Consider the following 57,671-nt stretch of genomic DNA (forward strand, 5'->3'; position numbering starts at 1 on the left):
AAGGATATTGTAAGTCTGATCTTATCTGGGCAACAGGCTATAATGTCATTGCCCTGCCGCTCGCGGCAGGTGTTTTTATAAATCCAGGCATAGTATTAAGTCCGGCGGCTGGTGCTGGACCGATGAAGGTAAGTACCATAGTAGTAGCTATTAATGCGAGTATGCTGAAAATAAATGAATGAATTCATAAACGTGGCCTAATTAATGGGTGTATGATATTAGTAAAACTAACCAAAGAAAACATGAAAAGAATTATGATCGCTTTAACTGCGGTTACATTAAGTTGTAGCGCAATGGCACAAACCAAGATGTCCGACACTTCCATGCATAAGATGTCGCACGGGTCAATGAAAAAAATGAATCACTCGGTGATGATGATGAATGGCAAAATGATGACGATGATGCATGGTAAAAGTATGCCCATGACCAAAACAATGACCATGACAAATGGAACTATGGTGATGGCAGACGGTACCGTAAAAATGAAAGACGGTAAAACCATGATGTTAAAAGAAGGCCAATGCGTTATGATGAGTGGCAAAATGATGAAAATGCCCATGAAAAAAGGCATGATGCATGATAAGATGAAAATGTAATTCACACTTATCATCTCGCTTATCATAACGGTATAAGCCGCTCTTTAACAGGGGCGGCTTATAACTCTATAACAATTAAATAAAAATCAGTATTCCGAATTGTGAAACTAGCACGTTCATATTATTAATGTCTATTATTGGGATACTCCGGAAAGCCTGACCATGCGATTCCGTGGGGCCAGTTTCTATCATCAACTGCCTTTTGAAGTTGCTAAAATCTGTGATCCCGGAGCTGTGCCATATAATTGTACCATTTTCATTAGTTCTACTACAGCAACGGCGGCACCCTTTCCTGCCGGAAACCGAGCAAGCTACTAATCAGCCCAATTGTCAGTATGATCACAGTATTCAATACATCGCCCAGGGCAGCAGATAAAATCGCAGCAACAATCAGCATGATTGTGATCGGGCTTTTGAATTGGGACAATAAAAGTAAGAAACCAGAGCTGTTTGCTGTTGTTTTTAACGTATGTATGCCAAACTGTTTGAACCGGACGGCCGCTTCTGTGCTATTGGTGTTATTGCTGCCATTTCCAGTTACTGATCTCAGGCATATCCTCCCCGTTTAAATCAATGTATTCCTTATGTTGAGTTAGCTTATCTTGTAAAGTTTGTTTGAGATAAGTGCCCTTGCTTCCGGTCTGTGGCAGTCGGTCAATGGCATCCATCACCAAATGAAACCGGTCCATTTCATTTAATACCGTCATATCAAATGACGTAGTAATCGTTCCTTCTTCCTTGTAGCCCCGGACATGAATATTATGGTTATTGGTCCGGTTATATGTTAAACGATGGATCAGCCACGGGTAGCCGTGGAAAGCAAAAATGACCGGTTTATTTATGGTGAATAACGAATCAAAGTCTTTATCGTTCAGGCCATGCGGATGATCAACCTGTCTTTCTAGTTTAAGCAGATCGACTACATTGATCACACGTATTTTTAGTTCCGGCAAATGCTCGCGCAAAATAGACACAGCTGCTAAAGTTTCCAGCGTAGGTACATCGCCGCTACAGGCCATCACTAAGTCGGTTTCACAGTCCTGGTCATTACTGGCCCAATCCCAGATACCGATACCTCGGGTACAATGATCTACGGCTTCTTCCATATTTAGCCACTGCGGCGAAGGGTGTTTGCCCGCGATGATCACGTTAACATAATGCCTGCTACGCAAACAATGATCCATAATGGACAATAAGCAATTGCTATCCGGTGCCAGATAAACCCGCACAATCTCCGACTTTTTGTTGATCACATGATCAATAAAACCAGGGTCCTGGTGGGTAAAGCCGTTATGATCCTGACGCCATACCGTCGAAGTCAGTAGAATATTGAGCGAGGCGATCTTTCTCCTCCATGGAATCTCCAATGTCATCTTTAGCCACTTGGCATGCTGGTTGAACATCGAATCCACGATATGGATAAAAGCCTCATAACAGTTGAATAGCCCGTGCCTACCGGTGAGGAGATAACCTTCCAGCCAGCCTTCGCATTGGTGCTCGCTCAGCATTTCCATCACCCGGCCTGCTGGAGACAGGAACTCGTCCTGCTCTTTTATGTCAGCGTTCCATTGCCGGTCGGTCACAGCAAATACTTCTTCCAAACGATTTGAAACTGTTTCGTCTGGTCCAAAAATGCGGAAATTATCCGGGTTAAGCTTAATCAGGTCCCGCAAAAAACGGCCGCTGACATGCACATCACCTTCACCGGTGATGCCATGGTCTTTCACATCAACCGCGTAATCCCTGAATTCCGGGAGCCGGAGGTCATGCATTAACAATCCACCGTTCGCCTGAGGATTGGCACCCATCCGGCGGTTACCTTTTGGTACAAGATCAGCCAGTTCAGCTTTTAAAGTACCGTTTTCATCAAAAAGTTCTTCCGGATGATAGCTTTTCATCCAGCTTTCCAGCTGCTGCAAATGTTCGGCAGGTGCCGAAGCAGAAACGGATATTGGTACCTGGTGCGAACGGAATGTTCCTTCAATCTGCTGGCCATCTACCGTTTTAGGGCCGGTCCAGCCTTTGGGAGATCGCAGGATGATCATAGGCCAACGTGGTCTTGCCAGATCATTATTATCGGCGCGTTGTTTGATCGCTTGAATTTGAACAGTAGCTTCTTCCAAAGCCGCGGCCATCAGTTGATGCATCACCATAGGTTCGTCACCCTCTACAAAAATCGGATTCCAGCCATAGCCGCGGAACAGTTGTTCTAACTCTTCGTGTGTGATCCTCGCTAACACGGTTGGATTGGATATTTTATAACCGTTTAAATGAAGTATTGGTAATACGGTACCGTCCGTTAGCGGGTTTAAGAATTTATTAGAATGCCAGGCGGTTGCCAAAGGTCCGGTCTCCGCTTCACCATCGCCAACTACACAGGCAACAATTAATTTGGGGTTATCCAAAACTGCGCCGAAAGCATGGCTCAAAGAATAACCCAATTCGCCACCCTCATGTATCGATCCCGGCGTTTGCGGCGAAGCATGGCTGGAAATACCGCCAGGATAGGAGAATTGGGTAAATAGCTTTTTTAGCCCGTCTTCATCCGCAGTTATCGCAGGATAAACCTCGCTGTAGGTTCCCTCAAGGTAAGTGCCCGCCACAACAGCCGGACCGCCATGGCCAGGTCCGGAGATATAGATCATATCCAGGTCGTGCTGTTGAATGATCCTGTTCAGATGGGTATAGATAAAATTTTGGCCCGGGGTAGTGCCCCAATGCCCGAGCAACATGTTTTTGATATGCTCCAGTTTAAGCGGCTCCTTTAATAAAGGGTTATCGCGGAGGTAAAGCTGGCCAACCGATAAGTAATTGGCAGCGCGCCAATAAGCATGAATGTTTTTTAACAGATCCGCGGATAAAGGCGCGGCTTGATTTGTTGCAGTTTCGGGTACGATATTCATCTTTGATTTTTTTTGTAGAAGTCAATTATTGCCGGGCGGTCATTCCGCTGACGGTTTTGGCAATCATCCATTCTTCATCCGTAGGGATGATACGAACTGTTACCTTTCCGGTAGCTGTCGAGATGAGGTCGTTATTTTTGTTGTTCAGTTTTTTATCCAGCTCAATTCCTAAAAAGCCCATATTTTCGCAAATTCTCGACCGAATAATAGGAACGTTCTCGCCAATCCCCCCGGAAAAAATAAGCGTATCCAAACCACCCAATACCGCAGAATAGGCTCCGATCCATTTTTTGAGCTGGTAGCAAAAGTGGTTGACTGCGTCAGCAGCCTTTGTATCATTATCTTCTTGCTTCAATAGGTCGCCCATATCACCGCTAGTGCCGGATATGCCCAGTAAACCGGACTCATGGTTGATGAGTTGGTTGAACTGATTGGGAGTTAGTTTTTCTTTTTTGATCATTACCCAGGCTACACCGGGATCGAGATCGCCGGAACGGCTGCTCATGGGTAATCCACCCGCTGGGGTAAAGCCCATACTGGTATCGGTGCTTTTACCTTTGTATACCGCAGTCAAACTTGCGCCATTGCCTAAGTGTGCAATGATGACACGACCATGTGCTGCTTTTTTACCGGCTATCTTTTCCAGCTCGTCCATCAGATATTGGCAAGAAATGCCATGAAAGCCATATTTATGAATGCCATGTTTTCCAAAGCGGCGCGGAATGGGCAGCAGTTTGGCTACGGTTGGCATATCCTGGTGAAAGAAAGTATCGAAACAGGCATATTGCCGTGTTTTAGGGTGGCGCTTTTGAAAGGCCTCGATCAGTTTAATTTCGTTGGGAAGGTGATCAGGGTCGTAGGGGATAATTTCTTTCAGGTCTGCAAGTAAGGCAGGTGTGATCAAAGCCGGAGCGGTATGCTGCATCCCATGTACCACACGATGCCCTATGACTTTTATTTTTTTTGGATCCACCTTTAAATCCAGCCATTTCATCAAGTGATCGATGGCTGATAGATAATCAGTGGCTTTGATTGATACTGTATCCTGTTCCTCTTTTTGTTTAAATATCAGCTGAACCCCAGGTAAACCGATGCGGGTCACCTGCCCGCTCATAATTTTGACCAACGGGTTCCCAGTCTGATAAAGCGCGAATTTAATGCTGGATGATCCGCCGTTAATCGTCAATATCATACCAAATGATCTGACGGAATGTTTATTATTGGTAAGCCTTCTTCGGTTCTTTTCACATTCTCAATATTCGAATAAATTAAATTGATATTCAAATCCTCATAATGGTCCATGCGATATTGCAGCAAAGCGCCTAAACCCGATTCTCCCTGACCTATAAGTTCGTCAATATATTCTAAAGCACCGGCCTTAGCCATTTCCATGGCTTCCGAGCGAAGGCTGTAATCTTTCCATCTGTTACCAACAGGAGACGATGTATCAACTGTTGTTGAGGTTTCAGATTGAGGTAATTGGGATTCATTGCCGAAAACTTCGGTTATTGATGTCTCATTCTGAAAGACACGGAAATACTGTGTGCTAGAACTATTAGTCATGTGCGTTTAATACTTAAATGTAACCGTAAGACCCAAACGGCTATGAGTAGATGTATACAGAATTTATAAATTATATATTGTATATGTTATGATTATGCAACTGTTCAACAGGTTATTTGTTTGCCGGTACTCGTTTTCTTTTAAGGTATTGTTTACTTGTACATATGCTGATAATATTGATCGGCTAGACGACTGGCCTCGAATGCCGGCATGATGTCAGCGGCTGCCCGCTTAACTATATTTAGCCATAGCGGTTGATCGCTATAATAGATAGGAAGTATGGTTTTTTCTAAAACGTCCATCATGCTTTCGTATTCCAGCCTGTCTTTATCTTCAGATAATTGATCAGCCGCTGGTTGTATGACAAAACAGTTTTCTTTGTCCCTTGCAAATTCCGGTACCCAGCCATCTGGCATCGAAAGATTGACAGCACAGTCCATGGCTGCTGCCATGCCACTTGTTCCAGAAGCTTCCCGGTACATCCTTGGATTATTTAGCCAAACATCAGCTCCCTTTTTCAGAGCAGCAGATAAACTGAGTTCATATCCGGTGAGTACCGCGCAATTGGCGATCGGATTTGATTTCGCGATGATTTGATTAAACATCCCAATCGCACCATCATCGTTAGGGTAAGGCTTCCCGGCCCAGATCACCTGAACCGGAAATTCGGTACTCTTCATAAGACGCATAAATCTTTCCCAGTCCCGCATCATCAGGTCGGCACGTTTATAACCGGCAAAGCGCCTCGCCCAAACAATCGTGAGTACATTTTCATCAAAAAGTTTGCCGCATTGGTCTGCTACTATTTTAAAGAGTTCCCGTTTCAGTTCTTTTTTCCGGCTAACAAGTAACTGATCGTCACCTATAGTTAAAGCCTTATCCAAAACCTTGTCCACCCAATAGGCTTTGTTCTGCGCGTTGGTAATTGAAGTGATCTCACAAACGCCTAGGTTAGCACTCCACATCTCGCTGGCCACTTCACCATGGATCTTCGACACCCCGTTCGCTTTACGCGCAAATTTTAAGGCCGCGAGCGTGTAGTTGAACTGCCCGCCGTCCATATTCAAAACTGATCTAACCTCATGTTCCTGCATACGATAAAAGAAGGACATCTCTTTCAGCAGGCCATAGTTGTGAGATTCATTCCCGGCCATCTCCGGCGTATGGGTGGTAAACACGACCCGCTTTTTAACCTCTTCCAGGCTATTGAACTTGGCGTATAAATAAAAGTTAAGAGCCACCCCATGCCCTTCGTTCATATGGTAAACTTCGGGTGTCAGTTGCAGCTGGTCAAGCGCCATAGCTCCGCCAATTCCTAAAATGATGCTCTGGGCGATACGGGTGGATTCATTAGGATCGTATAAACAATGGGTAATCGAACGGGAAACCTCATCATTTTCCGGAACGTCTGTACTTAACAAAAGAAGGGGAGCCGAACCGAATATTTCCGGTCTTAATAAATAAGCTTTTACATGCACCGGTGCTCCATGCACTTCAACGGTAAAAGTTAGGCCCGTATCCCGCAGAAAGGTTGGGTCTTTCCTTATAAAATCCGGTTTCATATAGTTATTTCCGTCGCGCAGCTGATCGTAGTATCCATATTTCCACAGCAGGCCTACACCGACGAGATTCTGTTTTAGTTCATAAGCGCTTCTTAGATGCGATCCTGCCAGGAAGCCGAGACCACCACTATAGATCTTCAAGGCCTGATCGATGGCGAATTCCATCGAAAAATAAGCGACCGGTTTATTGTATTGAGGGTCCGGTGTATAGCCGAAAATGTCATTTCTGTTGAACATAGTTTTTGCAAATAGCGTAATGCAAGTTTAAGTGGTGTATGATAAATGTTACGCTGTAAAATGATGACGAGCGCTTTTCTATCGCACCGCTGTACGAACGGTATAAAGGATAAACGCCGGGCTTGGCCCTGGCGTTTATCTATTTTTAAGAAAGGGTATTAACGGATGAAATATTTATTTGGCATCACGTAATGCTTTGACCTCATCATGCGCAGCTTTGAGATCATCGAACTGTCCGGTAAGTAATTTTACCAGCGCGGGATCTTCCCAGATCAGCTCTTTATCATCCAGTGCCAAACGATACGCACCTTTGGCCACATCTTCGCCCCGTTCGCAGTCTGACAATACCGAATGCCTGTCAGTACCGCTAAAGACAGATTTCACATCCATCCACGTCCTGTAAAACTTACCGGCAACGGTTGTCCCATCGGAAGGTAACCCTCCCAGCGTATGGATCTGTTCATGGAGTTCGCGAACGGCATCCTGGCTTTGCTGAATATATTTCTCAAACAGCGTTTGCAGGTCGGCATTCGTACCTGTAGAAAGTGCTTTTTGATAACCGGCAACGCGGTCATTATTTATCTTGATCAGATCGTTGATTGCCGAGATCTGGTGTTCTATGTGTTGTAAAGTTCCCATATAATTTAAAAGGGAACACGGATGGCATCAATATGTTTGGTTGTTGATGAGCATAAATTCAAGGGGGATTGTATTGGCGATAATCCTGATCAGATACTGACTTCGTTCACGAGTTCTGTTCGCTCTGTAAACGCATCGATGTTAACAAAAGTAACCCTGGCGATCTGTTCCATCGCCTCTTGGGTAAAGAAGCCCTGATGAGAGGTGATCAGCACATTCGGGAAGGAAATAAGCCTGCTGATCATTTCGTCCGGTATGATATCTTCAGAGAGATCATGGAAAAAGAGTGCGGTTTCCTGTTCGTACACATCCAGTCCAAGATACCCCAGTTGCCCACTTTTTAATGCCTCTATCACATCATTTGTATTGATCAATGCGCCCCGGCTGGTATTAATTAGCATCGCGCCGGGTTTAAACAGTTTCAAGGTTTCGGTATTGATCAGGTGCCGGGTCGTATCCGATAAGGGGCAATGCAAGGAAACAATGTCCGCTCCCGCTACTGTTTCTTCAAGGGTTCCGTAAATCACACCCTGCCCGGCCAGGTCGGTATCAGGGAACAGATCATAAGCACTGATCCGGCAGCCAAACCCTTTAAGTATGCGACAGAAAGCCTGCCCAATCTTTCCTGTGCCGATGACGGCTACCTTTCGCCCATTTAAGTTGAACCCCATTAGTTTTTCTATTGAAAAATTACCTTCCCGAACCCGGTTATAAGCTTTATGGGTTTTACGGTCTAGGGTTAGGATCATGGCCATCGCGTGTTCAGCTACCGCTTCAGGTGAGTAGGCCGGGACGCGCAATACCGGGATGTCCAACACTTTCGTGGCCTTGAGGTCGACATTATTGAACCCTGCGCAGCGCAGGACTATCAATTTTACTCCGTTAGCCTTTATCCGTTTGAGTACGGATTCGTTAACCACATCATTCACAAAAATACAAATAGCCTCAAATCCTTTGGTGAGTTCGGCCGTCTGTTCGTTTAACGACACAGTAAAAAAAATAAGCTCATGACCGGTATTGAACCGGTTTAAAAATTCCTCATCATATCGGTAAGTACTGAAGATGGCTATTTTCATATGTGATTAGACTTGGGTATACTCAATTCTCGAATTGATGCGAAGCTTTTTCCAATTACTGAATAATTTTAAGGATGGTCAAATGGCGATAACTATTTAATTGTCCCGCTATCTTCAATTCAAAGATGTGTTAACTGCGATATGTTCGGGTTCTTCTTTTAAATAGATGATAAATTTACTTCCATGACCTGGCTCACTTTCCACTACAATATTCCCGCTTGCTGCATTAACTATTTTTTTTGCAAGGTACAACCCTATTCCGTGACCCTCAACTTCCTGGCTTAATCGACCGTACATGTCAAATATTTTACCAAGGCCGCCTTTTGGAATACCTTTACCGTTGTCCTGTACGGATAGTAAGATATAATCACCTTCTTTTTCTGTGTGAATATTGATAACCGGTTTTTCGTCTCGCCTGAATTTAATTGCGTTAGATACTAAATTATAAAGGATGCTCCGTAAGTTCTTTTTGGAAAAATAGATATGTTTAATTTCTAAATCCCTGTTAATGATTGCACCGGAATCATTGATCTTATTTTCCAAACTCCACTCAATATTACTGATAATATCATCAAGGTCAACAACTTCCATTTTTATCATGTCATTCTCAACTTTTGCTATGGCACCTATATCCGTTATCAGTTCCCTGAATTTTTTTACTGATGTGTTGATGATTGTTAAAAAGTCCATGAGTTTAACGTCAGTGAGCTTAATTTTATTCATAATATTAATACTGGTCTCAATATTGCTCAGTGGCGCTAACAGATCATGCGACGCCGCATGGATAAAGTGGTCCAGGTCGGCATTTATCCTTTGTAAAGTTTTATTCTTTTTATCCAGGTCTAATTGTGTTGTTTTTAATTCAGTGATGTCGTTAAAAGTGATAATTGCGCCGTTATTCTTCTTATCTGACTGCACATACGGCATGGTCATAATTTGATACCATTTCCCATTGTTAGTTTCAATTTCTTTGGTAATAACGGTTCCTTTGGCAATGACCTCTTTAATATCATCCAGTATGGTTTCAAATTTGATATTAGTAGAGATATTACTTAAAGGCCTGCCTATATCGGTTTCCAGCAGGTTGATCTGCTTGACCGTTCCCGGGGAAAAGCGCATCAGGAGCAGGTCGTTACTAATAAATAATTGACCATTAAGGTTACTTCTGAAGTAATTATTGAGGTCATCGTTAATCTCCAGCAGTTCCCTGTTTTTTAACTGGTAATCCGCATTGATAGTATCCAATTCTTCGTTAACCGATTGCATTTCTTCGTTTGAACTTTGCATTTCTTCATTTGCTGACAATAGTTCTTCGTTAAAAGACTGCATATTTTCATTTGAAGCATCCAGTTCCTCGTAAGCGTTGTGAAGTTTTTCCTTTAGTTCTTTGGATTCCTCTTCCAGGTTGACTGTGTATTCATCAAGGTAAATTTTTTCATCGAAAACAATAGCTTCCTTAGAGGGCGTGACGGATTTGTTATCACAGAAAGTAACCATAAAGAGCTTTTGCTCATCTTTTTTAACGATTAAGGGGCTTACAGTTACATTTATATTCCTGAACATCTGACCGTTTTTGATCTTTACCTCGGTTATGGTTACCTTTTCATTAGTTTTCTCTGCCTTTTTTCGGAGCGTATTGAAGGCAACAACCAAAGGTTTTGGCAAGAGTTCGACCAGGTCAGCAGTAAAATGTTTCTGAAGCAGGTACTTGGTTGTATCCCCGTATGATTTGACCACCAGGTTGTTTTCATCAATGCAAACCACGAGATAATCCATTTGATAAGCGAGGTCGACATGCATAACCTCTGCCAGGTTAGTGGTAATATTTTTTCCGGTGTTAGCTCTATTGAATGGCGATGCTGCACGTTTAACCTCTGTTACTTCGGGTAGCATAAATGCATCAAACCGTAATACCCGTTTGGTTTCTAAATTCTTGTAGATCTTCCATTTTTTGCTGACCACTTCCAGGTTCTTCATGATAGGCATGGGGTTTTCGCTGGAACCTAAAAACAAATAGCCATCTTTTTTTAAACCGAAAAGCAGCATGGTGTAAATTTTCTTTTGCAGAACCGAGGTCATATAGATGAGCATGTTACGGCAGCTTACAAATTGCATATTACAATATGGTGGATTTTTCACCATATCATGCTGGGCAAATATGACCATTTTACGAATGATGGGACTGACCCTGTAGTTAACACCCTCCTTTATAAAATATTTTTCCAGCCGTTCGGCAGATACGCTTTTTGCAATTGTGGAATTATACAACCCTTTCCCGGCGTGCAGCAACGCTGCGCTATCAATATCAGTTGCAAATATTTTAATAATAAGTCCTTTATGACTGTCCGATAATAATTCTGCCAATAAAATGGCCAGGGAGTATACTTCTTCGCCAGTAGCGCAGCCAGCCACCCACATTTTTAATTCTTCGTCCGGAGCGAGTCTTTTTAACAGGTCCGGAAAAATATGAGTCTGGATATAATTAAAAGCTTCCTTATCCCGGAAAAAAGAGGTGACACTAATCAAAAAATCTTTGGCTAACGCCTGAACTTCCGCTGGATCCGTTTTTAAGAAATCCAGGTAATTACCAAGCGTAGTAAAGTTGGAATATGCGGCCCGGCGTTTTGTTCTCCTTAATAAGGTTGTCAATTTATAGTCGGTAAAATCGAAAGGTATTTTTTCTTTGATGAGCCCGACAATTGCCTTTATGTACTTTTCATCATCCTGCGAATCCGAAAATAATTCCGCGCCATATTTTACATAATCCTCAATGGCAACCGGCATTAGATCGGGCTCTAAAATAAAATCTACCATGCCAGTTGCTATCGCGTGGGTTGGCATACTTCCAAATTCCGATGTTTCAGGATTGCGTGCAATGACCATTCCCCCTGCTTTTTTGATAGCTTTGATACCATCAGTGCCATCAGAACCAAGTCCTGAAAGAATTATACCGATTGCTTTTTTACCGCATTCGACAGCAAGTGAAAGAAAGAACCTGTTGATGGTCATGTGCGGGCCTTTGGCTTTACCCTTTGGCGTTAAATACAGTCTGTTGTCTTTAACCGTCATGAATTTATCATGTGGAATCAAAAACACTTTGTTGACCTCAATAGCAACGCCATTTGCCGCTTCTACTACTTCAAGTTTGCTGTGTTTCGCCAATAGTTCAACCATTCTGCTTTTAAAATCTGACGACAGGTGCTGAACGATAATATAAGCGACACCATCCAGCGGTGTATGGTCAAAAAAAGTATTGATCTCTTCCATGCCGCCCGCAGAGGCGCCAATGGCAATGATATGGTGGGGTTCGGTTAATGGCATGGTAAGTGTTGATTTAGCAGACGATTGAACTAAATAGAAAAGAAACCTAATTTATGATTAATTTTTTGTAAGTCAGTAAGTTAAACAGAGGCTATAGATCTTTTGGCAATATAAACCAAAAGGTGGTGCCTTTTCCAGCCCCGGTGTCGACACCTATCTCACCGCCATGCTTGCGAATGATCTCGGCAGAAATATATAAGCCGAGACCTAAACCGGAACCTCGATTGCGATTCTCGTCGACACGGTAATACCTGTCAAATAAATAAGGTACATACTCAGCAGAAATGCCCTGGCCTTTGTCTATCACAGAAACCTTAACCTTATCTATTAAATCTTTAACATCAATGGTTATTAAATTTGAATCTGGCGCATACTTCACAGCATTGTTAACCAGGTTTACCAATACCTGATCTATCCTATGTTTATCGGCGAACACTTCTAAAGAAAGGTCACCGGTATGTTTAATCTCATGCGTACCATTTAAACGCACATGGTTGCAACAGCCTTCAATAACTTCTTTTAAAGACAGTCTTTTTTTGTTTAACTTTAATTGGCCTTCACCCAACTTCGTGGAGTTTAATAAGTCTTCTACTAAATGGTTTAGTTTTTCAACATACCGCTCGGCATCATGTGCAAGATCGATCACTTTATCATTGACTAAAGTGTCCTTTTTTATAATTCTGTTAAACAACTGCACTACTGCTTTCAAAGCGGTTAAAGGAGTTTTCAACTCATGGCTGGCGATGTTAATAAATTCATCCTTACGTAACCTAATTTCTCGTTTAGTGGTAATGTTTTCAATAATGGTAAAACCTAATGTCTCATTATTATCCTCAAATAATATTGAATTTACATTACACCAGATCAGCGTTCCGTCTTTTTTTCGCAAACAGGTTTCGAGATTGAATGATGGTGATGATCTTTTCCAGAGATTATCTTGTAAAGATTTCCAATGCTGATGGTGTTCTTCAGGGGAGTAATCAAGTATCCTGGTACCAATTAGCTCTTCTTTTCTATCATAACCTAATAAAGATAATAGTGCCGGATTAACTTCCAGAATTCTCAGGTCAGGAGCAATAATTTTATTGCCCAGCCGCGATGATTCAAAGACGGTATGGAAGCGAATCTGAGAAACCTGATACGCCTCTTGTTCGTCACTTTTAACAGCAGCCAGATGTTGCGAACTTTTTAATTTTAGATTTTCCTCTTTTAAAGAAAGGATTTCATTTTTCAGACTTTCAATGGTTTCCATAGGATTATACGAGTATATTCCTTGTACTCCGCAACTAAAAAAAATTAGGGAAGGGGACGATTGCTCATCAACATAAGCAATAAAACAAGATTTTGTTTTAGATAGCCGTTTCAGTATATGCGGTTACCACAACATATTTTTCCTTTTTTGTATCATCAAAATCTTGGGACCGTGACGGGGGTGTAAAATTTCGTAAGAAAAGAGTTCTATCAACAAATGATTGCGGAATAATTGTAGTTCTGAAATAATCCTCGAACTCATCAATTAATTTGATGGTTTTTTCATTTTCTTGATCGAGCAAGCTTAATATGTTTCAACAACAAAAAAGAATCAATGTTATTTTTGAACCGAGCTGAGTTAAACGACATATAGCCACAGAACAAAATCAATTAACAATGCACTTCTTATTCTTTGTAATGCTCAATAGTATCACTCGAACGCATTTGAGCCCTGTTCGGGTCATCTCCAACATCACGGAATGCCCGCCGCTGACGAAGCAGGTCCCAGTACTGGTCAAGTTCAGATTTGACAGTATGAATATCCTTAATATCCTGCTCAGATAAATCTGTTTTGCCATATAACAATTCTTCTTTTTCAGTAAGTTGTTTAATATGTGTAAGGACCGAGTTGTCTTCTTTATTCTCTTTCATGAGGATGTGTATTAGATAATGGTTACAAGTACAAGTCGTACTATATTTAATATAAGCTATAAATAATATTATATCCTAACTGCATTTCTCTTGTAGAAAGTCAACAAGATGCTGTTCAAGTAAGTCAGTATTATATTCAGTATCGTCACCGTTATTTGATAACTCTATTTCATTGTCATTAACGACGATAGTAAATACGGTCCTTTCAATAATTTCCGGGAAAGAAACATTAATCACGTCATAAACGTGTGCAAATTCTATACTCAGGCTCGAATTCAATTTGGAATTGATTTCATTGGTGAAATCAATTTTTAAAATATGGTAAAGTTCCTCTGGACTTAGCGGATGTACATTTTTTATAGTTGTCATCTTTATAAATTAATTTTAAGAAAGAATACGAATAAAAGGCATTAAGCCTATGTCAAAATGAGCCGGATAAGTAGGTGAAAGGTCTAAGCGATCCGCTAATTGATATGAGCAATGTTGTATAACAATTAATAGAGGATTTGTTTTACCGATATTTGATTATAAAAAATTTAAATATATTTATATTGGGCTATTGGTGGATCAGGTCGTAAGAAAGATATTACCTTTTTAAATGGTATTTCAATTTTTTAGCAAAATTTATATTTGCACAATCGAATGGCCTTGTTACCTAAGTAACTACTTTAAATTGCGAAATGCTTTCAATTCATTGACTTTCAGTCTTATATAAAGATGGGTTCGAGCTTATGTAAATTATAAAATTTTAATAAGGGTACTTTGAACTTAAGATTAAAACCTGTCATTTTTCTTGTTTTACTTGAAATGCCACGAATTATTACTTTATTTAAAAAGAAAGTTCTCCGCATTTCTTCAGGAAAATATCATAATAAAAGATCAGTATTTTTTAGTTTCTATATTCTTACCTAAACTATGTATCTAATTGATTATAAGATGTTATTTACTTTCTGCATTGGTAATTATATGAATTTATGCAGGTAAAAAAATATTCTATAAGCGTCACTTATTAGGTCCTAAATCATGACCGGATATTATATTAGCTTTGTTTACTTTTATAGCATGGGCTTTTTCGAACTATATAGTCCCGTACATAATCATTAAAAACAGATCGCAAGTTTAGGGCATGAAACAAACAGATGCAGATGAATTATCTATTGCTAACAGAGAAATAGCTTTCCAACAACAGGAGAAAGAAGATCGCGCAGCCGAACTAATCATTGCTAATAAAGAGCTTCTTTTTCAAAACGAAGAGAAGGAGTTGCGCGCAGCAGAATTGATCATCGCTAATAAGGAACTTGCTTTTCAGAACGCTGAAAAAGAAGCCCGTGCAGCCGAGTTAATTATTGCAAACAGAGAACTTCTTTTTCAAAACGACCAGAAGGAATTGCGCGCAGCTGAATTGATCATCGCTAATAAGGAACTTGCTTTTCAGAACGCTGAAAAAGAAGCCCGTGCAGCCGAGTTAATTATTGCGAATAAGGAACTTGCTTTTCAAAATACAGAGAAAGAAAAAAGGGCTCAAGAATTGTTAACAGCCAACAATGAATTAAAGAAGGCTGAGGACGATATTCGCAAATTAAATGAAGAATTAGAACAAAAAGTAATTGACCGGACAGCCGAGTTGGAAACGGTTAATAAAGAGTTGGGTTCATTCTCCTATTCCGTATCTCATGATTTACGAGCCCCGATCAGAGCTATTAACGGTTATTCCAAGATACTCTCGGAAGATTATGCCGATAGACTCGATGACGAAGGAAACAAAATTCTGCTTTCTATCATAAACAACTCCAAAAAAATGGGGGTGCTGATCGATGACCTGCTTGCTTTCTCTAAACTGGGAAGAAAACAGGTTACCGTCGCTGAAATGTCTATGACTGATCTTGTACAAGCTGTAAGGGACGAACTAATCTTTGATGAAGGAGACAATATCCCTGTCTTCATTATCGGTGACCTTCTGCCTGCTAAAGGAGATAAATCTTTAATTAAGCAAGTCTGGGTAAACTTAATTTCAAATGCTATTAAGTATTCCAAATATAAGCCAACAACCCAAATAGAAATCAGTGCTCACAAGAAAGACAATATGGTGGTTTATTCCGTGCAGGATCACGGTGCGGGATTTGATATGCAATACTATGATAAATTATTCGGTGTATTTCAGCGCTTACATTCACAAGAGGAGTTTGAAGGAACCGGAATTGGCTTAGCTATCGTGCAGAAAATCGTAACCAGGCACAAAGGCATGGTTTGGGCGGAATCAGTTTTAGACGAAGGCACCTGCTTTCATTTCAGTTTACCAAAAACTATTTAAAGAACACATTATGAATTACGACGATGTTGAAATTTTATTCGTGGAAGATAGCTCTGATGATGCTGTCTTAACCATTAGGGCTCTTTCTAAAAGTGGTTTTGCTAACAAACTTCATCATGTTATGGATGGTGCGGTAGCACTCGATTTTTTATACTGCCGTGGTATTTATGAGGGGCGTAACAAAAAGCAATATCCCAAACTGGTTCTGCTTGATCTTAAAATGCCAAAAGTATCAGGCATTCAGGTACTGGAAACAATTAAGTCAGACCCTGATCTTAAGTCAGTACCGGTAGTTATGCTTACTTCATCAAATGAAGGCCCGGACATAGAAAAATGCTTTGAACTTGGTGCCAATAGTTATATCGTTAAACCGGTGGATAGTGATAACTTTTTTAATGCTATTAAGGAGATCGGTTTGTATTGGATGATCCTGAGTCAGCCGGCGCATTAATTAAACTCAACCAGGTAATAACCCTAAAAAATATTTGAAAGATAGATACAATAATGAATGAGCCGAAAATTCTGATTCTCGAAGACAATGATTCAGATGCTGATCTGCTTTGCCGTGAGCTGAAAAAGTCAGGTATTAATTTTACTTCAAAAGTTGTTCAAAACCGTAATGATTATGAGCGGGCTCTTAAAAGCTTTCAACCCGATATCATTCTTTCGGATTATTCCCTTCCGTCGTTTGATGCAGTCACCGCTTTTAATATCAAACAAAGCCATTACCCATTGCTTCCATTTATTATTGTTTCCGGCATTATCGGGGAGGAAAATGCGGTTGGCCTTATTAATAGCGGAGTTACGGACTATGCTTCTAAAAACAACCTATTTACGCTGCCTGCAAAAATACTGCGGGCACTAAAAGATACCGAAATCAGGCTTGAAAAAATACTTGCCGACGAAAGATTACAAATTCAGGCAACCGAGTTAGTAAGTGCTAACCGTGAACTCCTTTTTCAAAATGGAGAGAAGGAAAAAAGTGCACAGGAATTACGCAGATCGAATGAATTGCTCATTGAAGAGAAAGAAAAAGTCAGATCGATCAACCAGGAGTTATACGAATTAAATCTGGAACTGGAACACCGGGTTGCTTCCCGCACTAAAGCATTGGTGGAAAGCGAAAATCGTTTTCGCAATATGATGGAAACTATCCCGCAGATCGCGTGGACGAACACGATCAGCGGCAAAGTCGATTTCTACAATCAGCGGTGGTATGACTACACCGGACTGGACTTCGAACAAAGCGGGTCGACCGGCTTTATTGAAGTAATCCACCCCGATGACCTTGCAGAGGGTTTAAATCAATTTAGTTTGCTATACAAAGGGCTTGAAGGCGGTGAATTTCAAATTAGGGGTAAAGGTGCTGATGGCACTTACAGATGGCATTTAATTCGTTTGATGCCGGTAAAAAGCCCGGAAGGTGAACTCCTGCAATGGGTCGGTACCGCTACTGATATCCATGAATTACGTTTATTGCAGCAACAGAAAGATGATTTTATAAATATTGCCAGTCACGAGTTGAAAACACCCATTACCAGTCTTAGGGCTTCGCTACAGTTATTAGACAGGATGAAAGATAATCCTTCACCTGCTATGCTTCCTAAGCTGATCACGCAGGCCAATAAAAGTTTGGATAAAGTTTATATCCTTATTGACGATTTGTTAAACACGAGCAAAGCAGATGAGGGGCAACTGCAAATTAACCACCAAAAGTATAATCTGTTAACCTCAATAAGCGAATGTTGTGAAAATGTGCTTAAAGAAAGCGATTTCACTTATAGTGTTGAAGGTGATGCCACCCTGGAAGTTTATGCTGACATTTCCCGCATTGAACAAGTCGTTACAAATTTTGTAACTAATGCGATGAAATATGCCCCTGATTCTAAAGAAATTAAAGTTCGGCTTGAAAGTTTTCCCGATATGGTAAAAGTTTCAGTTATTGATAAGGGTGCCGGAATTCCAGCAAAAAACTTACCTTCCTTGTTTGACCGCTATTATAGAGTTGATCACAGTGGGGATACCTATACTGGCTTAGGGCTTGGGCTATACATTTGTTCTGAAATTATTAAAAAACATAACGGGACGATTGGAGTAGACAGCGAAATAGGGATAGGCAGTACATTTTGGTTCACATTGCCGATTTCATAATATTCCGCTAGGATATACTTCTTTCTAAAATACCATGTTAATTAATAGCAATTTTATCAATAATATTTTTAGCGTCTACAATCGCTTGTATATCATCACGAAAGTTCGAACTATTGCCGCTTCCTTCTACTTTGACAGTCAGGCTTTTAAGGTTTACCCTTGAAAGCCTTTCTTGTTTTACCACTACCCTCATGAAATACATTTATCAATTTGTACTTACAAGCGTAATAATTATCGCATTAAATAGCGCTGCAAAAGCCCAGGATCACCGTTTCGATCCGCCCTGGAACACGCCACCCCAAAGCAGCGTAATGTTTACCGTACCGGGTATTGATAACGTCCCCGACCTGTTTGGCGACATTAACGACCCGCAGCTGGTTATATTCTTTGCAGGCAATCAATTTATGTGTGTTGATGATTTGCTGACGGCGTTTAAAAAGGCGTATCCGCAATACCAGCGTGTTTTTGCAGAGACCTTGCCTCCCGGAATTTTAGCAAAGCAGATAGCGGGCGGCTCTGTAACTATTGGTAATATGCGTATCACTTTAAAGCCTGATGTATTTACCGCCGGCAAAGGGCTGATAGACCAAATGGCTGATAGTTTTACTTATACCGCGCCTTATGCTTACAATAACCTGGCTATTATGGTGCAAAAAGGCAATCCAAAAAATATTAAAGGACTCACAGACCTGGCGAAGCCAGAGATCCGCATAAGCATGCCTAACCCTGCCTGGGAAGGAATTGGCAAACTTATTGAAAAAGCCTACGTAATTGCCGGTACAGAAACGCTGCGCAGAAAAATAATGGAAGATAAGGTAAAGGATGGGAGTACCTACTTAACGCAAATCCATCACCGCGAAACACCCATGCGCATTTTATACAACCAGGCCGATGCTGCCCCGGTTTGGCATAGCGAGGCTTATTATCAAAAACTAATAGGCCATCCCACAGAACTTGTTGAGATACCCGCCAGCCAAAACGTGAGCGAAACCTACGTAGCCGCCCAATTAAAAACGGCCCCGCACGCACAAGCCGCTAAAGACTTTATGGACTTTTTAACCGGGCCAACTGCTAAAGCCATTTATAACAAATACGGATTTACAACTAAATAAGTGTGCGCGCTGTGCTATTTACCTGCCCGGGCTTTTTTAAAAGCCTTAACCAATTGCCTTGCATCATATTTTTAATATCAGCATCGGTAGCTTTTTTAATGCTTATTAAGAGGGAAATACCTGCTGTTGATTGTCGCCCTAAAGTTCTAAAATAGGGAATCAAAGTTAGAAAATAGGGAATATCCCCCAACTAACTTCATGCCAGCTACACTACTATTGCCAATAGTATTAACTATGAGAAACGTTATCGTTCAAGCTGTACCTCACAGTCTATAATCTGGACTTTTGAGGCTAACACACTCAGTACACGACAACTACCTTTGCCGCTATTATATCAAAATAATTATTAAATAAAAACTATGTCAACACTTAACTTAAAATTCGAAACCCTGCAACTACATATGGGCCAGGAAGCCGACCCAACTACCGGCGCCCGCGCCGTTCCGTTGTTTCAAACCACCTCCTACGTGTTCAAAAACGCCGAACATGGCGCCAACCTGTTTGCTTTAAAGGAGTTTGGCTTTATTTATACCCGTTTAATGAACCCTACCACCGATGTTTTTGAAAAACGTATAGCGGCCCTTGAGGGTGGCGTAGCCGCGCTTGCCACGGCATCGGGCCAGGCGGCGCAGTTTATCGCCCTGAATAATATTATGCAGGTAGGTGATAACTTTGTGTCCTCGCCCTTTTTATACGGCGGCACGTATAATCAGTTTAAAGTTGCTTTTAAACGCCTGGGCATTGATGCGCGTATTGCCAGTGACGACTCGCCCGAGAACCTGGAAAAACTCATCGACGGAAAAACCAAAGCCATTTTTATGGAAACCATTGGCAATCCCGGCTTTAACATTCCCGACTTTGATAAAGTTGCCGCACTGGCCAAAAAACATGATCTGCCACTGATCGTGGATAATACATTTGGAGCAGGCGGTTACTTGTTTCGCCCGCTAGAACATGGCGCACACGTCGTAGTTGAATCCACCACCAAATGGATCAACGGCCACGGTACCAGTATTGGCGGCGTCATTGTCGACGGCGGAAATTATAACTGGGGTAACGGTAAGTACCCGCAGTTCACGCAACCGTCAGAAGGTTATCACGGTTTAGTATTTGCCGATGTTTTTGGTATAGGTGGCCCGTTTGGCAATATCCAGTTCATCATTCGCGCACGTGTTGAGGGGCTTCGCGATTTTGGGCCATCACAGTCGCCGTTTAATGCATGGCTCAATATCCAGGGCCTGGAAACGCTTTCGTTACGGGTACAAAGGCACGTAGATAACGCGCTTGCACTGGCACAATGGCTGGAAGAACACCCGAAAGTTACCAGTGTAAATTATCCCGGCCTGCCGTCATCCCCACATCATGCGTTAGCTAAAAAGTATTTAAAAAATGGTTTTGGGGCGGTACTTTCTTTTGAAATTGAAGGCGATAAAGACAACGCCAGTCGGTTTATTGATAACCTGCAACTGGTAAGTCACCTGGCCAATGTGGGCGATGCCAAAACGCTCATCATACAACCGTCGGCCAGTACCCATCAGCAGCTATCGGATGCCGAACAACTGGCAGCCGGTGTATTGCCGAACGCTTTGCGCGTGGCCGTTGGGATAGAGCATATTGATGATATAAAAGCCGATTTTACACAGGCTTTTGCCAAACTAACTCAATAAAAGGGGCAGTCTTGTCCTTACAACAGAATTTTAGCCGGCAGGCCCCTGTTTTTATAAAACGATCAACCTGGAGAGAGGGTCGCCTTATCGGCGCCCTCTTTTTTTCTCTAAGGATTTTCAAAAAACACTTCTTAATGCCGCTGCAACACGGCTATTTAACGCATCGGATTTGTGGGCGCTGTGTTATTTATCTGCCCAGGCCTTTCTTAAAAATCTTAGCCAATTGCCGTGCATCATATTTTCAATATCAGTATCAGTATAACCGCGTTTAGCTAACAGCCCGGTTACTTTTTGCAGATCAGCAATAGTTTCCAGGTCGTAAGGGCATTGCTCGCGGCCAAAAGCGCCATCCAGGTCGGTACCCATGCCTACATGTAAAGCATTGCCCGCCAGTTGGCAGATATGATCAATATGGTCTATCATCACCTCAAGGTTACAATTCATACCCCGTGGTGTTGATTCTCCACGCACCCAGTCAGGCACCATCATCCAGGCATCCAGCGCGGCGCCAATTACAGCACCGCGGTCTATTATAGCTTTGATCTGCTCATCGCTGTACTGCCGGTTATGGTTCACCAATGCGCGGCAGTTATTGTGGCTTGCCCAAACGTGGCCGTTAAAATTATCCAGCGCTTCCCAAAAGCTATCATCACATAAATGGGTGGCATCTAAAATTATGTTTAGTCGCTCCATTTCTTTTAACAGCTCGTGCCCCTTCGGCCCCATAAAACCGGTGGCGTCGGTCCCCTGCGCGTACCTGCCGGGGCCATAATGCGCGGGGCCAACAGCCCGGAGCCCAGCGTTATAGGCACGCTCTAAATGACCAACAGTAACCAGCGAGTCAGCACCCTCTAAACTTAATATATAGCCAATAGGTTTAGTGGTGCTATCAGTACCATCGGCCCAAAGTTTTATATGTTTATTAAGGGTAGCTAAGTTATTTACCTGCACCATTTCGCCGGCATCTTCCATGGCCTTGTACCAGGCCAGTTGTCCCTGCGTTTGCGCCCAGGCCTGTTGCGGCGAGTGCCAGCCCGGCAACTTGTTACCGGGAGCCACATACCTTGCTATTTGAGTAGCTACTACCAGGCCGATATTGCCTTTACGCAGTTCGGGTAAGGATACGGTTGCTTTGGCCCGGTCTGGTTTATCTGTCAGGCCGAGTTCGCGTTCATTGATGGCTGCAACCGGTTGGGTAAGGTCGCGGTTCCACTCCAACGCGTTCATGCTCAGGTCAAGATGTGCATCTACTATAAACATGCTGTTATACTAACTCAAAAAGCGCCTCAATCTCTACCGGGATATTATCAGGCAACGAGCCAAAACCTACGGCACTGCGCGCGCCAATTCCGTTTTCTGCACCCCAAACCTGCGCGAACAGTTCGCTGCAACCATTGATTACGTATGGGTGCTTTTCAAATTCGGGCGTACAGTTAACCATACCTAATACTTTGATAACGCGCTTAACTTTATTCAAACTGCCCAGGTTAGTTTTAATGGTTGATAGGATTGCCAAACCAACCTGCCTTGCGGCCAGCTTGCCTTCGTCCATATCCATATCCTGGCCAATACGGCCTATGATCAGGCTCTTGTCGTCCTGCACTGTACCGTGGCCTGATACGTACAGATATTTACCATCAATAAGGCAGGGTTTATATACACCCAGCGGTGTTGGTGCCGGCGGCAGATTTAAGCCGGTTTGTGCGAAATTTTCTTCGGGAGAGTTCATGTAGTTGTAGCTTATATTTTTTTTAAAAGTACATAAGCTTATGGCTAAAAAGAAGCACGTTTTATAATTTATGTATAGGCACCTGCTGTTTATTTTGTAAGTTAGTGCTTTGGCAAACCCGCCATAAACCTGTTATATGAAAGCAAATCCAATCACATCCGTAGCCTGTTATGTGGCTGCTATAATTTTATCTGTTTCGATTTTTTGTGAAGCCCCGAAAGCGTTCTCGCAGGCTAAACCAACAGCTGCCAGCGTAAACTTTGATAAGGATGGCCACCAGGTTACCCGTTTCAGCACCGTTGGCGATGCGATTGACGCGCACGACGGCGAGATTGCCCTATTTAACGGCACCTATTACCTGTATGGCACCAGCTACGATTGCGGCTTTGCCTGGGGTGATAAGAAAGCCCCTTTTTGCGGCTTTAAAAGCTACTCGTCAACCGATATGGTGAACTGGACGGACCGCGGTTACCTGTTCGATGCGCAGACCCCGGTTTGGCAAACACGCTGTAATGGCAATACTTACGGCTGTTTCCGTCCGCATGTTATTTATAATGAGCAAACTAAGCTATATGTGCTTTGGATAAACGTTTACGACAATGTATCGGGCTACCGCGTGTTCACCGCCAGGCAGCCTGCCGGCCCTTTTACCGAGGTTGCCGAACCCAGGCTGGCTGTTAACAGCAATATGCCCGCAGCGGGCCTGAACAACGGCGACCACGATACCTTTATTGACGATGACGGCACCGCTTATTTAGCCTATACCGACTGGCGCACCAAAGGCAGTATCATTGTTGAAAAGCTAAGCGCCGACTACCTTACCGGCACCGGCGAATATGTTGGCGGCATAACCAAAGGATCAACCGAGGCACCGGGTATGTTTAAGCGTAATGGCATCTATTATATAGTTTATTCTGATCCTAACTGCGGGTACTGCTCGGGTACCGGCGCTTCCTATCGCACTGCCAGATCACCGCTGGGGCCGTGGAGCGAGGGCAGGAAGATCAGTGATAACTCGTGCGGCGGGCAGCCATCGTTCGTGTCGACCATTAAATTAGGCTCGGGGACGGTTTATTTGTTTGGCAGCGACCTGTGGAACCATGCTGCCAAGAACGAGGCCCAGGCCAACTACTACTGGGCCCCGCTGGCCTTTAATAACGACGGTTCCATCAAGCCCATGACCTGCGAGCAGGCGTTTAAGATCTCACCCTCAAACAATAAGGCTACTCCGGGTAAAGCTGCCGGACCAGGTTACCGCCTGCATGGCGACATTGCCAGGAACATCCGGCGCAGGCAGTCGTTCAGGGCGGCCAAGTCCGGCACGCTGGCCGGCATCAGCCTGACCACTTTTAAGAACGGGTACCCGGATGCAGGCCTGCAGGTTGATGTTTATAAAGCCGATCTGACCGGGGCGCATACCGGCAAGGCGCTGTACATCCAAACCCTGCCTGCCGATGCTATTGGCTGGGCGGCTAAGAGCATCACTATTCATCCCAAAGTGGCGGTTACCAGGGGTGGTAATTATTGTATCGTGCTCCGGTCGGCAACTGCTACCGGGGTTTATGGGGTGGCTTATAATGATGATGTTAAAGCCACTGCCGGGGTTGAAAGCTATAGCAGTAATGGCGGTGATAGTTTTGCCATCGAGCCAAACCGGGCGTTGAAATTTGGGGTGGTGATAAAGTAATTTTTTTATCAAAATTCTGGCGCCAAATTTCAAAAAAATACGGCGTTTTTTTGTCGATAACTTGTTGATTTACAATACATCGATAGTTGCCATATATGTACCATTATCCCCCATATAAGCCTGTCGTATACCCATATAAGCACCAAAATTTGCCACTTTTTCGCAACCTTATTGCGCACTCATGGTTACGCTAACAGCAACCATCACCCTGTTAAAAAATTAATTTAAAAAGTGGTGACAAAGTAGCGCCACCATTTTGGTGGATAAGGTTGCCGTTATTTGTAATAATAGGCAAATTAGAAAAAGACCCCGGTGGCGTTTATACTCTTGTCATACCGTCCTACTCGTTTTTCTGTCGGGCCAAACCGATCTTTAAAGTTTGATATAATGATCAAATAAGAAGATCATACCAACTCAATACATAAGTAGCCTTTGCCCCTTAACAGTTGTATTATAGTTTGTTTTTTAAGCGAACAGGAGACCACCCGCAATACCCGGTCCTCGTCTTCCTGGTCAACGTTCCAATCTTCTATATCGTCGCGGCTCTCCAGTAAGAACTTAACCCGCTGCTTATCACTTTCTGTACAGATATTGGTTTTAAACAGATGTATATGGTCAAAATTCATGTTACTTTTTTTATTTGTACTATAACTATCAGGAAGTAAAAAATTGGACAAAACACCTGATATTTTTAATTAATATGCCATTTCTATCGTAGCGTTATAGCTTTCCTGGTTATCAATGTTATTGATCATATAATGCGCTACATCGGCTCTTGAAATGCTTAACCCGTTTTTAAGGAAATGATTAATGGCCACTCGGTATTGCCCGGTTGCTGCAGTATCAGTTAGCCTCGGAGGGCGCATTATCGTCCAATCTATATTACTTGCTTTTACCAACTGTTCCATTATGCGCAGGTCGGCATACATATTTTTCAATAATCTCTGGAGGATATATTTGGCCGCGAATCTTACATAAAAGGGTAACACGGGGCTGATCTCCAATGCCGACGCGGATATAAAAAAAGCGCGTGCTACTCCCGCCTTATCCATAGCGTGCAACAAGTTGGCATTGCCCTGCGAGTAGGTAGTGGTTGGTTTATCAGAAAAGATCCCTCCGCTAACGCCTAAGGCAGATATCACTGCGTCTTTATCTTCCAAATACCTTTCAAAAGTATCTGGCTTTAACACGTCTCCCCTTACTATCTCCAGCTTTGGATGTTGCAGGGATAGTTTAGCAGGGTCTCGCACTAAAGCGGTTACATGATGGCCCGCCTCAAGGGCCAACAAAACAGATTGTTTGCCAATACCACCATTAGCGCCAATTATCAGCAGCTTGCCCGGGTTTGGCGATTGTACAATTTTCATAGGTGGTTTGTTAGTTGAATTTAAATACGCTTAAAAAAATAATGGCCAGAAACATGGCCAACTGCATTAAATGAAACCTGCTTAGGTTTACCCTTACACGGCTAATTTGGCCGGTTACATCGGCAATATCTTCGTTTAAAAGTTTGCGCAGTTTGATGCCCTGGCCGCGGCCTGCTAACAAACCATTTAATATAATAAGCACTACCAAACCAAATTTTATACGGAACCATAATTGTTCGCCGAAAACGCCATTAGTTAAAGCCATCATACCTATGCCCGTGGTAATAATTACCGCCGCGCCAATACCCAATAACCGCGGAAGCTTGTTCATGAGTTGCAACAGGTCTGTTGGTACTTCTTTTTTTTGATCAAACAGTTTCCAGAAAGTTTGATAGGCTATATAATCGATTAAAGTGGTGCCGGCCATAACTATTAAAGCCGCTAAGTGCAATGTTAAAAATAGGTGATACAACATGTCTGTGAAGTTAAATTAATACCATTTGGTTATATATATATCACAAATTAATACCATTTGGTTGTAATAAACAAATATTTTGGTATATTATTTTTAAATTTGCTTCCAAATGGTAGTAAATAAGACAGTAGAGCTGGTTAAATTATGGGGAGCTTATGAGGAGAATTATCCAAATAATTCGCTCGAAGATTTTTTTCGCCACCAATTAGCCGCTAAGGCTAAACCCGAAAAACATGTTATGCCGGAGGGTAAACTAATTCCTGATATTAACGGGCGGCTGGTAATCCTGCTGCGCAGGATAGGCAAGTTTCATATAGCCTACTCTAATAAAGCATTAGAAAATACCGGGTTGGTCCAGATGGAAGAGTTTGGGATACTTGTCACAATTTATAATGCAAAGAACCCTATTAAATCAGAGGTTATTTATAATAGCATTATGGAGCTATCCAGTGGCACCAATATGCTTTCCAGGATGAAAAAACGTGGATTGGTAACTGAGTATACCGATAAAGAAGATAAGCGGATAAAACGCCTTGAGGTAACAAAAAAAGGTGCAGAAGTATTATTTAAAGCCAAGGACCACGTAATGAAAGTAGCACATATGATGGTTCATGATCTATCAGACAACGACAAACAGTTGTGTATACAGTTGCTGTCGCCTATAGATAAACGCTTTACAGGCGCTTTCCAAAGGCAAAAAAACAAATCTATCGAAGAGATCTATCTCGAAAATATGGCTTAGGCTATTCGGTGATAACACCAACAAGGGCGCGAATGTGGTGTCAAAATAGCGCCACCATTTTGTTGGATAGATTGTGGTTATTTGTAATGCGCGCCGTTGAATTAACTCTCCAAAAAATGTATATTTGGATATTGTTTAAATGAAAAACGTCAAAGATGAATTACAGAATATCGTTTTCGGAGATGAACAAACTAGCTCAGACAGCCGGCTCAAAAAAGCTCAAAATTTCCTTAGAGGATATGCGGAAGCAAGCGGTCCAATTGAAAAACAGCAGCGTTTCAAAGATAAAGAAACAGCAGCCGTCATAAGTTTTGCCACAAAGGAAAATCTTTTCTATACTACCTCAATTCTTCCAAAAGATTTTATCAGTGAAGGTGCGGAACAAAAGGTTTATCGATTTGATGACGCCCATGTTTTAAAAACGAATCAGGGTGTTTTTTATGAAAGCTGGCTTGACTATTTCAATAGTCTTTTGGTTCATAATTTTTTCTTCCCTACAACTGCATATACTTTTCTGGGCTTTCAATTAATTGAGGATGAACTATATTCAGTGGTCAAACAAGAGTTCATAATTTCAAATGAAAATACAGACCTTGAGGCGGTAAAGGAGTTTTTGGAATATAACGGCTTTAGGAATAAACGAAACAATGATTACTTCAACCCTGATATCGGTTTAATTTTTGAAGACCTGCACGACGAAAATGTACTTTCTTATGATGGTATATTTTATTTCGTTGATACCATATTTTATTTAACGCAAACATTTTATACAAAATAAAACCCTCGCTGTTACCCAATAACCTAAGACTATTTCACAATCGTTCGAAGTCATAGACTCTAAGAGTAAGCCAACCATTTTGATGGATAAAATTTTCGTAATTTTATAGTATGAGCAAAAACAAAACTCAACAACAATTTGATAAAATAAATCTGCTTAAAGAAGAACTTCAACATTAAGCACGGAGACGATTATATCCCAATTAACAAATTTTAACAAATCAAATGATATTGCTATAGCTTATAAGCTGCTGGATAAAATCCCGGAAATCATCATTAAAAATATTGCCCATTCCTATTTTGGCGACCTCATGCTAAAAATCGTCTTATCCATTTTAGGGGGATCATTCTCCGGATAATTGTAGGCAACACTATTCAGATAGTTAGCTATGCGCAAACGCTCCTGCCAGGTTAAGCTACGGTAATAAGCAGCCTGATCGGTTACTGCTCCTTCTGCAGTTTGGGCTTTAAATGCTGTACGATCTAACCTATATGAACTCATATTCAAATATAACTACTTCAATCTAATTTATAATATCGAATAATAAATGTCGAAAATCAAACACCGAAGTACCCCCCTACAACAGCGGCGATAACAACCTGCATAGTTTTTCGGGCAGCTGCTTAAACAAGGTGCGTTTTGCCCAGGCTTTGGCATTGATCTGTTTGGCGTGTTTAATATCGTCGGCAAAGGCCCGGCGCAATTGGGCCGCAATTTTATCATCGTACACCATACAGTTCACTTCAAAGTTCAGCTCGAAACTGCGGTGATCCATATTTGCAGTACCAACAATGGCCAGTTGCCCGTCGGACACCAGCGTTTTTGAATGAACAAATCCTTTTTCATATAAATATACCTCAACACCCGCTTCCAGCAGCGCGCCGTAGTATGACCGCGCGGCTGCGTTAACCAAGCGCGAATCCGATTTATCGGGCACCAGCAATTTAACTTTAACACCGCTAAGCGCGGCCACGCATAACGCGTCAAGGATAGGCTCGCCGGGGATAAAATAGGGCGATGTGATCAATAGCTCTTCCTTTGCCAGCCCGATGGTTTCCAGCAGCGAATACATGATGGTAGGATGGTCAGAGTCGGGGCCACTGGCGGCCATCTGCACAATGGCGTCGCCGCCGGTTTTTTCGGAGGTGAAATAACCGGGTTCGATAGGCAGCTTCTGTTCGGCACAAAAATTCCAGTCGCAAATAAAAAGGTATTGCAGGTAATAAATGCCCGGCCCCGTTATCATAATGTGCGTATCGCGCCAGTACAACTTTTTGGGTTTATTGTTGATATAGCGGTCGCTAACGTTAATACCACCCACAAACGCGGTATGCCCGTCTATCACAATAATTTTGCGGTGATTCCGGTAATTGGTACGGTTGGATAAGGCAATGAACCAGATCTTATAAAATGGGAAAGCCTCTACCCCGGCATCCTTCAGCTCGCGGACAAATTCTTTACGTATAGACCGGCTGCCGAAATCATCATAAATAAACCGCACCCTAACGCCTTCGATAGCTTTCTGAATAAGGATGTCTTTAATTTGATCAGCTATCTCGCCATCCTCAAAAATATAATACTCTAAATGGATATGGTGTTTGGCTGCGCGCAGGGCCTTTAACACCTCGGGGAACTTTTCTTCGCCGTTAAGCAATAGTTTAACTTTGTTATTGCCGGTAAGCGGGCTGTTATCTTTTAGCAATAACATTGCTAATTTTCTATGGTTCTCTAACTCCGGCTCGCCACTGTCTAATGCCTTTTCCGACTCGTTGACAATTTTCTGCCGTATCTCGGCCAGCAAGCTACTGTCGCGTACTATCTTTTTGCTGTACAGCTTATTTTTGCGATAGTTGGCCCCAACCGCGAAATAAATGATGATACCTATACCCGGTATTAAAATAACTACCAATAAATAAGCAAACGTTTTACTGGTCGACCGGATATCATAAAGCACTTTGCTGCAAACAAACAGTACCAGTAAAATATAGAGGGCGCAAATAATATACCAGTGCATTTAGAAAGGTTTTGGTGAAAAAGCGACAGTCATTTTTTACGTTATAACACTAAATGCAAGATAGTGTTTCTCGGCTTGATTAAGGTGTATAATTAGTAGTGTTCGATATTCAAGAGCCAGCGGCTCGGCTCATATTGTAGCAACGGGTTTTAACCCGTTGACATTCAATAATTATATAACGAGTGCCGTCGGCACGGTACATTATATGGGCCGAACCTACCTCTCATACCTGTTTTGTTTCGATTTTCACCGGGTTAAAACCCGGCGCTACAATATGCGTCGAGGCTACGCCTCTGCTTGCTGCTCCTCAAAATTGCCACTTTTTTAACCGCTCCGATCTCACAATCAAACAACTCAGAATAACATTTTTTGCGTTTCGATCCAAAGCCAGGCTACATTTTTTGTCCCCTCGGGTCTCTCGCAGAGTATCCTGAGGGGACATGAAGGAGACTTTTACAAAGTTTTGCGCATTATAGCTACGTCAAAAATTGATGTAAATATGTTCCGCCCTTTATATTTCACCCAAATATTTGACCATCCAAGCGAATCGTACCCTAAAAAAATCACATATGGGTCTTCTTCTTTAAATCCTGCAAAACTTTTGCCTATATATAGCAATTCTAACCCTTCTATTAACTTTTCGGTTATATACATAATAAAATGATTTAATGCACCTTACACAACTGTTGGTACAACAGCCATGTCACGATACTAATTGACGATAATTCTTTAAACACAAATATTAGTCAGTTTACTACTGATTAGCGTTCAAAATCAAATTCTGAGATAGAAGCAACGCTTTGCCTGCAAAGCGCAGACAGGTGAAGTGTAACGCGATAAGTTAAACCCGGCGAGCGATGCCCCGGGATAATGAAACGGCTTGGTAATATATAAAGGTTGTGGTACGCTGTTGTCAGTAAATCTTCTGTTGATTACAAATTTGTAAATCTTCTTTGTAACCAGGATAAGTTGGCCCGATTCATCGTAGCCTCTGGGTGTTATGCTGCTGGCGGTGTAAGCTTGATTTTGAACAGCAACACGCGGCGATACCATATATTGCAGGTGAGTAAGCACCACGCACAAGTAAGCCGCCAACAGCAGCGTAACCTTAAAACGTTGAATTTTACTTAACCCCATATTTGCAAGTTAATAAAAATACATTTAACGGGCAGTATTGTTTAGTAAACTTGTAAATTTACCATACGCCTCAGGGTCCTTTACAAGAGGCCCAGAGGGGACACTGAAGAATGACTTCCTAAGTGCCGGTCGTCATCCGGAGCTTCTCGAAGGATAGCGGGCAAAGCTCTCGTACGTCTGGTTCGACGAACTCACCATGACAGCGTGCTTTAGTGTTTATTTATTATCAATAATCAAAACAGCATCCCCCTTAGCACCTAAAACAACTTCATGCTTACTGCCCCTTAATACTGCAAGTTTTTTCGTCACTCCACTCTCACAATCAAACAACTCAGCACTAACAATTTTACCCTTCAGCCCCAAAGCCAGGCTCACGTTTTTTTCTGCGGATGTTGGGTTATAAGCGTAAATAAAAGTTTTGCTACCGCATTTTACACCGTAGGTAATGATGCCACGCTCTGATGGGGTTACCGCTACAGTTTCGAAAGCACCATTACCGGCGGCAAACATTTTATCGGATATTAAACCCACCCGTTTCAGGTATTCGTCGGTTTTGCGGTTATCAAAATATTCCCACCACCAGCTCATGGGCAATATCGGGGTCGGCGAGAACAGGCCGTACCATAAGCCGCGTTTATAATCGCTGTCCATTTCGGGCGCGAAATCATCAAAGTTTTTAGACCAGTCCCACTCGTAGCTATACTCGCCAATTACGTAAGGTTTGTTAAAATCCCGTTCGTAACGGGCGATATTTGCAGGGATGGAGGTCGTATTTTTATAGATATGTTTCTGGTTAAAATCAAGCGCCGGCAGGTCGTTCATACCTTTCAGGTCGCGGTGCGATATGCTGGTGGTGATGAGGTGATGGTATGGGTCGATAGACTTTAAATACGAGCTCATTTCGCCATGCCAGGTCACAATCGAGTCGGCGCTGATGGGTTTATTGCGGTTGTTAAATTGTACGTTATCCACCTCGTTAAAAAACTCCCAGGCGCCCACCTTAGTACTGTAACCCCATCGCGCCACAAAATAGCGCAGGCGGTTTTTATACCGCGCCTTTGATTTGGGATTAACAAAAAAATCAGCCGCCGACGGCGAAAAACCACCATCGCGCACACTGTAATTGCCCGGGCCAAGCGTTAACATCACATATAAACCCAACGAGTCGCAAAGGTTAAACATGCGGTCGATCTTCCCGATAGCGCTGGGGTTATAGTACGCGTCAGATTCCTCATAACGGTTACTGTTAAAATTACGGTGCCAATCCAGCGGCAAATTAAAGGCGCAGATCCACGTGCGGAAAAAGTTACCGCCATGCGCCGCCAGTGATGGCAGCATATATTCGTAATCGTATTTCGGTTTTTCCTGCAGATCTTTAAAGAATTTTGAATCATCACTCTTGCGCGACTCCCAGCCAATGTTCTCGCCAATACCGCGGAACGGCTTGCCGCTATCAAACGCAAAGACCCAGTTACTTTTTGAATGCAGGAAGCCATCTTTACCCGACGGCGCGACTGTAAACCAGGCATCTTTAGACCGCGCCACCACGCTGCCGGCCTTGCTAAACTCGAAAGCATATTCATACTTCCCCTTCTCCTGCGGCGCGAATCGCGCCTTCCAAAGCGATTGTTTGCCGCTCTCGCCACTTTCATAATAACAAGGCAGCACCAGCTTTTTACCGCCAGGTGTTTGCAGGATCATGTCCAGCGCCACGTCTTCCTGCAAATATGGGTTTTGCCAGTCGGATGTCAGGGTGATATCAAATTCGGTTTTCTCATACAGTCGCGGTTTTGCGGTAACCTGTTTAAAGCTGTTGATGTTTTGCGCACCGGCCGTTTGTACAAAAGCTAACGCGAGGATAAGGGCGTGGTATAATTTAATTTTCATACGTCTTTATTAAGCGGGACCTTACCTGGTCGCCCTGCTCCCAAACAAACAAGTTTTGGGCATTGGATAAGCGGATCGATCTTACAAAATTGCCCTCGCCTATCACCGTTGATCTTTTATCCGGCATGGTAACCATCCTCAGCGTATCATTATTTTGATAAACAATAGCGGCTTGTTGTGCATTGCCGGTAAGGCTGCAGGTTTTACCTTTGCCGATGTAAACTTCCGGATCGGTACCCTGCGCGAAATAGATGTCGCCTTTGCGCTGCCAGGTTGTTTGAATTTGGTTTGACGCGTTCAGCCTGATGCCGCCGCCATCCATTGGGCAGCCGTTAAGCTTCCAGGTATCCAGGCCCATTTTTTGAGCGTCAGAAAAACTTTGCCCCGCGTTGGCCGACCGCACCACATACAGGTCCCTTGAGCCATTCAACCAGTTCCTGAACATGATTGCTACAGCATTACCAGCTACCGCGACATTGGGTTTACAGCATTCGCAAACATGCGCGTCCGGCGATTTGTAGACCAGGCGGTTAGCCCTCCATTTGGTTGATCTGCCCGATAGTGAAGAGAACCAAACCTGGTTCCTTCCGCCAAGCCTGGTATCAAGCCATACCGCGTAAAAATTATCTTTATTATCGGCTGTTATTGACATCAAACCTTCGGGCGCTGACCCTTTCAAATCATTAACAACCCCCATTGGCTGCCAGGTCTTTGATTCATTATTGAGTTTAAACCAATGGATGTTCCCGGCTTTGTCCATCGCGGTGATCACCGAATAACTGGCCGAACTGCTTAGCTGCGGGCCACGGCTCATGCCCAGGTGCATGTCTGCAACTTGAGCCACCAAAACCGGTTTGGAGAATGTTTGGCCATGATCTGCAGATGTTGCGCAATATATTTTATCGGCTGATCCATAAACTACCCGCACAATACCTTTATTATCCACGCTTACCTGTGGTTGTTTACCCTGCCCGATAGTATTTATTCCGGGCAAGACCGCATACGATGGGCCGGCTAAAGCCAACACCATTAACACCAATACCGAAAGTTTTTTCATCATCTGTAATAACTAATTTAATATTTAACTGCCAATACTTTTACCGGCCCCATTAACCCCGACGACACCACACCCTTGCCTATATTAGGCATCACTAATGCCGATACTTTGCGTTGGTCGGCAGGTAGCTTGCTGTCGCCTATCAGGCGGTTAACCCAGGTGTTTACCACTTTTACCTCGATGGTATTTGCGCCGGGTTTTAATGCCCGGGTAATATCTAACTGGTAAGGCGGTGTCCACGCGCCACCCACATCAACACCGTTAATTTTAACTTTTGCAATGGCGCGGGCCAAACCCAGGTCGAGTATGTAATTGGTTCCTTTTACTAAAGTAGTGATATTAAAACTATTATGGTAAAAGGCCGTGCCCGAATAATATTTAATACTATCGTTACTGCTTTTTGACCAATCTGTTAACGTTTCAAACACCACAGGTTTAGCAGGGCCGCGCATTTTGCTGTCGAAATTCACCGTCCACGGTTTATTTATAGCGATAGCTGCAGTTGGCTGCGGATAGTTGGATCGGCTGGTATCTTTCTTAATTCCCGCCTTCCTGAAAATCAGGAACGCGCTCTCATAAGGCACTAACTTCATCGGAACAGTAGTTGTGCCGCCAGCCTGGTAATATGCCGGCAGATCGCGGTGCTCGCCGGTTACGGCATCCCATAGTTCGGGCTGTTTGCCCGTCACCCTGAATACCGGCGAGATGTTAACCGTTTTTGTTTTTTGGTTGGATAAGAAATAGATCTCGCCATCATTTAACGCGCGGTGGATAAACAGGATAGAATCGCTCTGCGTTACTTTAGCATCGGGCACAACTTTAACCAGGTTTAATGCCGATTGCATATCCATACCTGACAACACCATACCCTTACCATAATGGTTTACCTTAACCGTTGTGCCATCAATTTTACCCCAAAGCTCATCGGCTATTGACCGCACCTGCTTATCAGCCTGCGGAAAGCCCTGCAAGCTTGGCGAGCGGCTTGGTTTAGGCCCTAAGATCACGGCACCCTGCGCTACCAGCTCTTTTAGTTTTGCCAATAATTCCGGGCGGATGGTTTCCAGCTTTGGCAATACCAGGATGCTGTAATTGATCCCGTTAGGTAAAGTAAGCTTGCCGTTTTTAACGGTTAAGCGGGTTTTAATAACCTCGCCGTTAATGTAATCATAAGAGTAGCCTTGCGGCAATGCCGGGTCGACCACCCCTGTCATTTTAGGCGCGTCCTCGCCTATAAAGTAAGCAACATCGGCTACATAAATACCTTGCTGCAGCATCATGTTGCAACGTTTGGAGTATTTTAAAAATACATCCATATCATAGAACCAGGTATTATGGCGGTTAAACTCCACCCCGAACCAGGTGTTTATTCCCGGCGCATTATCATCTTTAGGTTGTTCAATATAAACGTGCAGCAAGGTATTGTTTATCCCTTCGGTAAAGAACCTGTCGCCGCGTTTTTTAAAGTTGGCAGGGTAGCGCGAGAATGCGTCGCCGGCAGCGGTGAACGACTCGGCAGATACTTTTGTCTTGCCATAAATATGTGCCGATGACGAAGCCGCTTTATTTTCGATATCACCCAAATCGCCCTCGCTCCAAAACTCGCCCCCTATCTCATCCGACTGCCCGCCGTATTGCAAAAACTCGCCGGGATAACCCCAGTGACCATAATTCTCCAACCAGGTGGTCAAACCATGTTTATGGGCGATATCGCGCAAGCCGCCAACATATTTATAGGAAACATCGTCAGCAATTAAACGACGCAGGTCCCATAAAAACCGGTCCGATTGGTCGGCACTGCCAACCACCTTACCCTGCATTACCGGGATATAAGATACCGGGTCGTAATGGTAAGCAGCTTTAAATTCGTTGATCAGCTCGTCCGTCCAGTTTTGGCTGCCGGTTTCATAGCTATCCTCGACGGTAACCTTCCAGGTCTTGCGGTCCCCGGCAGGGATTCGACGCATGATCTCGCCCATAAATGCGTCAAAGTGAGCGGCGATGTGCTTGGTGCTCATTTTATCGGTTTCCAAACCGGTACCTTCAGGTGTGGCCGGCGAGTTTTTTACGTTGGTTGGCGTCATTCCCGTACGTTCGATGATCCAGGTGCCCGCTGGCACTGTCCAGTTAAGCGTGCCATCGGCAGCCATGTATTGACTAATATCAATGACCTTTGCAGGATCGACCACATATTTATCATTATCAATTACCGGCTGCGGCAACCATTGGTACGCGTCCCAGAAAGGGTGCGGGGTGGGCCACATTTTAGCCTCGGTTTTTTCGATATAATTCTCGACTATTGGGGTGGCTGATAACTTGATCTCGGCGATAGCGCAGTTGTTAGACACATGAGTAAAAACTATCCTGAAATCGGTAGCCGAAGTAGCCGGGATAGACACCGCCGCCGGGCCATAAGGTAAGAAACCCACATTTAAAGCGGTATTTCCACGGTCGACCGTAAAATGTTTTATCGTGGTAAATGTGCCGTTTTGTTTAACCTGGATATCGCCCTGGAAATTTAATCCTGTATGGCTTGGGGTAATTAATATGCTGCGGGTGGTAAACGCTTTATCAGTATGGATATCCAAAGCAAATGGCTGCCCGCGCGGAATTTTTGCGCTGGTAACCTCGTTGTTATCCATTAATGTATTTAAACCTTCTGCTGCCGGAGTAGATGACAGGGTTGGTTTAAGATCGCTGATAGCAGCATTATAATCAGCCGCTACCGGATACGCTATAACTTTTACGTCCTGGAACACCGGGTTTGGCAATGGCAGCACTTTATTAAATACCGTTGGGCCAGTAACCGTAGTTTGCGACGAAGTTAAATAACGCATAGCCTGCCCCGGCTTAACCCACGGCCCGCCCGACTGGCTCCAGCCCGGGCTGTTAAATAAACCGATCTCGATATTTAAGCGGGTAGCTGTTTTAAGCGCGGTGTGGACAATGTCCCACCATTCGGGGGTAAAGATCTTAACCTTACCAAAAGGCACATCATCAATACCAATATTACCTATAAACGCGCGGTTTATACCAACGCGCTTCATGGCTTCAAGATCTTTTATTACGCCTTCTTTCGAGATATTGTCCGACAGCCAATACCAGTATACGCTGGTTTGGATATCATCAGGCACAGTAATAAAACCGGTTTCTATTGATTTGAAGTTGGTGTATTTTGTGTTTGCTTCCGGTTTAACCTGCGCCCCACAATCGGCACTTACCAATCCGGACAATAACAACACAATAAAGCATTTCAATACGGGCCTGTTTAAGCTCATTGGATAAAAGTTTAATAAGATAATTCTATCGGTTTATAATAACCCGAAATGTTGGTGCACTGCGGATTACCAAACATAATATTATGTTGGTGATGATCCATCCTGTACTGTCCGCATCACATAGCAATGGTTTAACGTGGGGTGCGCGAAAGTTTAAGAGCCATCGGCTCGACACATTTTGTAGCAACGGGTTTCAACCCGTTGAATATTCAGAAATTATAAAGCCGAGTGCCGTAGGCACGGCGCATATTATATGGGCCGAACCTACGGTTCTCCTGTTTTTTCTTTTTTACTTACAACGGGTTAAAACCCGTTGCTACAATATTGGTCGAGCCGATGGCTCTTTATCTTCAACATTTTAATTTGAAACCTTCGCTACGGTATTGGAACTGGGTTCCTATTTCTCCGCCGTCAACTTCTTAATCAAATCCGTTTCCTCAGTTTTATAGATCGATCCATCCTTGCGGAAAATATCATGGAACCACAATGCCGGTTCAGCGCCGCTTGGTATCGGGGTGTCCCAAGCGTAAATGGTGTTGGTTTTACCCGCAACAAAGCCCCAGTTTATAGCGCCTACATTTTCTTTTTTCAGCATCGGCATAATGGTGCCGAAGGTGCTTTTACGTGGGCGTGCCATGTATTCGGTACAGATCAATGGCTTACCATGTGTTTTTAGCAATCTTACTTCCATTAAATGTTCGGCCTCTTCGCCATAATTATGGTAGGTAATAACATCCGAGTTTAAAACCTGTACGGCATTTAATTTCTCAAACGACAGATCCCATACACCCGCAGATAGCGGTTGATCCGGCCTTACTTCATGTGCCCATTTAAATACGTTTAACAATAACGGCATTGACGAGTCGCGCTTGCCGCTGTTACCCGGTTCGTTAAACAAGTCCCATAATAAAATGCGTCTATCGTGCGCGAACGTGGTTAGCACATCTTTTACGTAATGCTCTAACAGCGCCATTTCTTTGGGATCTTTCAAGGCTGGCACGCCCGGGTCCTGCACCCAGCCCGAGTTATGTACACCCGGCTTTGGCGACGGTTGTTTGCCCGGTTTTGGGTCGTTGTTCCAGCAATCATCAAAAAACACAAACATGGTTTGGATGTGGTGCTTATCGGCAATGGCCAGGTATTGCGCTATGCGCGATTTAAAACCTTTCGGGTCGGCAGTATAGGCCACACTATGCAGGAAAACCCGCATAACGTTAAAGCCAATCCCTTCGGCAAAGCCCAGCTCGCGATCGATAGTTTGCGGGTCGAAAGTATCTGCCTGCCACATTTCCAGTTGGTTAATGGCGGTGCTTGGCGTAAAGTTGGCGCCGGCTAACCAGCGATGCTGGCCATACCATTGGTTAGCTTTATCTGCCGACCAGATCTTTGCCTGCGGTGCGGTTTTTTTTTGCGCGTTAACGGTTAAAGCGGCTACCATGCAGGCACCGGCTAATATTAAAATGGCTATTTTTTTCATGGTGTAATAATTGGTGTTAGCGCAGCGCTGATACTGCGACTAAAAATTTGTTAATAATACACACTTTTATTGTGATAATTAAAACCAATTAAGACAGTACAGGACGCCAAATTAATTAGCTTACTTTATGTTTGTTAAACCAATTATACACTTAGCATTTACGGCTATACTTATGATCCCGAAAAAAAACCGTATCAGTAAACTGGTAACTTGCCTGTTTTGCATTACTACCTTAACGGCAATGGCACAAAGCGTTAAAGTGGCGCAGCCTGCGCCTAAGATCGTCAACATCGTAAACTTTATCCGCCTGCTGGAGCCGCGTGATGCAAAGATCACGCAGGATGTATTGTACCAAACCGTGGTTAAACAGGTAGAGATCATGAAGAAATATAAGCTGGGCGGAACGTTCCTGTTACAGTATGATGCTTTGATGGATAAGCGCTACCAGGATTTGCTGGCAACTTTACCAAAAGGAACCTTTGAGATTGGCGCCTGGTGGGAGATCCCCCAGCCGCTGGTTGAAAACGCAGGCATGAAATGGCGCGGCCGCTACCCTTGGGACTGGCGCGCAAACATTGGCTTTGCTACCGGCTATACCCCTGCCGAGCGCGAGAAATTGATAGATGTTTACTTTACCGATTTTAAAAAGGTTTTCGGCTATTACCCAAAAACGGTAGCATCATGGTTTATTGACGCGCATAGCCTGAATTATATGTATGAAAAATACCATATCATCGCTTCGGCTAACTGTAAGGACCAATATGGCACCGATGGTTACACCCTTTGGGGCGGCTACTGGAACCAGGCTTATTATCCAAGCAAAATAAACTCGTACATGCCGGCGCAACATGCCGAAAAGCAAATCCCGGTACCTATATTCCGGTTATTGGGCAGCGACCCGGTGCGCCAGTATGATACAGGTATCAGCTCATCCCGCCAGGGTGTTATTACGTTGGAGCCTGTTTATCATTTCGGTGGCGGCGACTCTACCTGGGTTAACTGGTTCTTTAAAACTTTGGTTGATGATAAGTCTGTAGGCTTTAATTATACCCAGGCGGGGCAGGAAAACTCCTTCACCTGGGATGCCATGAGGAAAGGTTTCGAGATCCAGATGCCGCTGATAGCCAAATTGCGCGATGAGCATAAAGTAAGAGTAGAAACGATGGAACAATCGGGCACCTGGTTTAAGAGGACCTATAAAATCACGCCGCCGACATCATTCACCGTTAGTAAAGATATCGGCACCAGCGATCTGAAAACAGCGTGGTTCAATAGCCGGTTTTACCGCATTAATATTTTATGGGAGCATAATAACCTGCGCATCCGCGATATCCATTTGTTTGACGAAAAGATGCCATCTGTTTACGAAACTGAGCCGGTAACATCTAACGAGTGTACTTTCTTTACCCTGCCTATTGTTGATGGCTACTTATGGAGCAAACGCCGGGAACCACCGGCAGGCATGCGCATAAAAGCGATGATTGATGGCAAGGAAGCGTTGTTGGAAGGCGGCGATCCAAAGTTCAGCAAAACCACGGGCACGCTGCATATCTCATGGCCTTTGACAACGGTTAAAGGATCGTTAGAAATTGATTTAAGTGAGGGTCAGATCAAAATGAATTTAGTAAGTAAAGCTAAACTTGATTGGTTCTTTGATCTGAATACGGTAGCAACCGCTAAACTCCCTTTTGAAAACGTAGGCGCCAATAAATTGGATTGCAAATTTGAGGATATCAATTACAGCCTGAAAGCGATAAAAGGGACGTTCAGCAAGCCTGATAACGGCGCTGTATTGAGGTTAAAACCGCAACTGAATGGGATAGTATTAAACCTGTCTGATATCAACTAAGATCATGAAATTAAGATCAACAATAACACTTTGCCTCCTTGCCGTAAGTATAACACTACACGCACAGGACAAAGCAAAACCCAAGTATTACAACGACCCATTTACGCAACCCCTGCCAATAGACTTTAACGACCATGAAGGCTATGTATCATTATTTGACGGGCAGACATTGAAGGACTGGGACGGCAACCCCAAGTTTTGGCGGGTTGAAGATGGAGCGATAGTTGGCGAATCATCGGCACAGAACCCGAGCGGTAACAGCTATATTGTTTACAAGGGCATGAAGGCTAAAGATTTTACGTTGAAGTTTGAGATAAAGGTAGATGGCGAAGGCGGCAGCGGCATCCAATACCGCAGCCAAACCGGTTTGCCGTGGCGCTTCCCTGTTGCTAAAAATGTGGAAGCTAACGTTGGCCCCATTAATTTAAACTGGATGATGACCGGCCCGCAGGCCGATTTTTGGCCGTCGGCAAAATACTGGACGGGGCAATTTTATTCGGAAAACACACCTATGCGCATCCTGGCCTGGCGCGGGCAGGTGGTTGAAGGATTCAGCACCAAAACAAAACGCCTGATGAGTAATATCGGCGACATTATGGACCTGGCAAAAGTGGTAAAAAAGAACGACTGGAACCAGTACACCGTAATAGCCCGCGGCGGCGTGTTCATTCACATCATCAACGGGCAAATAATGGCAGTGATGATAGATGATGATCCTAAATCGTCAAATAATGTATCGGGCTACGTTGGAATTGAGATAGAATCGACCACTAAGATCTTTGTGAAAAATATGTGGATCAAAAAGCTGAAATAATACAGCGAAGCTTAGTAAAGGGAAGCACCGTTAACAGCGCTTCCTTTTTTATTATTTCTTGAGATGAAAGTCTGAGATCTTCAGGCTTTTTATGGTAGCATTTCCTTCGGCAAATACCGATAAATTAGTGGCGTTAGCATCAGGATAGATCATGGTTGAAATAACTTTTTCGCCATCGTTACCAAATACTTCTAATGACGAGCCATCAACCAGCACCTGGATCTTCACGGTGCCGTTAATTTCTTTCATGGGTGCTATTTGCATTAAATTCCGTCGTGATTTGTTTCCTGTTTCAGAGTTTGTGCAATCAACAAATAACAGTTGGTGTTCTACGTCATAGCCTACAATTACGTTTTTGGTGATCTCGGCATTTTCAACAATATTAAATCCAACTTTCTTTGATTGCCCTGTTGCAAATTCAACATCTATCCAGTAAGAGTTACCACTAAACGGGCGCTCTTTATTCAGGGTTATACGGGTATCACTTAAAGCAAAGTTTTTTGGTAACAGCTGCTTCTCGGTTGCATACTTTGATAATGATTTAGTTACCACTGTTGAAGGTGCCTGTATTAATACTACGCCATCCGGTGTGGTTTTTAACGACAGGTCATGCGGGATAGACATCTGGCCCTTCCACGGGAATGTCTCGCGACGGCCATCCTGCAGCCAGCCTAACCAGATCTTTTTATTTTGCGGGGCATCGCGCCAGGCTATCGCCGCGTAAAAGGCATCACCATAATCAGTAGGCTGTACTTTTTTTCCGTCGTTATCATCTTTGAAAGTTGTACCATCAAAATCGCCCACAAAATATTGGATCAGCGGACCATGATCGCCGCCCGATGATACAAACAACACCCACTTAATTTTTGAAGGATCGTTATCAACCACCAATGGCAATAGCGACGGGCACTCCCAGCCGTTGCGGGTATAACCTGCAGGGCCAAAGTCGCTTAGTTTTGTCCACTCCTTTAAATTTTTTGAGCCGTAAAATCTTACCATATGCTCGTTAACCATTGATACCGTCATTACCCATTGTTTAGTTTTGACGTGCCAAAACACGTTGGGGTCACGAAAATCGCGCATGTTCAGGTCAATAACCGGATTTTTAGCATACTGTTTAAAGGTTAATCCGCCGTCGTTACTATAAGCAATAAATTGCGATTCTTTTTTCTGCTTGGGCTGGTCGCCGGTAAATATGGCTACTATCGGTGCTTTGCCTTTTATGCCAAACCCGCTGGTGTTATTCTTATCCACCACCGCCGATCCTGAATAAATGTAAGTCAAGGTATCCGGTGTTACAATCTCCGGGATAGCTACCGGCAGGTGTTCCCATTTAATCAGGTCCTTACTTGTCGCATGGCCCCAGCTCATGTGCCCCCATTTGTTTTCTAACGGGTTATGCTGGTAGTATAGCTGAAACTCGCCGTTTATATACAATAAGCCGTTAGGGTCGTTAGTCCAGTTTTTTTCGGGTGTAAAATGATACTGTGGTCTCCATTGCGGGGTAGGTATATCCTTTTTTTGGCTAAACGCATTTATTGCAGGCAATAAAAGCATCATCACTATAAATTTCTTACTCAACATGGTTATAAGTAACTATTTAATCTATAAAAAAATTGACTATACAAGTTTATACCAGCGCACAGAAATGCATTGGGTGCTTAAAGGTAATATTAACCGCGATAACTAAAAAATTATTACTTGATGTATCAGTAATAAACAGAGCTATCGGATTATCCTTTATATTTGATTACCAATTAATTCATTTATGAGATCTGCAGCCTTAATGCTGATATTGTTTTGCTTCGTGCAAACCTTATCCGCACAAAAAATAGATACTTTATTTTATGAAAGCTTTAGCGGCAATACACTTAACCGCGCCGTATGGAATGTGGAGGTTAACAACCGGGCCGATAATAATGAGCAGCAAGCCTACGCAGATTCGGCCGGGATCATCATTATAGACAAAGGATTGTTAACGGTAAAACCTGTTTATCATCCCGGCTATAGCCAGAACCGGGTAAAGATGAATGATTTTGTATCGGGCAGGATAAACACCCGTAATAAGTATGAATTTGTTTATGGTAATGTTTCGGCACGGATGAAGACAGCCGCAGGGGCCGGGCTTTGGCCGGCGTTTTGGATCCTGGGAAAAGGCAAATGGCCAGATGCCGGCGAAATAGATATTATGGAAACCGTTGGCGACCCAACCTGGGCCAGCAATGCTATCCATGGCCCAACCTATCATGGTAATACGCCATTACTATCGCGCAACATCTTTCCTAGCGGTACAGATGTAACGCAATGGCATACCTATAGCGTAAACGTGCAGCCTGATAAGCTAACCTTTAGCCTTGATGGCGTGGTAACCTATATCGCAACAAAAGAAATGGTAGAAAAATATGGCACCTGGGTCTTTGATAATAATAAATACCTGATATTAAACCTGGCGCTTGGCGGCGGTTATCCGCAAGGTGTTTTTAAAATGCAGGGCTCATACCCGGGCCTCACACAAGAAACCGTAGATAAGATAAAAACAGGTAAAGCCGACTTTGTTGTCGACTGGGTTTTGATAACTAAAAACTAATCTGCCAACTAAGGCTTTTTCTCTCCCAAATTCGCACAGAATTGCCAATTACTTTTGTTCATCGATACAAAAGACGCTTCCACCTATATTTTTTAAAATATAACGCCGTATGCCATACCTTTAAAATGATGGTATGTTAAATTATACTGTTATGACAGTGTTTTATACTAAAACAAAGTATCGCTGTTATTGAAAAATGGCCCCGATATGAAATTATTAAGTTTATTGTTTGTTGTACTGTTCCTTCCTTCTGTTACCTGGCTGGGTGATATAAAAGAGGCTACTAATAAAGCGGCTAAAGAGGATAAGTTAATTGTAATTAATTTTTCCGGATCAGATTGGTGCGGGCCGTGTATACGGTTGCGCAAAGAGATCCTGGAATCGGCAACATTTGAAAGTTATGCCAAAGAGCACCTGGTATTGGTTAGGGCCGATTTTCCCCGTCAAAAGAAAAACCAGTTAGATGCTGCGCAGATAAAGCGCAACGAGGCTTTGGCAGATAAATATAACCCCGACGGTAAATTCCCATTCACTTTATTGATTGATAAAAACGGCAAAGTGCTAAAAACCTGGGACGGTTTCCCTAATGAAACGCCAGAGAAATTTGTGGGAGATATAGCCCCTTTAGCAAATGCTGGTCGCTTATAAAATACAGAACAAGCCTGCCGTTCATCAGCGCGCGATGCGCCTGATGGGCAACCGCTTCGAAATAAGCGTTGTGTGTAACGATGCCGAAATCGCGCAACAACATATTGAAGCGGCGGTTGCCGAGATACAACGCGTTGAAAGACTACTTACTACGTTTAGTGACGACAGCCAAACCAACCTTATCAACCAAAACGCCGGTATAGCACCGGTAAAAGTTGACCGCGAGGTTTTTGACCTGATAGCGCGCTCAATAAGAATATCAGATTTGACACAGGGAGCTTTTGATATCACCTATGGATCAATAGATAAAAGCTTGTGGAACTTTGATACCAACATGACTAGCCTACCCGACGAGGAAACAGCGCGGCGGGCAGTAAAGTTGATCAATTACAAGAACATAGTACTCGATGAAGTAAATGCAACTGTTTATTTAAGAAAAAAAGGCATGCGCATAGGCTTTGGTGGGATAGGAAAGGGCTATGCTGCCGAACGCGCCAAATTAACATTAAAGTTGCGTGGTGTGGATAGCGGCATTGTAAATGCATCTGGCGATCTGACGTGCTGGGGCCTACAACCCGATGCCACAAAGTGGACAGTAGGTATTGTTAACCCCGACCTGAAGCACGAAATATTTTCATACCTGCAAATCAGTGATATGGCCATTGCCACATCAGGCAGTTATGAAAAATTTGCTGTTATCAATGGTAAAAAACACGGGCATACCATTAACCCACGAACAGGCCTGCCGGTAACCGGTATTAAAAGCGTAACCATTATAACCACTAATGCGGAGGTTGCCGATGCGATGGCCACACCTGTTACCATAATGGGTATTAAAGCGGGCCTGGATATGATTAATCAAATGAAAAACATAGAGGCTGTTATCATTGACGATAACAATAACCTGTATACATCAAACAATATAAACTTTAAATAACCCCCTATGAAGAGCCTGTTTGTCAAATTATCAGCCGGTGTACTGCTGGTGTTTTTTGCTACATCATGCGTGCATGTTAAAGAGTATCAGAAAAGCCGTATTAATGATGCCGAGATGGCACTGGCTAACCGTAAGGTAGAAAAAAACGAATTGAACTTTCAATCTTACCGCGAGAGCGCGTCGGGTGCTAATGCAGGTAAAAATGGTGGTGGCTGTGGCTGTAATTAATAATTAGATGAAGAAAGTATATCTATCTGTTTTGGGGTTTGCATTAATATGCAGAATGAGTGCGCATGCCCAAACTAAACAAGACACGTTACCGCGACTACCCGCCAGCTATTTTAAACCTGTAAGCCTGCAGGAAGATACCGGCTATAATGCCCGTGCTTTAAAGTTGGATGAAGTTAACCTGGTATCAAGCTACTATAACCAGGATGGCAACCATTCGGCCGTGACCGGCGGTATTGGTACCGAAAAAGTCAACGATTTTTCAAATGGACTTGACCTGCACTTTTCATGGCAGGGCAATAACAAAAACACGCTGAATTTTGGCCTTGGGTATGATCATCATACTTCAGCTTCATCGGCCTATGTTACCACTACAGGCCTGGGTAAGAAAGATGGTACGCGCATTTATCCTTCATTAGACTGGACCGTTGAAAATGCTAAAACCGGTAATACCTTCGGTTTAGGCGGTTATTACTCTAACGAGTACAATTATAAATCATTAGGTGGTGATATGCACTTTTCACTAAAAACGCATGATAAAAATGGTGAGTTTAGCGCCAAGTTTCAAGCCTATTGGGATAAAGTTACGATGATCTATCCATCAGAGTTTATTCAAAGCATCACTCCGGCACCTGCGGGTACAACCTATATTACAACAGCCAGCGGTAACATAGTTTTATCTTCGGGCGGTGGTGGCCGTACAAAAGAAGTTAGTCTTGCTACTAGCCCGCGTAATACCTACACCGCAGCATTTGCTTATTCGCAAATTATCAATTCAAGGCTAACTGTTATGGTTTTAGGCGATGTAGTTAAACAAACGGGGTATTTAAGTTTGCCTTTTCACCGGGTGTACTTCACAAATAAAAAAGACACTATCGAGAAGCTCCCGGCATCGCGCTTTAAAGTGCCAATAGGCCTAAGGCTAAATTATTTTGCCGGCGATAACATTATCCTACGCACTTATTATCGCTACTTTACAGACGATTGGGGTGTACAGGCACATACCGCAAACTTAGAACTGGCTTACAAAATCTCGCCGTTCTTTTCTATTTCACCATTTTACAGGTACTACACGCAAACTGCTTCTAAATATTTTGAGCCGTATGCTACCCATGCCGCAACCGATGCTTATTATACCAGCAATTTTGAGTATGCTAAATTTCAAAGCAGTTTTTATGGGGCAGGTTTTAGGATAGTGCCGCCGGCAGGCGTACTGGGTATGCAGCATTTTCATGAACTTGAATTGCGATATGGCCATTATACCCAAACCACAGGGCTATCTTCTGATGTAGTATCTTTAAGCCTTGGATTTAAATAACATTCATCTAACAACTGTGCGTTGTATGCCATACAGAACTTAGTTGCCACGCTACAGTTTTATAAATAAAAAGGAAAAGCCATTATATTATGTAGTGGCTTTTCCTTTTTATTTGATTCTGAGGTAAAGAATATACTATCATCAGTATCTCTACATAATTGTTTCTTTTAACGCACTAATATTATTGCAGGCGCTGTATAAGTTGCTTATTACCGTGGTTTTCAAGGAATAGAGGGCAAAATAAATTTTAATTAATTTCTATCGTCAAACAACATCAATTTGCGCAAATGTGCCATTCAACACGCTCAGGGGCCTTATTGCCAATAAACCGCAGTAAAGGGATAGCACCATAAATATACCCGATTAACATGGGGCACTTGCTTTGCAGGTATCCATGTTAACTATGGTATTATTTATAAAAAATATGGTTTGTCTCCGGTGCCGCATGGTAGTGAAGAGTGAGTTAGAAAAACTTGGACTGTATTGTATTTCTGTTGAGCCCGGACAGGTTGAAGTTTTAGGCCCGCTTTCTGACAAGCAGCTGCAAAATTTTAAAATCGCCTTGTTAAGTGCCGGGCTTGACTTGATAGAAGATCGTAAAGACATATTAATTGAAAGGATCAAAACTATTATTCTTAATATGATAGATAATTTAGATCATCCCTTAAAAATAAATTTTTCGCTTTATTTAAGCGAAATACTGAACCACGATTATACCTACCTGGCCAATGTTTTTTCGGCAGTGCAGGGTATCACTATTGAACATTTTATTATAGCGAATAAAATCCGTAGGGTGAAAGAATTGATCTGTGATCAGCAACTTAACCTTACTGAAATTTCCTGGAAACTTAATTATAGCAGTGTTGCTCATTTGTCAACCCAGTTTAAAAAAGTTACCGGCACAACTCCTTCTCACTTCAAACATATTGAATGTGCTGGCACATTGCTTCCTGCAATGTGTGAATTATAGAACTTATTTAAATAATTGTATAACATCCCTGCCCATTACCCCGCGTAGGTTTGTACCGTCCCCAATACTGTCCTTAAAGTTTTGCGGCGCTAACAAATATTTAAATAATTTTTATGAAAAAAAGAACTACCCCGACTATTGAAAGCACTCAAGTGTATAAAAGCAGAGGCTATTCAAAAACATTCACAGCCATTTGGTCGCTGGTTTTACTGTTGATGGTATTTGCCACAGGCTGTAAAAAGGATGAATTTGTAGCTGCGCAAGGCGTATGCCCTGTAGTAGCAACCGACCCAACGGATAAGGCGGTTGATGTGGTGCTGCCAAAAGTTATCTCCGCAACGTTTAATACTGATATGGATGCGGCTACTATTACTAAAACAACATTTATAATTAAACAAGGCGCTAATGCAGTAAGCGGAACAGTTGCCGCTACCACAAACGCACGCGTTTATACTTTTACCCCAGACGTACCGCTGCTGCCATTTGTAGTATATACAGGTACTATTACCACAGGCGCTGCCGATAAATTCCATACAGCAATGGCTAATGATTACGTTTGGACGTTTACTACTATCCCGCAAATCACAACATCTGTGTTGCCGGTTGCCAGTGGGACAACCACAGGCGCTGGTACTTTTGCACAAGGGTCTACCGCGTCGCTAACGGCAACCGCTGCTACCGGATTTGTATTTGTTAACTGGACAGATGGCGCGACAGTTGCATCAACCAGCCCGGCTTACCAGTTTACTGTGGCAGGCAACAGAGCATTAGTAGCCAATTTTGCTGCAGTAGCGGTTGGAAAAGTAGCTTTAAACTTAACAGCAAATCCTATAGCCGGCGGCACAGTTGCCGGACAAGGGCAATTTAATATAGGCTCGACAGTTATTGCATCGGCAACGCCAAATGCAGGCTTTACCTTTGTTAACTGGACAGATAACGGCGTAATTGTTTCTACAAGTTCAAGCTACCAGTTAGTGTTAGCTACCAACAAAACGTTAGTTGCTAACTTTAGCGCTATCCCGGCATCTCAGTTTGCTGTTGTATTATCATCAAGCCCAGTGGCAGGTGGTTCAACAACCGGCGCAGGTTCATTTGCCGCAGGAACTTCGGTAACTGTAACCGCAACACCTAATGCTGGTTATACTTTTGTTAATTGGACCGATAACGGTGTTCAGGCATCTACCAGCGCGGCTTATACCTTCCCGTTAACCGGAAACCGCACATTGGTTGCCAATTTCTTACTTAACACCTATACATTAACGGTAAACGCAAATGCGCTAATGGGTTCGGTTACAAAAAACCCTAACCTGGCTGTTTATAATAGTGGTACTAACGTGCAGCTTACCGCTACACCAAATGCCGGCTTTATATTCACGTCATGGAGCGGCGATGCTACCGGATCTATAAACCCGTTAACGGTGAACATGAACAGCAATAAAAACATCACCGCAAACTTTACAGCGGTGGTAGCGCTTGGCCCGGTATTACCAGGACTTGGTGGTGCTGCTAATTTTACCATATTAACCGAATCCGGAATTTCTACAACCGGAATTACTTCAATAACCGGCGATATCGGCGTAAGCCCGATAACATCAACGGCTATAACAGGCTTTGGGTTAATAATGGATACCAATGGTCAAACATCGCATACACCTATTGTAACCGGAAAAGTTTACGCGGCTGATTATGCCGTGCCAACACCGGGCAATTTAACAACATCAATAGGTGACATGGAAACTGCTTATACCAATTCAAACAACCTGGTAACACCGGCACCAGTAGTTGGTTTAGGTGCAGGCGATATCAGCGGTTTAATATTGCCTCCGGGTTTATACAAATGGGGTACGCAACTATTAGTAACAAATGCAGGTGTAACACTTGCAGGCGGTCCTAACGATACCTGGGTTTTACAAATAGCCGGAGATTTGATTATAAATAATACAGCTATCGTCCATTTAACCGGAGGTGCGCAAGCCAAGAACATTTATTGGGTTGTTGCAGGCCAGGCTACGCTCGGTACCGCTGTTGATTTTAGTGGTAATATCCTGAGTAAAAACCTGATCTCTTTAAATACCGGTGCTAAAGTTACCGGCAGGTTATTGGCTCAAAAGGCGGTTACGTTAAATGCTTCTACAGTATTACTGCCTTAATATTAATCCCTTAAAAGTACACTCCCCGCGGGGAGTGTACTTACTTAACTCACTTACATTAAAAAGAAATATATGTTACTTCAATATAAAACAATAAAAAGGGCCATCCTGCTTTCGGCGATGGTTATCCTGTCACAATTTGCCGCGCAGGCACAAGTTACCCAGCCTACCTGGTGGTGGGGTTTATCGGGCGCTGCAAATTTTAACTTTTACGACGGTACAACCCAAACGCTTAATAGTAACCTAATGGTTCCAACTGCGTTTCATAAAGGGTTTGGTATCAAGCCTTATGGTTCTGTATTGGTTGAGTACCGCCCGGCGGGCGTATGGGGCATTATGCTTAACGTAGGCTATGATGGCCGCGGAGGCAAGTTTAATGATGTTGTGGCTCCTTGTAACTGCGATGCGACGCTACATACCAATGTTGCCTATATCGCTGTCGAACCAAGCTTACGTTTAGCGGTACCGGCATCAAACCTGTACTTTTTTGCAGGCCCGCGTTTAGCGTTCAATATCCAGAAGGATTTTTCATATACGCAGGTTAAGCAGCCCAATACTAATGGCGAATTGAGCAATATGCGCAAAACATTAGTATCCGGACAAGTAGGTGTTGGTTATGAGATACCGTTGTCATCAGCCAATAATCCAAACAAAGTTAATCTTTCACCATTTGTATCTTTCCTGCCTTATTTTGGCCAGGCGCCACGTAGTATCGAAAGCTGGCAAGTAACAACTGTACGTGCAGGTATTGCGCTTAAATTTGGTAAGGGCCATAAAAAAGTTGTGGAAATACCAGTGGCAGCAGTAATCCCAGTTGCGGTGGATGTTACATTCACTGTACGTGCGCCTAAAGCGTTGCCGTTAAACCGCCAGGTTAGCGAAACTTTACCTTTGCTTAACGCTGTGTTTTTTGATGATGGTGCTAACACCATACCTAACCGTTACGTAGCGCTTAACACAGCACAGGCTGGTACCTTTAAAGAAGAACAATTGCAGGAAGTACAAACAGGAACCATGTCTGGCCGTTCTGCAAGGCAGTTAAATGTATATCATAATATCCTGAACATTTTGGGTGACCGTATGCGTACCAATCCGGGTACAACCATATCATTAACCGGCGCGCCTGCAGGTGATGGTAAAATAATGGCCGAATCAATAAAAACGTATCTGACAGGCACATTTGGTATTAACGGGTCACGTATTACAACGCTTGCCCGCAAAAAACCAGCTAATCCGTCAGAGCAACCTGGTGGTAACAAAGAACTTGTTTTATTGCGTGCCGAAGACCGCAGGGTTGATATTGCAAGCACATCGCCCGAATTGTTAATGGAAGTTGGCGGCGGAATGATGAAACCTGTACATATTAACAGCATGCAAACAGATCCGTTGGATAGCTATGTGGTACTAAATGTTGATGGCGCTAAAAACCAGTTTAATAGCTGGTCAATAAATGCTACTGATGACAGAGGTGTAACCCAACATTATGGGCCATTCACCAATGATCAGGAAAGTATTTCAGGCATAGCGATGATTGGTAATAATCCAGAAGGAAATTACAAGATCACGATGACCGGTGAAGCTAAAAACGGAACAATAGTTACTAAAGAAAGCACTGTACATTTAATACGCCAGGATGCAACTATCCAAAAAGCCTTACGTTACAGTGTTGTATTCGATTTTGATAAAGCGATAGGCATAGCATCATACAATAAATTGTTAACTGATGTTGTATCGCCATTAATTACCGATGGATCGACAGTTATTGTACATGGTCACACGGATATTATAGGTGAGGATGATTATAACCAAAAATTATCTGACAGCCGCGCACAACAAACACAAAAAGTGCTTGAAAGCAGCTTATCAGCAACAGGTAAAAACAATGTTAAGTTTGAAACGCTTGGCTTTGGTGAAGACACCAGTCATTCACCATTTGATAATACGTTGCCCGAAGAACGTTTTTATAACCGTACGGTTGTAATAGACATTATCCCGGCAAATAAATAATAACTAATAGCTGCGGGCTTTGCCCGTATTTAAAAAAACGAGCCACCAAAAAGTGGCTCGTTTTTTTTGTAGTGTATTGTATATTCTGTTAACTCTTTATACATTAGATACTGATATGATCTAAACCATCCCTCAACAATGAAATATCTCCTGTTGCTATTTACATGTTTTGCTATAAATGTTACGGCGCAAACCCGCCTTGATTTTAATAAACCGTTAACGCAAAGTGTTAATAAATGGGTTGCACTTAAAACTGCCCAGGACAGCGTATACGGCTTTGGCTTTATCTACATGGACCCAACGGCCGGGCTAACGGCACAGGATGAAGGATCATTCAGAATTACCAGGGATAATAAATTTGTTGCTACAAAACGGCCCATCTATCAAATAATAAAGGTTAGGCTGGATGGCAAACAACTTAATGTAGCATGGATACCGACAGAAAAATTTAAGGAATTAGATGTTTTGGAAACTCCGGATTGGCTTAAGAGTTACAAAGCCGATACTACCTCAGCGTCGTATCTTTTTAGGTGGGGTTTTACTTATAATGCCGGCAACGAAATAGATAAGGCACTATACTATCTAAACCGGGTACAAAAAATTGATCCAAGCTATCCCGGCCTTGAGTTTGGGTATATATATGCGTACAATTCCGGCAAACAATATAGCAAAGCTATTGCCATGATAGAAAACGCACTTAAAAGCCGGCCCAGGGATGCTAACCTTTATAAAGAATTGTTATTTGCCCAGGTAAACTCGGGCCAGTTTAATAAAGCAGAAGAAACCTACAAAATCGCCATGCCAAATTTAAGTGCGGACATAAAAGCTGAAATGGCATTAAACCTTGCATCTAACTATCTAATGCAAAAAAATAAGGAAAAGTTTAAGTTCTGGGCCGACGATATACAAACCTGGCTACCTACAACAAGCGCCCGATATGGCAGTTTTTTAAAAATGAAAGAGTATTATGCTACTTTAAAATAATTAATATTAAGCAACCGCCGCGTCCTTATTATACCTGTGCTTATAGTCAATAGGCGATAAGCCGGTTATCTTTTTAAATACAGTCCTAAACGTTTTTACATCGGTGTAGCCAACATCATACATCACCTCGTTAACATTTTTGCGGGTATTTTCCAGGTGTTTTTTGGCGGCTTCTATTTTTACGCGTTGGATATACTCGGCAGGTGTATTGTTGGTGGCTTTTTTAAACCTGCGGATAAAATGACGGCGGCCTATGGCAAAGCGGGTAGCCAGGTCCGCTATCGAGATCTTTTCGGTTAGGTTATCCTCTATAAATTCCTGCGCCTTTTTAATCGGCTCATCCTCATGTTTTTTTTGCCCGTTAAACATAATAAATGGCGATTGGCTCTTCCGGTCTATCTCCAAAGCAAAAAATTTAGAAATGCGGATAGCCATTTCGCGGTCGGTATATTTCTCCAGTAAATTAAGCAGCACGTTCCAGTATGAACTGGCCCCGCCGCTTGAGTATAGGCGATCTGCTTCGGTAATAATGCTACCATCGGTAATGCTTACCTGTGGGAACATCTGCCTGAACTCGTCGACAGAAAACCAATGGGTTGAGCATTCTTTCCCGTTTAGTAAACCTGTCGATGCCAGTAAAAACGCGCCTAAACATAATGAGGTTACCTCTGCACCATTATTATATTGTTTTACTATCCATGGCAGCAGTTCCTTATTACGTTCGATGGTAGTTTTCATATCGCCGCTAATTGCAGGGATAATCACCAGGTCGGTTTTTTCTATCTCGCTACACAGGGCATCAGTATTTACCGCGAAGGCATTGTTGTTTAATGGGATCTGCTTTTCGAGGCCCACCAACTTTACGTCAAAAGCAGGTTCTTTACCCGCACCAATCAAAAATTGATTTGCAGTGGTAAACATATAGCGCGGGTCAACAATAGCTGCCGGCACTGCATCATAGGGCACTAAAATGGATATATGTTTCATTTGTTTTATTAAAGTAACGCGCTTATATAGAGGTATTATAAATCAAATTTACTAAAAGCAAGCAAACAAAAAACACGATGTCTCAAATCACCCCTTACTATGTCTCATTCTCACGCTACGCCGCCCTGTTAGCCGCAGTAGATTTGTATTGTAAATATTAAACTCAACAACTAAAACCAAATAATCGTGAAAACAACAAAAATTTTGTACTGGGTATTCAATATCCTGTTTGCCGTGTTAATGCTTTCTTCGGGCATCCAAAACGCTATGTCAACGCCTGACTCTGTAAAGATGATGCACGACAGCTTAGGCTATCCGCTTTACTTTATCCCTTTTATTGGCGTAGCTAAAATATTGGGATCAATAGCCATTTTAATACCGGGCTTCCCAAGGATAAAAGAATGGGCCTACGCCGGCTTAACTTTCGACCTGATAGGCGCTACGTATTCTATTTACTGCGTACCTACGCCAGAAGGCAAATGGTACTACATGGTACCTTTTTTGGCCTTACCTGTGTTAGCTTATATTTTCTATCATAAAAAATTAGCGCTAACAGGTAAAGCATAAACCATAACCATTTACATCATGAGAAAATTAAAATTACAGATGCAAATATCTGTGGACGGATACGTTGCGGGCCCAAATGGCGAAATGGACTGGATGAGCTGGGGTTGGGGCGACGATATAAAAGCCTATGTAAAACAACTGCACGCTCCTGTTGATGCCATTGTAATGGGCCGTAAACTTGCCGAAGGCTTTATACAACACTGGGCAGCTGCGGTAAAGGCACCCGATGCCGATGAATTTACCCATTTAATGGTTGATACGCATAAAGTTGTTTTTTCTAAAACGCTTACGCGATCAACCTGGGATAATACCGACCTGGCAACCGGCGACCTGGTAGAGGAAATAAAGAAACTTAAAGCTCAGGATGGCGGCGACCTCATTACTTACGGCGGGGCAGGTTTTGCATCGGCTTTAATAAAAGCAGGGTTGGTTAATGATTACCACCTGTTTATTAACCCGGCTGCCATTGGCAACGGCATGCCGATATTTAAAATGATGGATAGCAAATTGGGGCTAAAGCTGGTTAATGCACACGCTTTCGAAGTGGGCATTGTGGCACTTAACTATGTGCCTGCATAAATCATAAAAGCGTTAGCATGAGGCGGATAATTGTATCAATGAACGTTACCTTAAATGGTTGTATGGCCGACGCAGGAGGCGGGCTTAACTGGCACCTGCAAAACTGGACCAGCGACATGGCCCAGCTACTGGGCCAGCAACTAAGCCGCGCCGATACCCTGCTACTGGGCCGGAATACTTACACCGAAATGGCCGGTTACTGGCCCGCTGTAAGTAGAGGCCTTTACATCTCACGGGAAGATATACCTTATGCCGACCTTATCAATAAAATAGAGAAAGTTGTGTATTCAAGCACGCTAAAACAGCCAGGCTGGAATAACTCGCGGACTATTAACGGCAATCTTCGCCGGCAAATAGTTAAGCTAAAGCAGCAGTTTGGCAAGGACATAATTGTATATGGCAGCCGCACGTTGGTGCAAGAACTTATACGATATAACCTGGTAGATGAATACATCCTCTGGATGTACCCCATTGCCATGGCACAGGGAAGGGCTTTATTTAAGCATGCGCAAAACCTAAAACTGGTGCGCTCGCATCAATTTCCGTCGGGGGTTGTAGTTTTACATTACGCCGTGGCTAATTAACTATTTCACAGTATTTAATTCACTTTTGGGTTGTTTTAAACTATCACAAAGCAAAAATTTATATGCTTTATAATGTGCCTATATTAATATCTTTGAGCAACTATTTATAAGTTATATCCGTCTATGTATCATAATACACTTTTTTTACGTTTAGTGTAGGCGGAATACACCCTATATGCATAAACATCTAACCTTTATCTTTTTCCTGCTGATATCAGTTATTGCAATTCAATCGGCATATGCCCAAAAGAATTATACTATCAGCGGTACAATTAAAGATAGCGCCACCGGCGAAACATTAATAGGTGCTTCTGTTAAACTGCAGGAATTACAAACCGGTACCGCAACCAATGCCTATGGTTTTTTCTCATTAACAGCCCCCGAAGGTGACTTTAACCTGGTGATAAGTTATATTGGTTATCAAACCGTAACCCAACCCATCAAACTCAATAAAAACTCGCAGATAAATGTGTTGCTTACCAGTGGCAATGCACTTACCGAGGTAACCATAAACGGCAACGCCCGCAAAAACGAAAATGTAGAAAGCGCCCAAATGGGCCTAACCCGGCTTGATCTTAGCCAGATAAACAACGTGCCTGTAATATTTGGCGAGAAAGATGTTTTAAAAACCATACAACTACTGCCCGGCGTTAAAACTACTGGCGATGGTAATACAGGCTTTTATGTTCGTGGCGGCAATTCAGATCAGAATTTGATATTGCTTGATGAGGCGGTGGTATATAACGCATCGCATTTATTTGGCTTCTTCTCTACTTTCAACTCCGACGCTATAAAAGATGTGAATTTATATAAAGGCGGCATGCCTGCGCAGTACGGCGGCCGTTTATCATCAGTATTAGATATTAAAATGCTTGATGGCAATGACAAGAAATACACCGTACAGGGTGGCATTGGTTTAATAGCATCACGCATTAAGGTAGAGGGGCCCATAGTTAAAGATAGGGGCTCATTTATGATAAGTGCCCGCCGTACCTATGCTGATGTTTTTCTAAAACTATCGCCAGACTCAACCACCCGTGGGGCCAGCTTGTATTTTTACGATCTGAATGCCAAGGTGCATTACCGCCTTGATGATAGGAACACCATCTATTTATCAGGTTATTTTGGCAAGGATGTGTTAGGGCTTAAAGATAATTTTGAAACCAACTGGGGCAACCAAACGGCTACTTTGCGCCTTAATCATATTTTTAACAATAAGCTATTTTTAAATACGTCGGCTATTTACAGCAACTATAATTTTACAGTACAAAGCTTTTCAAGCAATAACGATTTCAAGGTTCACTCCAAGATCCGCGATTTTAATTTGAAGGAGGATTTTGAATATTTCCTATCCTCAGAAAACACGCTGCATTTTGGCATTAACGGCACGCATCATAGCATCCAGCCCGGCGATATAAGCTCATCAAATAACTCTGCCGTAAATCCGCAGACTATCCAAAGTCGCAATGGCATTGAGTCATCAGCATATGTATCAGATGATTGGCATATAGGCACCAGGCTAAACCTTTTGTTTGGCGTAAGGTTGGCTACGTTTTCATTATTGGGGCCCGGTACATTTACCACCTACAATGCTAATGATCAACCAATAGCATCGCAAACCTACAGTTCGGGGCAGGTGGTAAAAAATTACACTAACCTGGAGCCGCGTTTTTCGGCAAGCTTTAAATTTGACGACCAAAACTCTGTAAAAGCATCATATAACCGTAATACACAAAACATCAATTTAATTTCTAACTCCACCGCCAGTTCGCCAACAGACCTGTACGTAATGAG

At 43.0% G+C, this 57,671-nt stretch carries 51 protein-coding genes and 1 pseudogene (2 of these 52 running past the window's edge); 25 read left to right on the forward strand and 27 right to left on the reverse strand.

Annotated features, from left to right (window positions below):
* Both ABIB50_RS16280 and ABIB50_RS16285 read left to right on the forward strand, forming a co-directional pair.
* Positions 1 to 182 (forward strand): annotated as a pseudogene (locus tag ABIB50_RS16280) (HAD hydrolase family protein) (its annotated part extends 177 nt beyond the left edge of the window); the annotation flags it as partial.
* Positions 183 to 212: 30 nt separating this feature from the next.
* Positions 213 to 596: a DUF6799 domain-containing protein gene (locus tag ABIB50_RS16285; RefSeq protein ID WP_429381284.1), complete on the forward strand. Its 384-nt coding sequence runs from the start codon at positions 213 to 215 to the stop codon at positions 594 to 596.
* Positions 597 to 864: 268 nt separating this feature from the next.
* Here the strand turns inward: ABIB50_RS16285 and ABIB50_RS16290 are convergent, their stop codons facing one another.
* From ABIB50_RS16290 to ABIB50_RS16340, 11 genes are all read right to left on the reverse strand, one after another.
* Positions 865 to 1,152, reverse strand: coding sequence for a cation-transporting P-type ATPase (locus ABIB50_RS16290; protein WP_429381550.1), 288 nt, complete (start codon positions 1,150 to 1,152; stop codon positions 865 to 867).
* Positions 1,115 to 3,499, reverse strand: a complete 2,385-nt coding sequence (locus tag ABIB50_RS16295) for a phosphoketolase family protein (protein WP_429381286.1) — start codon at positions 3,497 to 3,499, stop codon at positions 1,115 to 1,117. The genes ABIB50_RS16290 and ABIB50_RS16295 overlap by 38 nt, the downstream gene beginning before the upstream one ends.
* A gap of 25 nt (positions 3,500 to 3,524) precedes the next feature.
* A complete protein-coding gene (locus tag ABIB50_RS16300) occupies positions 3,525 to 4,691 on the reverse strand; it encodes an acetate/propionate family kinase (protein WP_429381287.1) in 1,167 nt (388 codons plus the stop codon).
* Entirely contained in the window at positions 4,688 to 5,062 is a 375-nt protein-coding gene (locus ABIB50_RS16305; RefSeq protein ID WP_429381289.1) for a hypothetical protein, read from the reverse strand. The genes ABIB50_RS16300 and ABIB50_RS16305 overlap by 4 nt, the downstream gene beginning before the upstream one ends.
* Positions 5,063 to 5,214: 152 nt before the next feature.
* Entirely contained in the window at positions 5,215 to 6,861 is a 1,647-nt protein-coding gene (glgP, locus tag ABIB50_RS16310; protein WP_429381291.1) for an alpha-glucan family phosphorylase, read from the reverse strand.
* A gap of 174 nt (positions 6,862 to 7,035) precedes the next feature.
* Complete coding sequence (locus ABIB50_RS16315) at positions 7,036 to 7,500, reverse strand: ferritin-like domain-containing protein (RefSeq protein WP_429381293.1); 465 nt, start codon at positions 7,498 to 7,500, stop codon at positions 7,036 to 7,038.
* Positions 7,501 to 7,589: 89 nt separating this feature from the next.
* Positions 7,590 to 8,576, reverse strand: coding sequence for a 2-hydroxyacid dehydrogenase (locus ABIB50_RS16320; RefSeq protein WP_429381294.1), 987 nt, complete (start codon positions 8,574 to 8,576; stop codon positions 7,590 to 7,592).
* A 114-nt stretch (positions 8,577 to 8,690) separates the two neighbouring features.
* A complete protein-coding gene (locus ABIB50_RS16325) occupies positions 8,691 to 11,897 on the reverse strand; it encodes a chemotaxis protein CheB (RefSeq protein ID WP_429381296.1) in 3,207 nt (1,068 codons plus the stop codon).
* 91 nt (positions 11,898 to 11,988) lie between these two features.
* The gene (locus tag ABIB50_RS16330) at positions 11,989 to 13,149 is read right to left on the reverse strand and encodes a PAS domain-containing sensor histidine kinase (protein WP_429381298.1); all 1,161 of its coding nucleotides are present in this window, start codon (positions 13,147 to 13,149) and stop codon (positions 11,989 to 11,991) included.
* Positions 13,150 to 13,553: 404 nt separating this feature from the next.
* A complete protein-coding gene (locus ABIB50_RS16335; RefSeq protein ID WP_429381300.1) occupies positions 13,554 to 13,799 on the reverse strand; it encodes a DUF2630 family protein in 246 nt (81 codons plus the stop codon).
* Positions 13,800 to 13,874: 75 nt separating this feature from the next.
* The gene (locus ABIB50_RS16340) at positions 13,875 to 14,168 is read right to left on the reverse strand and encodes a hypothetical protein (protein WP_429381301.1); all 294 of its coding nucleotides are present in this window, start codon (positions 14,166 to 14,168) and stop codon (positions 13,875 to 13,877) included.
* Positions 14,169 to 14,925: 757 nt separating this feature from the next.
* Here ABIB50_RS16340 and ABIB50_RS16345 point away from each other — a divergent pair.
* The 3 genes from ABIB50_RS16345 to ABIB50_RS16355 are packed head-to-tail and all read left to right on the forward strand — an operon-like array spanning position 14,926 to position 18,261.
* Positions 14,926 to 16,110 (forward strand): sensor histidine kinase, encoded by a 1,185-nt coding sequence (locus ABIB50_RS16345; protein WP_429381302.1) that lies wholly within the window; start codon positions 14,926 to 14,928, stop codon positions 16,108 to 16,110.
* A 10-nt stretch (positions 16,111 to 16,120) separates the two neighbouring features.
* Entirely contained in the window at positions 16,121 to 16,561 is a 441-nt protein-coding gene (locus ABIB50_RS16350; RefSeq protein WP_429381304.1) for a response regulator, read from the forward strand.
* Positions 16,562 to 16,614: 53 nt separating this feature from the next.
* On the forward strand, positions 16,615 to 18,261 hold the full coding sequence (locus tag ABIB50_RS16355) for an ATP-binding protein (RefSeq protein WP_429381305.1): 1,647 nt from the start codon (positions 16,615 to 16,617) through the stop codon (positions 18,259 to 18,261).
* 37 nt (positions 18,262 to 18,298) lie between these two features.
* Here ABIB50_RS16355 and ABIB50_RS16360 read toward each other — a convergent pair whose 3' ends face one another.
* Complete coding sequence (locus tag ABIB50_RS16360; protein ID WP_429381307.1) at positions 18,299 to 18,454, reverse strand: hypothetical protein; 156 nt, start codon at positions 18,452 to 18,454, stop codon at positions 18,299 to 18,301.
* Here ABIB50_RS16360 and ABIB50_RS16365 point away from each other — a divergent pair.
* On the forward strand, positions 18,453 to 19,373 hold the full coding sequence (locus tag ABIB50_RS16365; protein ID WP_429381309.1) for a molybdate ABC transporter substrate-binding protein: 921 nt from the start codon (positions 18,453 to 18,455) through the stop codon (positions 19,371 to 19,373). The two genes, ABIB50_RS16360 and ABIB50_RS16365, sit on opposite strands and share 2 nt — an antisense overlap.
* Positions 19,374 to 19,732: 359 nt before the next feature.
* On the forward strand, positions 19,733 to 21,040 hold the full coding sequence (locus ABIB50_RS16370; protein WP_429381311.1) for an O-acetylhomoserine aminocarboxypropyltransferase/cysteine synthase family protein: 1,308 nt from the start codon (positions 19,733 to 19,735) through the stop codon (positions 21,038 to 21,040).
* Positions 21,041 to 21,223: 183 nt separating this feature from the next.
* On the opposite strand, the gene ABIB50_RS16375 is transcribed toward ABIB50_RS16370, so the two are convergent.
* Together ABIB50_RS16375 and ABIB50_RS16380 are read right to left on the reverse strand one after the other, a co-directional pair.
* Complete coding sequence (locus ABIB50_RS16375) at positions 21,224 to 22,300, reverse strand: dipeptidase (RefSeq protein ID WP_429381313.1); 1,077 nt, start codon at positions 22,298 to 22,300, stop codon at positions 21,224 to 21,226.
* A gap of 4 nt (positions 22,301 to 22,304) precedes the next feature.
* Positions 22,305 to 22,769, reverse strand: a complete 465-nt coding sequence (locus tag ABIB50_RS16380; protein ID WP_429381315.1) for a RidA family protein — start codon at positions 22,767 to 22,769, stop codon at positions 22,305 to 22,307.
* A 136-nt stretch (positions 22,770 to 22,905) separates the two neighbouring features.
* On the opposite strand from ABIB50_RS16380, the gene ABIB50_RS16385 reads away from it, so the two are divergent.
* Positions 22,906 to 24,456: a family 43 glycosylhydrolase gene (locus ABIB50_RS16385; protein WP_429381317.1), complete on the forward strand. Its 1,551-nt coding sequence runs from the start codon at positions 22,906 to 22,908 to the stop codon at positions 24,454 to 24,456.
* A gap of 404 nt (positions 24,457 to 24,860) precedes the next feature.
* Here the strand turns inward: ABIB50_RS16385 and ABIB50_RS16390 are convergent, their stop codons facing one another.
* The 3 genes from ABIB50_RS16390 to ABIB50_RS16400 all read right to left on the reverse strand — a co-directional run bounded on the left by ABIB50_RS16390 (position 24,861) and on the right by ABIB50_RS16400 (position 26,298).
* On the reverse strand, positions 24,861 to 25,082 hold the full coding sequence (locus ABIB50_RS16390; RefSeq protein WP_429381319.1) for a hypothetical protein: 222 nt from the start codon (positions 25,080 to 25,082) through the stop codon (positions 24,861 to 24,863).
* A gap of 69 nt (positions 25,083 to 25,151) precedes the next feature.
* Entirely contained in the window at positions 25,152 to 25,823 is a 672-nt protein-coding gene (locus ABIB50_RS16395) for an NAD(P)-dependent oxidoreductase (protein WP_429381320.1), read from the reverse strand.
* A gap of 10 nt (positions 25,824 to 25,833) precedes the next feature.
* A complete protein-coding gene (locus ABIB50_RS16400; protein WP_429381322.1) occupies positions 25,834 to 26,298 on the reverse strand; it encodes a hypothetical protein in 465 nt (154 codons plus the stop codon).
* A 109-nt stretch (positions 26,299 to 26,407) separates the two neighbouring features.
* On the opposite strand from ABIB50_RS16400, the gene ABIB50_RS16405 reads away from it, so the two are divergent.
* Together ABIB50_RS16405 and ABIB50_RS16410 are read left to right on the forward strand one after the other, a co-directional pair.
* Entirely contained in the window at positions 26,408 to 27,040 is a 633-nt protein-coding gene (locus tag ABIB50_RS16405; RefSeq protein ID WP_429381323.1) for a MarR family winged helix-turn-helix transcriptional regulator, read from the forward strand.
* 139 nt (positions 27,041 to 27,179) lie between these two features.
* Positions 27,180 to 27,818, forward strand: a complete 639-nt coding sequence (locus ABIB50_RS16410; protein ID WP_429381324.1) for a hypothetical protein — start codon at positions 27,180 to 27,182, stop codon at positions 27,816 to 27,818.
* 294 nt (positions 27,819 to 28,112) lie between these two features.
* On the opposite strand, the gene ABIB50_RS16415 is transcribed toward ABIB50_RS16410, so the two are convergent.
* The 8 genes from ABIB50_RS16415 to ABIB50_RS16450 all read right to left on the reverse strand — a co-directional run bounded on the left by ABIB50_RS16415 (position 28,113) and on the right by ABIB50_RS16450 (position 38,668).
* Positions 28,113 to 28,319, reverse strand: coding sequence for a hypothetical protein (locus ABIB50_RS16415; RefSeq protein WP_429381326.1), 207 nt, complete (start codon positions 28,317 to 28,319; stop codon positions 28,113 to 28,115).
* A gap of 76 nt (positions 28,320 to 28,395) precedes the next feature.
* Positions 28,396 to 29,832 carry a cardiolipin synthase gene (gene cls / locus ABIB50_RS16420; RefSeq protein WP_429381328.1) on the reverse strand — a complete coding sequence of 479 codons (1,437 nt, stop codon included), beginning with the start codon at positions 29,830 to 29,832 and terminating at the stop codon, positions 28,396 to 28,398.
* A gap of 453 nt (positions 29,833 to 30,285) precedes the next feature.
* A complete protein-coding gene (locus ABIB50_RS16425; protein ID WP_429381330.1) occupies positions 30,286 to 30,486 on the reverse strand; it encodes a hypothetical protein in 201 nt (66 codons plus the stop codon).
* A 120-nt stretch (positions 30,487 to 30,606) separates the two neighbouring features.
* On the reverse strand, positions 30,607 to 30,969 hold the full coding sequence (locus tag ABIB50_RS16430; protein WP_429381331.1) for a hypothetical protein: 363 nt from the start codon (positions 30,967 to 30,969) through the stop codon (positions 30,607 to 30,609).
* Between the two features lie 216 nt (positions 30,970 to 31,185).
* Positions 31,186 to 32,856: a DUF5060 domain-containing protein gene (locus tag ABIB50_RS16435; RefSeq protein ID WP_429381333.1), complete on the reverse strand. Its 1,671-nt coding sequence runs from the start codon at positions 32,854 to 32,856 to the stop codon at positions 31,186 to 31,188.
* Positions 32,846 to 33,916: a hypothetical protein gene (locus tag ABIB50_RS16440; RefSeq protein WP_429381334.1), complete on the reverse strand. Its 1,071-nt coding sequence runs from the start codon at positions 33,914 to 33,916 to the stop codon at positions 32,846 to 32,848. Before ABIB50_RS16440 ends, ABIB50_RS16435 begins: the two co-directional genes overlap by 11 nt.
* A gap of 14 nt (positions 33,917 to 33,930) precedes the next feature.
* Positions 33,931 to 37,191, reverse strand: coding sequence for a glycosyl hydrolase (locus ABIB50_RS16445; RefSeq protein ID WP_429381336.1), 3,261 nt, complete (start codon positions 37,189 to 37,191; stop codon positions 33,931 to 33,933).
* A gap of 397 nt (positions 37,192 to 37,588) precedes the next feature.
* The gene (locus ABIB50_RS16450; protein ID WP_429381338.1) at positions 37,589 to 38,668 is read right to left on the reverse strand and encodes a 1,4-beta-xylanase; all 1,080 of its coding nucleotides are present in this window, start codon (positions 38,666 to 38,668) and stop codon (positions 37,589 to 37,591) included.
* A gap of 172 nt (positions 38,669 to 38,840) precedes the next feature.
* On the opposite strand from ABIB50_RS16450, the gene ABIB50_RS16455 reads away from it, so the two are divergent.
* Both ABIB50_RS16455 and ABIB50_RS16460 read left to right on the forward strand, forming a co-directional pair.
* Positions 38,841 to 40,517, forward strand: coding sequence for a hypothetical protein (locus tag ABIB50_RS16455; RefSeq protein WP_429381340.1), 1,677 nt, complete (start codon positions 38,841 to 38,843; stop codon positions 40,515 to 40,517).
* A 4-nt stretch (positions 40,518 to 40,521) separates the two neighbouring features.
* On the forward strand, positions 40,522 to 41,331 hold the full coding sequence (locus tag ABIB50_RS16460) for a 3-keto-disaccharide hydrolase (protein ID WP_429381342.1): 810 nt from the start codon (positions 40,522 to 40,524) through the stop codon (positions 41,329 to 41,331).
* 51 nt (positions 41,332 to 41,382) lie between these two features.
* Here ABIB50_RS16460 and ABIB50_RS16465 read toward each other — a convergent pair whose 3' ends face one another.
* On the reverse strand, positions 41,383 to 42,915 hold the full coding sequence (locus ABIB50_RS16465; protein ID WP_429381344.1) for a glycoside hydrolase family 32 protein: 1,533 nt from the start codon (positions 42,913 to 42,915) through the stop codon (positions 41,383 to 41,385).
* 184 nt (positions 42,916 to 43,099) lie between these two features.
* Here ABIB50_RS16465 and ABIB50_RS16470 point away from each other — a divergent pair, with 184 nt between their 5' ends.
* The 9 genes from ABIB50_RS16470 to ABIB50_RS16510 all read left to right on the forward strand — a co-directional run bounded on the left by ABIB50_RS16470 (position 43,100) and on the right by ABIB50_RS16510 (position 53,160).
* On the forward strand, positions 43,100 to 43,918 hold the full coding sequence (locus tag ABIB50_RS16470; RefSeq protein WP_429381345.1) for a glycoside hydrolase family 16 protein: 819 nt from the start codon (positions 43,100 to 43,102) through the stop codon (positions 43,916 to 43,918).
* Positions 43,919 to 44,125: 207 nt separating this feature from the next.
* Positions 44,126 to 44,566, forward strand: coding sequence for a thioredoxin family protein (locus ABIB50_RS16475; protein ID WP_429381347.1), 441 nt, complete (start codon positions 44,126 to 44,128; stop codon positions 44,564 to 44,566).
* Complete coding sequence (locus ABIB50_RS16480) at positions 44,550 to 45,503, forward strand: FAD:protein FMN transferase (RefSeq protein ID WP_429381349.1); 954 nt, start codon at positions 44,550 to 44,552, stop codon at positions 45,501 to 45,503. Before ABIB50_RS16475 ends, ABIB50_RS16480 begins: the two co-directional genes overlap by 17 nt.
* A 6-nt stretch (positions 45,504 to 45,509) precedes the next feature.
* Positions 45,510 to 45,731 carry a DUF4266 domain-containing protein gene (locus ABIB50_RS16485; protein ID WP_429381351.1) on the forward strand — a complete coding sequence of 74 codons (222 nt, stop codon included), beginning with the start codon at positions 45,510 to 45,512 and terminating at the stop codon, positions 45,729 to 45,731.
* A 7-nt stretch (positions 45,732 to 45,738) separates the two neighbouring features.
* A complete protein-coding gene (locus ABIB50_RS16490) occupies positions 45,739 to 47,049 on the forward strand; it encodes a DUF3570 domain-containing protein (protein ID WP_429381353.1) in 1,311 nt (436 codons plus the stop codon).
* 403 nt (positions 47,050 to 47,452) lie between these two features.
* On the forward strand, positions 47,453 to 48,019 hold the full coding sequence (locus ABIB50_RS16495; RefSeq protein WP_429381355.1) for a helix-turn-helix domain-containing protein: 567 nt from the start codon (positions 47,453 to 47,455) through the stop codon (positions 48,017 to 48,019).
* Positions 48,020 to 48,132: 113 nt separating this feature from the next.
* Positions 48,133 to 50,169, forward strand: a complete 2,037-nt coding sequence (locus ABIB50_RS16500) for an ice-binding family protein (RefSeq protein ID WP_429381357.1) — start codon at positions 48,133 to 48,135, stop codon at positions 50,167 to 50,169.
* 72 nt (positions 50,170 to 50,241) lie between these two features.
* Complete coding sequence (locus ABIB50_RS16505) at positions 50,242 to 52,176, forward strand: outer membrane beta-barrel protein (RefSeq protein ID WP_429381358.1); 1,935 nt, start codon at positions 50,242 to 50,244, stop codon at positions 52,174 to 52,176.
* 138 nt (positions 52,177 to 52,314) lie between these two features.
* Complete coding sequence (locus ABIB50_RS16510; protein WP_429381360.1) at positions 52,315 to 53,160, forward strand: tetratricopeptide repeat protein; 846 nt, start codon at positions 52,315 to 52,317, stop codon at positions 53,158 to 53,160.
* Between the two features lie 6 nt (positions 53,161 to 53,166).
* Here ABIB50_RS16510 and ABIB50_RS16515 read toward each other — a convergent pair whose 3' ends face one another.
* On the reverse strand, positions 53,167 to 54,147 hold the full coding sequence (locus ABIB50_RS16515; RefSeq protein ID WP_429381362.1) for a GlxA family transcriptional regulator: 981 nt from the start codon (positions 54,145 to 54,147) through the stop codon (positions 53,167 to 53,169).
* 186 nt (positions 54,148 to 54,333) lie between these two features.
* On the opposite strand from ABIB50_RS16515, the gene ABIB50_RS16520 reads away from it, so the two are divergent.
* The 4 genes from ABIB50_RS16520 to ABIB50_RS16535 all read left to right on the forward strand — a co-directional run.
* Complete coding sequence (locus ABIB50_RS16520; RefSeq protein ID WP_429381364.1) at positions 54,334 to 54,714, forward strand: DoxX family protein; 381 nt, start codon at positions 54,334 to 54,336, stop codon at positions 54,712 to 54,714.
* Between the two features lie 18 nt (positions 54,715 to 54,732).
* Complete coding sequence (locus tag ABIB50_RS16525; protein ID WP_429381365.1) at positions 54,733 to 55,293, forward strand: dihydrofolate reductase family protein; 561 nt, start codon at positions 54,733 to 54,735, stop codon at positions 55,291 to 55,293.
* 17 nt (positions 55,294 to 55,310) lie between these two features.
* Positions 55,311 to 55,877: a dihydrofolate reductase family protein gene (locus ABIB50_RS16530; RefSeq protein WP_429381366.1), complete on the forward strand. Its 567-nt coding sequence runs from the start codon at positions 55,311 to 55,313 to the stop codon at positions 55,875 to 55,877.
* A gap of 175 nt (positions 55,878 to 56,052) precedes the next feature.
* Positions 56,053 to 57,671 carry the 5' portion of a TonB-dependent receptor gene (locus ABIB50_RS16535; protein ID WP_429381368.1) on the forward strand. The gene runs 712 nt beyond the window's last position, so the window shows 1,619 of its 2,331 coding nt (coding positions 1-1,619); the start codon lies at positions 56,053 to 56,055; the stop codon falls past the right edge of the window.

The sequence above is a fragment of the Mucilaginibacter sp. UYCu711 genome, from assembly GCF_050433825.1.
Classification (GTDB): Bacteria; Bacteroidota; Bacteroidia; order Sphingobacteriales; family Sphingobacteriaceae; genus Mucilaginibacter.

What these genes read in the sequence shown, in the direction of transcription:
- glgP (WP_429381291.1), bottom strand. Translation starts at nt 6,861, where the DNA reads ATGTTCAACAGAAATGACATTTTCGGCTATACACCGGACCCTCAATAC.
- ABIB50_RS16295 (WP_429381286.1), bottom strand. Translation starts at nt 3,499, where the DNA reads ATGAATATCGTACCCGAAACTGCAACAAATCAAGCCGCGCCTTTATCC.
- ABIB50_RS16415 (WP_429381326.1), bottom strand. Translation starts at nt 28,319, where the DNA reads ATGAGTTCATATAGGTTAGATCGTACAGCATTTAAAGCCCAAACTGCA.
- ABIB50_RS16530 (WP_429381366.1), top strand. Translation starts at nt 55,311, where the DNA reads ATGAGGCGGATAATTGTATCAATGAACGTTACCTTAAATGGTTGTATG.
- ABIB50_RS16515 (WP_429381362.1), bottom strand. Translation starts at nt 54,147, where the DNA reads ATGAAACATATATCCATTTTAGTGCCCTATGATGCAGTGCCGGCAGCT.
- ABIB50_RS16380 (WP_429381315.1), bottom strand. Translation starts at nt 22,769, where the DNA reads ATGAACTCTCCCGAAGAAAATTTCGCACAAACCGGCTTAAATCTGCCG.
- ABIB50_RS16385 (WP_429381317.1), top strand. Translation starts at nt 22,906, where the DNA reads ATGAAAGCAAATCCAATCACATCCGTAGCCTGTTATGTGGCTGCTATA.
- ABIB50_RS16460 (WP_429381342.1), top strand. Translation starts at nt 40,522, where the DNA reads ATGAAATTAAGATCAACAATAACACTTTGCCTCCTTGCCGTAAGTATA.
- ABIB50_RS16355 (WP_429381305.1), top strand. Translation starts at nt 16,615, where the DNA reads ATGAATGAGCCGAAAATTCTGATTCTCGAAGACAATGATTCAGATGCT.
- ABIB50_RS16325 (WP_429381296.1), bottom strand. Translation starts at nt 11,897, where the DNA reads ATGCCATTAACCGAACCCCACCATATCATTGCCATTGGCGCCTCTGCG.
- ABIB50_RS16330 (WP_429381298.1), bottom strand. Translation starts at nt 13,149, where the DNA reads ATGGAAACCATTGAAAGTCTGAAAAATGAAATCCTTTCTTTAAAAGAG.
- ABIB50_RS16360 (WP_429381307.1), bottom strand. Translation starts at nt 18,454, where the DNA reads ATGAGGGTAGTGGTAAAACAAGAAAGGCTTTCAAGGGTAAACCTTAAA.
- ABIB50_RS16440 (WP_429381334.1), bottom strand. Translation starts at nt 33,916, where the DNA reads ATGATGAAAAAACTTTCGGTATTGGTGTTAATGGTGTTGGCTTTAGCC.
- ABIB50_RS16285 (WP_429381284.1), top strand. Translation starts at nt 213, where the DNA reads ATGATATTAGTAAAACTAACCAAAGAAAACATGAAAAGAATTATGATC.
- ABIB50_RS16370 (WP_429381311.1), top strand. Translation starts at nt 19,733, where the DNA reads ATGTCAACACTTAACTTAAAATTCGAAACCCTGCAACTACATATGGGC.
- ABIB50_RS16395 (WP_429381320.1), bottom strand. Translation starts at nt 25,823, where the DNA reads ATGAAAATTGTACAATCGCCAAACCCGGGCAAGCTGCTGATAATTGGC.
- ABIB50_RS16430 (WP_429381331.1), bottom strand. Translation starts at nt 30,969, where the DNA reads ATGGGGTTAAGTAAAATTCAACGTTTTAAGGTTACGCTGCTGTTGGCG.
- ABIB50_RS16470 (WP_429381345.1), top strand. Translation starts at nt 43,100, where the DNA reads ATGAGATCTGCAGCCTTAATGCTGATATTGTTTTGCTTCGTGCAAACC.
- ABIB50_RS16425 (WP_429381330.1), bottom strand. Translation starts at nt 30,486, where the DNA reads ATGTATATAACCGAAAAGTTAATAGAAGGGTTAGAATTGCTATATATA.
- ABIB50_RS16410 (WP_429381324.1), top strand. Translation starts at nt 27,180, where the DNA reads ATGAAAAACGTCAAAGATGAATTACAGAATATCGTTTTCGGAGATGAA.
- ABIB50_RS16305 (WP_429381289.1), bottom strand. Translation starts at nt 5,062, where the DNA reads ATGACTAATAGTTCTAGCACACAGTATTTCCGTGTCTTTCAGAATGAG.
- ABIB50_RS16400 (WP_429381322.1), bottom strand. Translation starts at nt 26,298, where the DNA reads ATGTTGTATCACCTATTTTTAACATTGCACTTAGCGGCTTTAATAGTT.
- ABIB50_RS16375 (WP_429381313.1), bottom strand. Translation starts at nt 22,300, where the DNA reads ATGTTTATAGTAGATGCACATCTTGACCTGAGCATGAACGCGTTGGAG.
- ABIB50_RS16390 (WP_429381319.1), bottom strand. Translation starts at nt 25,082, where the DNA reads ATGAATTTTGACCATATACATCTGTTTAAAACCAATATCTGTACAGAA.
- ABIB50_RS16315 (WP_429381293.1), bottom strand. Translation starts at nt 7,500, where the DNA reads ATGGGAACTTTACAACACATAGAACACCAGATCTCGGCAATCAACGAT.
- cls (WP_429381328.1), bottom strand. Translation starts at nt 29,832, where the DNA reads ATGCACTGGTATATTATTTGCGCCCTCTATATTTTACTGGTACTGTTT.
- ABIB50_RS16505 (WP_429381358.1), top strand. Translation starts at nt 50,242, where the DNA reads ATGTTACTTCAATATAAAACAATAAAAAGGGCCATCCTGCTTTCGGCG.
- ABIB50_RS16300 (WP_429381287.1), bottom strand. Translation starts at nt 4,691, where the DNA reads ATGATATTGACGATTAACGGCGGATCATCCAGCATTAAATTCGCGCTT.
- ABIB50_RS16345 (WP_429381302.1), top strand. Translation starts at nt 14,926, where the DNA reads ATGAAACAAACAGATGCAGATGAATTATCTATTGCTAACAGAGAAATA.
- ABIB50_RS16405 (WP_429381323.1), top strand. Translation starts at nt 26,408, where the DNA reads ATGGTAGTAAATAAGACAGTAGAGCTGGTTAAATTATGGGGAGCTTAT.
- ABIB50_RS16490 (WP_429381353.1), top strand. Translation starts at nt 45,739, where the DNA reads ATGAAGAAAGTATATCTATCTGTTTTGGGGTTTGCATTAATATGCAGA.
- ABIB50_RS16525 (WP_429381365.1), top strand. Translation starts at nt 54,733, where the DNA reads ATGAGAAAATTAAAATTACAGATGCAAATATCTGTGGACGGATACGTT.
- ABIB50_RS16320 (WP_429381294.1), bottom strand. Translation starts at nt 8,576, where the DNA reads ATGAAAATAGCCATCTTCAGTACTTACCGATATGATGAGGAATTTTTA.
- ABIB50_RS16335 (WP_429381300.1), bottom strand. Translation starts at nt 13,799, where the DNA reads ATGAAAGAGAATAAAGAAGACAACTCGGTCCTTACACATATTAAACAA.
- ABIB50_RS16465 (WP_429381344.1), bottom strand. Translation starts at nt 42,915, where the DNA reads ATGTTGAGTAAGAAATTTATAGTGATGATGCTTTTATTGCCTGCAATA.
- ABIB50_RS16500 (WP_429381357.1), top strand. Translation starts at nt 48,133, where the DNA reads ATGAAAAAAAGAACTACCCCGACTATTGAAAGCACTCAAGTGTATAAA.
- ABIB50_RS16495 (WP_429381355.1), top strand. Translation starts at nt 47,453, where the DNA reads ATGGTATTATTTATAAAAAATATGGTTTGTCTCCGGTGCCGCATGGTA.
- ABIB50_RS16340 (WP_429381301.1), bottom strand. Translation starts at nt 14,168, where the DNA reads ATGACAACTATAAAAAATGTACATCCGCTAAGTCCAGAGGAACTTTAC.
- ABIB50_RS16475 (WP_429381347.1), top strand. Translation starts at nt 44,126, where the DNA reads ATGAAATTATTAAGTTTATTGTTTGTTGTACTGTTCCTTCCTTCTGTT.
- ABIB50_RS16450 (WP_429381338.1), bottom strand. Translation starts at nt 38,668, where the DNA reads ATGAAAAAAATAGCCATTTTAATATTAGCCGGTGCCTGCATGGTAGCC.
- ABIB50_RS16455 (WP_429381340.1), top strand. Translation starts at nt 38,841, where the DNA reads ATGATCCCGAAAAAAAACCGTATCAGTAAACTGGTAACTTGCCTGTTT.
- ABIB50_RS16480 (WP_429381349.1), top strand. Translation starts at nt 44,550, where the DNA reads ATGCTGGTCGCTTATAAAATACAGAACAAGCCTGCCGTTCATCAGCGC.
- ABIB50_RS16510 (WP_429381360.1), top strand. Translation starts at nt 52,315, where the DNA reads ATGAAATATCTCCTGTTGCTATTTACATGTTTTGCTATAAATGTTACG.
- ABIB50_RS16365 (WP_429381309.1), top strand. Translation starts at nt 18,453, where the DNA reads ATGAAATACATTTATCAATTTGTACTTACAAGCGTAATAATTATCGCA.
- ABIB50_RS16350 (WP_429381304.1), top strand. Translation starts at nt 16,121, where the DNA reads ATGAATTACGACGATGTTGAAATTTTATTCGTGGAAGATAGCTCTGAT.
- ABIB50_RS16485 (WP_429381351.1), top strand. Translation starts at nt 45,510, where the DNA reads ATGAAGAGCCTGTTTGTCAAATTATCAGCCGGTGTACTGCTGGTGTTT.
- ABIB50_RS16445 (WP_429381336.1), bottom strand. Translation starts at nt 37,191, where the DNA reads ATGAGCTTAAACAGGCCCGTATTGAAATGCTTTATTGTGTTGTTATTG.
- ABIB50_RS16435 (WP_429381333.1), bottom strand. Translation starts at nt 32,856, where the DNA reads ATGAAAATTAAATTATACCACGCCCTTATCCTCGCGTTAGCTTTTGTA.